59 protein-coding genes, 1 tRNA gene and 4 pseudogenes (2 of these 64 cut by a window edge) are annotated in these 57,671 nt (G+C 41.9%); 52 read left to right on the top strand and 12 right to left on the bottom strand.

What is annotated here, in order from left to right:
- Positions 1–162 carry the 5' end (the start) of a TetR/AcrR family transcriptional regulator gene (locus QT327_RS22610; protein ID WP_013664984.1) on the bottom strand. The gene continues 459 nt to the left of window position 1, outside the view, so 162 of the gene's 621 nt are visible here — the first part of the coding sequence; its start codon is at positions 160–162; its stop codon lies off the left edge, out of view.
- A 119-nt stretch (positions 163–281) separates the two neighbouring features.
- Entirely contained in the window at positions 282–899 is a 618-nt protein-coding gene (locus tag QT327_RS22615) for a TetR/AcrR family transcriptional regulator (RefSeq protein ID WP_149105178.1), read from the bottom strand.
- A 215-nt stretch (positions 900–1,114) separates the two neighbouring features.
- Here QT327_RS22615 and murB point away from each other — a divergent pair, with 215 nt between their 5' ends.
- The 3 genes from murB to QT327_RS22630 all read left to right on the top strand — a co-directional run bounded on the left by murB (position 1,115) and on the right by QT327_RS22630 (position 3,547).
- Complete coding sequence (gene murB, locus QT327_RS22620; protein WP_130854411.1) at positions 1,115–2,134, top strand: UDP-N-acetylmuramate dehydrogenase; 1,020 nt, start codon at positions 1,115–1,117, stop codon at positions 2,132–2,134.
- 174 nt (positions 2,135–2,308) lie between these two features.
- Complete coding sequence (locus QT327_RS22625; RefSeq protein WP_041387207.1) at positions 2,309–2,851, top strand: RNA polymerase sigma factor; 543 nt, start codon at positions 2,309–2,311, stop codon at positions 2,849–2,851.
- Positions 2,852–3,316: 465 nt separating this feature from the next.
- Positions 3,317–3,547, top strand: a complete 231-nt coding sequence (locus tag QT327_RS22630; protein ID WP_130854410.1) for a cytochrome b5 domain-containing protein — start codon at positions 3,317–3,319, stop codon at positions 3,545–3,547.
- 79 nt (positions 3,548–3,626) lie between these two features.
- Here QT327_RS22630 and QT327_RS22635 read toward each other — a convergent pair whose 3' ends face one another.
- Together QT327_RS22635 and QT327_RS22640 are read right to left on the bottom strand one after the other, a co-directional pair.
- Positions 3,627–4,541, bottom strand: a complete 915-nt coding sequence (locus tag QT327_RS22635) for a PfkB family carbohydrate kinase (RefSeq protein WP_013664989.1) — start codon at positions 4,539–4,541, stop codon at positions 3,627–3,629.
- 54 nt (positions 4,542–4,595) lie between these two features.
- Positions 4,596–4,669 (bottom strand) — tRNA-Asn (locus QT327_RS22640).
- Between the two features lie 592 nt (positions 4,670–5,261).
- Between QT327_RS22640 and QT327_RS22645 the strand changes: the two are divergent.
- A pseudogene (locus QT327_RS22645) lies at positions 5,262–6,505 on the top strand (NAD(P)/FAD-dependent oxidoreductase); the annotation flags it as partial.
- A 71-nt stretch (positions 6,506–6,576) separates the two neighbouring features.
- On the opposite strand, the gene QT327_RS22650 reads toward QT327_RS22645, so the two are convergent.
- Positions 6,577–8,043 (bottom strand): glycine--tRNA ligase, encoded by a 1,467-nt coding sequence (locus QT327_RS22650; RefSeq protein ID WP_130854408.1) that lies wholly within the window; start codon positions 8,041–8,043, stop codon positions 6,577–6,579.
- A gap of 336 nt (positions 8,044–8,379) precedes the next feature.
- Between QT327_RS22650 and QT327_RS22655 the strand changes: the two genes are divergently transcribed.
- The 4 genes from QT327_RS22655 (at position 8,380) to gldG (ending at position 13,259) form a co-directional block, all read left to right on the top strand.
- Positions 8,380–9,306: a glycerophosphodiester phosphodiesterase family protein gene (locus QT327_RS22655; RefSeq protein ID WP_041387212.1), complete on the top strand. Its 927-nt coding sequence runs from the start codon at positions 8,380–8,382 to the stop codon at positions 9,304–9,306.
- 20 nt (positions 9,307–9,326) lie between these two features.
- On the top strand, positions 9,327–10,034 hold the full coding sequence (locus QT327_RS22660; protein ID WP_013664993.1) for an ABC transporter ATP-binding protein: 708 nt from the start codon (positions 9,327–9,329) through the stop codon (positions 10,032–10,034).
- A 99-nt stretch (positions 10,035–10,133) separates the two neighbouring features.
- A complete protein-coding gene (locus QT327_RS22665) occupies positions 10,134–10,721 on the top strand; it encodes a hypothetical protein (RefSeq protein ID WP_289554091.1) in 588 nt (195 codons plus the stop codon).
- 132 nt (positions 10,722–10,853) lie between these two features.
- Positions 10,854–13,259 (top strand): gliding motility-associated ABC transporter substrate-binding protein GldG, encoded by a 2,406-nt coding sequence (gene gldG / locus QT327_RS22670; RefSeq protein ID WP_289554092.1) that lies wholly within the window; start codon positions 10,854–10,856, stop codon positions 13,257–13,259.
- 69 nt (positions 13,260–13,328) lie between these two features.
- Here the strand turns inward: gldG and scpC are convergent, their stop codons facing one another.
- Positions 13,329–14,825, bottom strand: a complete 1,497-nt coding sequence (scpC, locus tag QT327_RS22675) for a succinyl-CoA:acetate CoA-transferase ScpC (protein WP_289554093.1) — start codon at positions 14,823–14,825, stop codon at positions 13,329–13,331.
- Between the two features lie 169 nt (positions 14,826–14,994).
- On the opposite strand from scpC, the gene QT327_RS22680 reads away from it, so the two are divergent.
- From QT327_RS22680 to QT327_RS22855, 36 genes and pseudogenes are all read left to right on the top strand, one after another.
- Positions 14,995–15,810, top strand: coding sequence for a helix-turn-helix domain-containing protein (locus QT327_RS22680; RefSeq protein ID WP_149105184.1), 816 nt, complete (start codon positions 14,995–14,997; stop codon positions 15,808–15,810).
- Positions 15,811–15,865: 55 nt separating this feature from the next.
- Positions 15,866–16,990, top strand: coding sequence for a DNA polymerase III subunit beta (gene dnaN, locus QT327_RS22685; protein WP_013664998.1), 1,125 nt, complete (start codon positions 15,866–15,868; stop codon positions 16,988–16,990).
- A 29-nt stretch (positions 16,991–17,019) separates the two neighbouring features.
- Complete coding sequence (locus QT327_RS22690) at positions 17,020–17,682, top strand: DedA family protein (RefSeq protein ID WP_013664999.1); 663 nt, start codon at positions 17,020–17,022, stop codon at positions 17,680–17,682.
- Between the two features lie 193 nt (positions 17,683–17,875).
- Positions 17,876–18,493, top strand: coding sequence for a 50S ribosomal protein L3 (gene rplC / locus QT327_RS22695; RefSeq protein WP_013665000.1), 618 nt, complete (start codon positions 17,876–17,878; stop codon positions 18,491–18,493).
- 4 nt (positions 18,494–18,497) lie between these two features.
- Positions 18,498–19,127 (top strand): 50S ribosomal protein L4, encoded by a 630-nt coding sequence (gene rplD / locus QT327_RS22700; RefSeq protein WP_013665001.1) that lies wholly within the window; start codon positions 18,498–18,500, stop codon positions 19,125–19,127.
- Position 19,128: 1 nt separating this feature from the next.
- Positions 19,129–19,419 carry a 50S ribosomal protein L23 gene (gene rplW / locus QT327_RS22705; protein ID WP_013665002.1) on the top strand — a complete coding sequence of 97 codons (291 nt, stop codon included), beginning with the start codon at positions 19,129–19,131 and terminating at the stop codon, positions 19,417–19,419.
- 6 nt (positions 19,420–19,425) lie between these two features.
- A complete protein-coding gene (gene rplB / locus QT327_RS22710) occupies positions 19,426–20,250 on the top strand; it encodes a 50S ribosomal protein L2 (RefSeq protein WP_013665003.1) in 825 nt (274 codons plus the stop codon).
- The gene (gene rpsS / locus QT327_RS22715; protein WP_013665004.1) at positions 20,250–20,516 is read left to right on the top strand and encodes a 30S ribosomal protein S19; all 267 of its coding nucleotides are present in this window, start codon (positions 20,250–20,252) and stop codon (positions 20,514–20,516) included. The genes rplB and rpsS overlap by 1 nt, the downstream gene beginning before the upstream one ends.
- 6 nt (positions 20,517–20,522) lie before the next feature.
- Positions 20,523–20,957, top strand: coding sequence for a 50S ribosomal protein L22 (rplV, locus tag QT327_RS22720; RefSeq protein ID WP_013665005.1), 435 nt, complete (start codon positions 20,523–20,525; stop codon positions 20,955–20,957).
- A 9-nt stretch (positions 20,958–20,966) separates the two neighbouring features.
- A complete protein-coding gene (gene rpsC / locus QT327_RS22725) occupies positions 20,967–21,770 on the top strand; it encodes a 30S ribosomal protein S3 (RefSeq protein ID WP_013665006.1) in 804 nt (267 codons plus the stop codon).
- A gap of 54 nt (positions 21,771–21,824) precedes the next feature.
- Positions 21,825–22,247: a 50S ribosomal protein L16 gene (gene rplP, locus QT327_RS22730; protein ID WP_013665007.1), complete on the top strand. Its 423-nt coding sequence runs from the start codon at positions 21,825–21,827 to the stop codon at positions 22,245–22,247.
- Positions 22,248–22,410: 163 nt separating this feature from the next.
- The gene (gene rpmC / locus QT327_RS22735) at positions 22,411–22,641 is read left to right on the top strand and encodes a 50S ribosomal protein L29 (protein WP_013665009.1); all 231 of its coding nucleotides are present in this window, start codon (positions 22,411–22,413) and stop codon (positions 22,639–22,641) included.
- A 12-nt stretch (positions 22,642–22,653) separates the two neighbouring features.
- A complete protein-coding gene (gene rpsQ / locus QT327_RS22740; protein WP_013665010.1) occupies positions 22,654–22,908 on the top strand; it encodes a 30S ribosomal protein S17 in 255 nt (84 codons plus the stop codon).
- Position 22,909: 1 nt separating this feature from the next.
- Positions 22,910–23,278 (top strand): 50S ribosomal protein L14, encoded by a 369-nt coding sequence (gene rplN / locus QT327_RS22745; protein ID WP_013665011.1) that lies wholly within the window; start codon positions 22,910–22,912, stop codon positions 23,276–23,278.
- A 1-nt stretch (position 23,279) separates the two neighbouring features.
- Complete coding sequence (rplX, locus tag QT327_RS22750; protein WP_013665012.1) at positions 23,280–23,606, top strand: 50S ribosomal protein L24; 327 nt, start codon at positions 23,280–23,282, stop codon at positions 23,604–23,606.
- Positions 23,606–24,172, top strand: coding sequence for a 50S ribosomal protein L5 (gene rplE / locus QT327_RS22755; protein WP_013665013.1), 567 nt, complete (start codon positions 23,606–23,608; stop codon positions 24,170–24,172). The genes rplX and rplE overlap by 1 nt, the downstream gene beginning before the upstream one ends.
- Complete coding sequence (gene rpsN / locus QT327_RS22760; protein ID WP_013665014.1) at positions 24,165–24,434, top strand: 30S ribosomal protein S14; 270 nt, start codon at positions 24,165–24,167, stop codon at positions 24,432–24,434. Before rplE ends, rpsN begins: the two co-directional genes overlap by 8 nt.
- Positions 24,435–24,576: 142 nt before the next feature.
- A complete protein-coding gene (gene rpsH / locus QT327_RS22765; RefSeq protein ID WP_013665015.1) occupies positions 24,577–24,975 on the top strand; it encodes a 30S ribosomal protein S8 in 399 nt (132 codons plus the stop codon).
- An 18-nt stretch (positions 24,976–24,993) separates the two neighbouring features.
- Positions 24,994–25,548, top strand: a complete 555-nt coding sequence (gene rplF / locus QT327_RS22770) for a 50S ribosomal protein L6 (RefSeq protein WP_013665016.1) — start codon at positions 24,994–24,996, stop codon at positions 25,546–25,548.
- 5 nt (positions 25,549–25,553) lie between these two features.
- Entirely contained in the window at positions 25,554–25,907 is a 354-nt protein-coding gene (gene rplR, locus QT327_RS22775) for a 50S ribosomal protein L18 (RefSeq protein WP_130854403.1), read from the top strand.
- A gap of 13 nt (positions 25,908–25,920) precedes the next feature.
- Positions 25,921–26,439 (top strand): 30S ribosomal protein S5, encoded by a 519-nt coding sequence (rpsE, locus tag QT327_RS22780; protein WP_013665018.1) that lies wholly within the window; start codon positions 25,921–25,923, stop codon positions 26,437–26,439.
- A gap of 4 nt (positions 26,440–26,443) precedes the next feature.
- On the top strand, positions 26,444–26,623 hold the full coding sequence (gene rpmD / locus QT327_RS22785) for a 50S ribosomal protein L30 (protein ID WP_041388049.1): 180 nt from the start codon (positions 26,444–26,446) through the stop codon (positions 26,621–26,623).
- 135 nt (positions 26,624–26,758) lie between these two features.
- Positions 26,759–27,205 (top strand): 50S ribosomal protein L15, encoded by a 447-nt coding sequence (gene rplO, locus QT327_RS22790; protein WP_013665020.1) that lies wholly within the window; start codon positions 26,759–26,761, stop codon positions 27,203–27,205.
- A 4-nt stretch (positions 27,206–27,209) separates the two neighbouring features.
- The gene (secY, locus tag QT327_RS22795) at positions 27,210–28,541 is read left to right on the top strand and encodes a preprotein translocase subunit SecY (RefSeq protein ID WP_013665021.1); all 1,332 of its coding nucleotides are present in this window, start codon (positions 27,210–27,212) and stop codon (positions 28,539–28,541) included.
- Positions 28,542–28,549: 8 nt separating this feature from the next.
- Complete coding sequence (gene map / locus QT327_RS22800; protein ID WP_013665022.1) at positions 28,550–29,335, top strand: type I methionyl aminopeptidase; 786 nt, start codon at positions 28,550–28,552, stop codon at positions 29,333–29,335.
- A 74-nt stretch (positions 29,336–29,409) separates the two neighbouring features.
- Entirely contained in the window at positions 29,410–29,628 is a 219-nt protein-coding gene (gene infA / locus QT327_RS22805; RefSeq protein WP_013665023.1) for a translation initiation factor IF-1, read from the top strand.
- 144 nt (positions 29,629–29,772) lie between these two features.
- Positions 29,773–29,889 (top strand): type B 50S ribosomal protein L36, encoded by a 117-nt coding sequence (gene ykgO, locus QT327_RS22810; RefSeq protein ID WP_013665024.1) that lies wholly within the window; start codon positions 29,773–29,775, stop codon positions 29,887–29,889.
- A gap of 93 nt (positions 29,890–29,982) precedes the next feature.
- A complete protein-coding gene (rpsM, locus tag QT327_RS22815; RefSeq protein ID WP_130854402.1) occupies positions 29,983–30,360 on the top strand; it encodes a 30S ribosomal protein S13 in 378 nt (125 codons plus the stop codon).
- A gap of 16 nt (positions 30,361–30,376) precedes the next feature.
- Positions 30,377–30,766, top strand: a complete 390-nt coding sequence (rpsK, locus tag QT327_RS22820) for a 30S ribosomal protein S11 (protein WP_013665026.1) — start codon at positions 30,377–30,379, stop codon at positions 30,764–30,766.
- 66 nt (positions 30,767–30,832) lie between these two features.
- A complete protein-coding gene (rpsD, locus tag QT327_RS22825; RefSeq protein ID WP_130854401.1) occupies positions 30,833–31,441 on the top strand; it encodes a 30S ribosomal protein S4 in 609 nt (202 codons plus the stop codon).
- An 83-nt stretch (positions 31,442–31,524) separates the two neighbouring features.
- Entirely contained in the window at positions 31,525–32,517 is a 993-nt protein-coding gene (locus tag QT327_RS22830) for a DNA-directed RNA polymerase subunit alpha (protein WP_013665028.1), read from the top strand.
- A 191-nt stretch (positions 32,518–32,708) separates the two neighbouring features.
- Positions 32,709–33,308, top strand: a complete 600-nt coding sequence (gene rplQ, locus QT327_RS22835; RefSeq protein WP_130854400.1) for a 50S ribosomal protein L17 — start codon at positions 32,709–32,711, stop codon at positions 33,306–33,308.
- A 99-nt stretch (positions 33,309–33,407) separates the two neighbouring features.
- Complete coding sequence (locus tag QT327_RS22840; RefSeq protein ID WP_289554094.1) at positions 33,408–34,607, top strand: class I SAM-dependent methyltransferase; 1,200 nt, start codon at positions 33,408–33,410, stop codon at positions 34,605–34,607.
- Between the two features lie 241 nt (positions 34,608–34,848).
- Positions 34,849–36,764 (top strand): annotated as a pseudogene (gene dnaK / locus QT327_RS22845) (molecular chaperone DnaK).
- 169 nt (positions 36,765–36,933) lie between these two features.
- Positions 36,934–37,146 carry an HAD family hydrolase gene (locus tag QT327_RS22850; protein WP_289554095.1) on the top strand — a complete coding sequence of 71 codons (213 nt, stop codon included), beginning with the start codon at positions 36,934–36,936 and terminating at the stop codon, positions 37,144–37,146.
- Positions 37,122–37,538: an HAD family hydrolase gene (locus QT327_RS22855; protein ID WP_289554096.1), complete on the top strand. Its 417-nt coding sequence runs from the start codon at positions 37,122–37,124 to the stop codon at positions 37,536–37,538. Before QT327_RS22850 ends, QT327_RS22855 begins: the two co-directional genes overlap by 25 nt.
- Here QT327_RS22855 and QT327_RS22860 read toward each other — a convergent pair whose 3' ends face one another.
- Positions 37,539–37,709, bottom strand: a complete 171-nt coding sequence (locus QT327_RS22860; RefSeq protein ID WP_013665033.1) for a hypothetical protein — start codon at positions 37,707–37,709, stop codon at positions 37,539–37,541.
- Between the two features lie 70 nt (positions 37,710–37,779).
- Here QT327_RS22860 and folB point away from each other — a divergent pair, with 70 nt between their 5' ends.
- From folB to QT327_RS22875, 3 genes are all read left to right on the top strand, one after another.
- Positions 37,780–38,154, top strand: a complete 375-nt coding sequence (gene folB / locus QT327_RS22865; RefSeq protein WP_149105188.1) for a dihydroneopterin aldolase — start codon at positions 37,780–37,782, stop codon at positions 38,152–38,154.
- Positions 38,155–38,222: 68 nt separating this feature from the next.
- The gene (locus QT327_RS22870; protein WP_149105189.1) at positions 38,223–39,617 is read left to right on the top strand and encodes an FAD-binding oxidoreductase; all 1,395 of its coding nucleotides are present in this window, start codon (positions 38,223–38,225) and stop codon (positions 39,615–39,617) included.
- Positions 39,618–39,763: 146 nt separating this feature from the next.
- Positions 39,764–41,794: a S9 family peptidase gene (locus tag QT327_RS22875; RefSeq protein WP_289554097.1), complete on the top strand. Its 2,031-nt coding sequence runs from the start codon at positions 39,764–39,766 to the stop codon at positions 41,792–41,794.
- Between the two features lie 135 nt (positions 41,795–41,929).
- Here the strand turns inward: QT327_RS22875 and QT327_RS22880 are convergent, their stop codons facing one another.
- The 3 genes and pseudogenes from QT327_RS22880 to QT327_RS22895 all read right to left on the bottom strand — a co-directional run bounded on the left by QT327_RS22880 (position 41,930) and on the right by QT327_RS22895 (position 46,922).
- On the bottom strand, positions 41,930–42,838 hold the full coding sequence (locus QT327_RS22880) for a nucleotidyltransferase family protein (protein WP_013665037.1): 909 nt from the start codon (positions 42,836–42,838) through the stop codon (positions 41,930–41,932).
- Between the two features lie 41 nt (positions 42,839–42,879).
- Positions 42,880–44,420 (bottom strand): annotated as a pseudogene (locus QT327_RS28370) (helicase HerA-like domain-containing protein).
- A gap of 75 nt (positions 44,421–44,495) precedes the next feature.
- A complete protein-coding gene (locus tag QT327_RS22895) occupies positions 44,496–46,922 on the bottom strand; it encodes a S9 family peptidase (RefSeq protein WP_289554100.1) in 2,427 nt (808 codons plus the stop codon).
- A gap of 319 nt (positions 46,923–47,241) precedes the next feature.
- Here QT327_RS22895 and rfbA point away from each other — a divergent pair, with 319 nt between their 5' ends.
- Positions 47,242–48,108: a glucose-1-phosphate thymidylyltransferase RfbA gene (gene rfbA, locus QT327_RS22900; RefSeq protein ID WP_289554101.1), complete on the top strand. Its 867-nt coding sequence runs from the start codon at positions 47,242–47,244 to the stop codon at positions 48,106–48,108.
- Positions 48,109–48,320: 212 nt separating this feature from the next.
- Positions 48,321–49,456 (top strand): annotated as a pseudogene (gene gmd / locus QT327_RS22905) (GDP-mannose 4,6-dehydratase).
- Positions 49,457–49,534: 78 nt separating this feature from the next.
- Here gmd and lacZ read toward each other — a convergent pair.
- Both lacZ and QT327_RS22915 read right to left on the bottom strand, forming a co-directional pair.
- Complete coding sequence (gene lacZ / locus QT327_RS22910; RefSeq protein ID WP_130854391.1) at positions 49,535–52,756, bottom strand: beta-galactosidase, LacZ type; 3,222 nt, start codon at positions 52,754–52,756, stop codon at positions 49,535–49,537.
- Between the two features lie 198 nt (positions 52,757–52,954).
- Entirely contained in the window at positions 52,955–53,770 is an 816-nt protein-coding gene (locus QT327_RS22915) for a helix-turn-helix domain-containing protein (RefSeq protein ID WP_149105195.1), read from the bottom strand.
- Positions 53,771–53,856: 86 nt separating this feature from the next.
- On the opposite strand from QT327_RS22915, the gene QT327_RS22920 reads away from it, so the two are divergent.
- The 3 genes in view from QT327_RS22920 to QT327_RS22930 are tightly spaced (at most 4 nt apart) and all read left to right on the top strand, a layout consistent with a single transcriptional unit that may run on beyond the window.
- On the top strand, positions 53,857–55,194 hold the full coding sequence (locus QT327_RS22920; protein ID WP_289554102.1) for a TolC family protein: 1,338 nt from the start codon (positions 53,857–53,859) through the stop codon (positions 55,192–55,194).
- A 4-nt stretch (positions 55,195–55,198) separates the two neighbouring features.
- Positions 55,199–56,251 (top strand): HlyD family secretion protein, encoded by a 1,053-nt coding sequence (locus QT327_RS22925; protein WP_149105197.1) that lies wholly within the window; start codon positions 55,199–55,201, stop codon positions 56,249–56,251.
- A gap of 1 nt (position 56,252) precedes the next feature.
- A protein-coding gene (locus tag QT327_RS22930; protein ID WP_130854387.1) for an MFS transporter crosses the window boundary here: on the top strand, positions 56,253–57,671 show its 5' portion. The gene runs 174 nt beyond the window's last position; 1,419 of the gene's 1,593 nt are visible here — the first part of the coding sequence; it begins with the start codon at positions 56,253–56,255; its stop codon lies off the right edge, out of view.

Here is a 57,671-nt window from a genome sequence, read left to right on the forward strand (position 1 = left end):
TACTACCAATGCGGATTTGTCCGGAAAATAATAATAGAGGTTTGCTTTTGATACGGAGATGTCCTCAGCAATTTCGTTCATGGTGGTTTTGTTAATACCGAAATGAGAAAATCTTCTTAAAGCCGCCTCAATGATGTGTTGCCTTTTTACTTCTATGTCCACGTTGACCTACTTACTTTTTAACTATTTTACTTTTTGACTTTTTATCTGTATTGGTCAAAAATAAAATGCAAAAAGTTACGCATCAAAAAAAACAGATTAAATAATGCAATATGACTTTTCTATGACGTTTTTTGGAATCGCAAGCCGTTCAGAAAAATAACGGCTAACTTTTTTTGCATTTTTGATATTTCATCAAATTCCTCTTTGGTCGGAATAAACATGACTTTTTTGTCTTTCAGTACACAGAATCGCATGCCGATCATGGCATTCAAAAATATTTCTGCAGTTTGTACCGGATCATCAACACGGATTTCGTCTCGCTGATTGGCTTTTTTAAAAATTTCTGCCAAAATCTTGATCTCTAAATTGCTTACAAGTTGCATAACTCGCGCTAGCTCATCGGGCATTTCCATGAGTGAATTAAGACCCTGGTCAAATAAATTATAATACTTCATGGTGAAGGCCAGCCGCATGTCGATCAGGTGCAATACCGCATCCTCACTTTCATCGATGTCTTTTAAACCCTGTTGGATTTTAGAGAACATTTTTTTTGCAATGTTTTCTAATACAGCGGCATATAAACTTATTTTATCGGGAAAGTAATAGTAGAGGAGCGCTTTGGAGAGGGATAGGTCTTTAGCGATTTCGGTCATGGTGGTTTTGGCAATGCCGAAATGTGCAAAACGTTTGGTAGCTGCTTCTATAATAAGCGTCCGCTTTTTATCGTGGTTATCCATTCGTGTCTTGTGTTCTGGAATACTGATGAATTAATTAGCTTATATTTGAACGATGCAAATAATAGCGCCTACCGGGGGCTAAGCTATTAATTGTAGTCAACAAGTATCATATAAATATACGCAAAAATTGAAAAATTGAAAGAAAAAGTCAATAAACTAAAATTCTCCTTTGGTTCCAAAAACAGTTAAGCATCATTTAGTGACAAGATTTAAGAATGAATATAGTAAAACAAGTCTCATTAAAGACGTATAATACCTTCGGTGTGGACGTAAAAGCCGAGCAATTGGTACATATTGAGCACGAAAAGGATCTAACGCAATTGTATGATACAGGCGCGCTGCATCGCGATAAGCTCTTATTCATCGGCGGAGGCAGCAATATGTTGTTCGTCCGGGATTACGATGGATTGATAGTCCATATGGCGATAAAAGGCATTAAGCATCGCGAACGGGCCGGGGCTGTCGAGGTTCAGGCCGCAGGCGGCGAGGTTTGGCATCATTTGGTGCGCTATTGTGTCGACAGAGGTTTTGGAGGAATTGAAAATCTCAGTCTTATTCCGGGAACGGTTGGGGCCGCACCTGTTCAAAATATAGGAGCCTACGGTGTCGAGCTCCAAGATGTGTTTCTAAGTTGTCGTGCTTTTGAATTGGCCACCGGTACTTTTAAAACCTTTTATAAGGAGGATTGCCAATTCGGTTATCGAGAAAGTATATTTAAAGGTGCGTTGAAAGGAAAATATATTATTACAGAAGTAAACCTTTTATTGTCGAAGCAGTCTAAACTCAATACAACATATGGGGCAATTAATGAAGAACTAAATAGACGGGGGATTGCGCAACCGACTATCAAAGAGATTTCGGAGGTAGTATCTTCCATTCGGCAGAGCAAGTTACCGGATCCAAGTACAATCGGAAATGCAGGATCCTTTTTTAAGAATCCTGTTGTATCTGAGGACACTTTTAGGACCTTAGTGTCTGATTTTGTAGACATTGTTTACTATCCTTTTGGATTGAATCAATATAAGCTTGCCGCGGGTTGGCTTATTGAACAATGTGGATGGAAAGGAAAGGTAGTGGGAAATGTTGGTACTTGGAAAAATCAAGCTTTAGTGCTTGTTAACGACGGAAACGCCACAGGTTTAGAGATTTATAAGCTGTCCGAAACCATTATTGAAAGTGTGAAAAAACGTTTCGGTGTTTGCCTAGAGCGAGAAGTAAACGTCATTGGGGTTTAAGTAAAAATTAACTATTCATTAAAAATTATTTTCTTTTGAAACTTTGTCATTGTTTTGGCGAGATAGTTGTATTGATATAGTCGTTAAGGTATTATAAATAATTAAGCTATTTAAAATGCGATTGTATTAAACTCGGTAACAAGGAAAGCCTTGTTTCCACAAACCCTAAACAGTATGACAAAGCTAGAATTTAACACCATGGTAACCCAGCAGTCGGACTCGTTGAAAATGTATGCATTACACTTTACCCATGATGACGAGGACGCAAATGATTTAGTTCAGGATACTGTGCTCAAGGCAATTACTTATTATGAGAAGTTCAAAGAAGGTACTAATTTGAAAGGTTGGCTGTACACTATTATGAAGAATACCTTCATTAATAATTACCGCCGATTTGTAAAAATCAGCACCTTTGTTACGAAGTCTGATGAAATTTCTTCAGCCAATTTAGCCTATAGTGCGACTGGTAATAATGGAGAAAATAAGTTCGTAATGGATGACATCAAACATGCCATGACCAATCTTTCCGATGATTATTATGTCCCCTTTACGATGTATTTTGAAGGGTATAAATATCATGAGATTGCAGACCACCTAGATATACCTATCGGTACGGTGAAAACCCGGATACACGTAGCTCGTAAAACATTGAAAAAGTCGTTAAAGCCTTATCAATCAAGAGATAAGTCGCACGCCTACGCTGCTGCAGCTATTTAAAAAAAATTATTTCGTTAAAAATATAAGTATAAAGAGGGAAGCTCGGATCATAAGATTTGTCTTTCCTCTTTTTAATGCGATTTCTTTTTAGTTAAAATTTAAGGAGTTGCTCGCCTGCTCAAATGTTTTAGCATTGATGGAGGGGGAGTTGTTAAGTTGGAAAGTAGTTGAGTAGTTGAGTTGGAAAGTAGTTGAGTGGTTGAGTTGGAAAGTAGTTGAGTAGTTGAGTAGGAAAGTAGTTGAGTAGTTGAGTAGGAAAGTAGTTGAGTAGTTAAGTTGGAAAGTAGTTGAGTAGTTAAGTTGGAAAGTAGTTGAGTAGTTAAGAAGGAAAGTAGTTGAGTGGTTAATAGGAAAGTAGTTGAGTAGTTAAGTAGGAAAATAGTTGCGTTGTTAAGCCTAAATGGGGTTATCACGGGATGATACCAAAGTAATATTATGCGTATTTTTGAATTCGAAAATACCTTTATGCAAACATATAGCAAAGCGCAGCTTGCCAAACGAAATGGACAGGATAGGGATGAAATTTGGATAGCTTTCAAAGGCAAGATTTACGATGTGACAGACAGTCGTCTGTGGCGAAACGGAACCCATTATGAACATTGGGCGGGTCAGGATTTGACGGAAGAGTTGACAGCTGCCCCACACACAGCCCTGGTCTTTGAGCGTTTTGAGGTAGTTGGAATGCTCGAGGATTGATAACCGTTGAGAATCCGAAAATTATCGCCTATACTGAAACCTTGAGCTAGCTACTCAGTAGGTAGTTTCTATCCTTATATTAAATAATAAATGACGTAAGGGTGCTGAATGTTTGAACCCGTTCGTGAATCTCCTGTGCACTGAGCGATTCGATCCGTTCGGTTCCGAACTTTTCTACGCAAAAGGAAGCTAATGCAGAACCGTAAATCACGGCAGCTTTCATGCTTTCAAAATTAATAAAACCCTTATTGGCTAAATAACCAATAAATCCACCTGCAAAGGTGTCGCCGGCACCGGTTGGATCAAAAACTTCTGCTAACGGGAGGGCCGGAGCAGCGAATATGCTGTTTTCGCCAAATAAAAGAGCGCCATGTTCACCTTTTTTAATAATCAAATATTTTGGTCCCATATTCAAAATGAGTTCAGCAGCTTTGACTAATGAATATTGACCGGATAGCTGACGGGCCTCTTCGTCGTTTATCGTTAACACATCCACTTGACGAAGTACTTTTTTCAGGTCGTCAAGCGCAATGTTCATCCAGAAGTTCATGGTGTCCATAACCACGAGCTTGGGCCGCCTTGTCAACCGTTCAAGCGCTGTGAGTTGAACCTGTGGACTTAAATTGCCTAATAGGATGTATTCGGCCATTTGGTAACTGCTCGGTATGATGGGGTCAAAGTCGCCTAAAACATTCAGCTCCGTAACAAGGGTATCACGTGTATTCATGTCGTTATGGTACTTTCCCGACCAGAAGAATGACTTTTCTCCCGCTTTGATCTGGATCCCTGAAATATCAATATGTTTATCAGTGAATTTTTCGAGGTTGCCCTGGCCAAAATCTTCACCAACTACACTGATTATCTTAACATCATCGTAAAGATAGGAAGCTGCAAGAGCCGCATAACTGGCGGCACCGCCGACAATTTTATCAGTTTTACCAAAAGGAGTTTCCAGGGCATCGAAAGCCACGGATCCGAGGATGATCAAGCTCATACTATTGTTTGTAACCTATGTAAACAAAAAAACCCCGTAAACTTACGGGGTTTGCTCCTGAAGCTGGGCTCGAACCAGCGACCCTCTGATTAACAGTCAGATGCTCTAACCAGCTGAGCTATTCAGGAGTGCTTTCTGGCTATTGCGGTCCACAAATATTGTCCTTTTGTGAACTGCGATGCAAATATAGGGTAATGTTTTAAATTGTCAAACGATTTTTTTGTTTTTTGTGCTTCTCATAGCGAATTGATCAATTAGAAGGCTCATTTTCAGAAGGAAAAAATAGCACTTTTCCAAATCATTATGTCGGGCAGAGTGCACTGGATGAAGGGCAGGGGGCCGAGACATCGATATGCGGCCAATCCGTATCAATCTTTCCATTACACTTCGTTGCGGTCGAGATCACGGACTGCCACGATAGTGGAATACGTGTCACTCGAAACAATACAAAAGGCCAATTGTTAGCTTAAAACAATGGATTTTGTCCATCAAGTATTTGCGCGGAATATCGTTTTATTTTCTTAGTGTTTGTTGTACACTATTGTTGAAATTTAATGCTATATTTGTCCGTGTATTTTTGACGATAAAAAAGGTAGATAATTTTGCGTAGCATCTTAAAAATTGTCACTTTTGCGCATCGTTTAAGAATCGGCATTTAAAATTAATATTATGAATATTGTAATCGTTGGCGGTGGTTTTGCTGGGATGAATTTGGCCAAGCAATTGTCAAAGGACGGCAGCCTGAACATTACATTGATAGATAAAAATAACTATCATTTCTTTCCTCCCCTAATTTATCAGGTAGCGACTGCTTTTATTGAAACATCGATTATTACTTATCCGTTTCGAAAAATGTTCAGTAGTGCGCGCAACTTTCGATTTCATTATGGAGGATTGGAATATATTGACACCCAAAACCAAGTGGTGACCACTACGTCAGGCAAAGTGTCTTATGACTACTTGGTGTTGGCGTGGGAACCGAAACTAACTATTTCGGTATGGCCAACGTAGAGAAGCATGCCGTACCGATGAAAACAATTGACGACGCGATCAATCTTCGTAATCACATTTTGCGCAATGGCGAGCGTGCTGCCCAAGAACATGATGATGAAGAACGTGAGAAGTTTTCAACAATCGTTATTTCAGGAGGCGGTCCAACCGGGGTTGAATTGGCGGGTATGTTAGCTTATATGAATAAGAAAATTTTGGCGAAAGAGTACCCTGAATTTTCTCCGAATGGCAAAATGCGGATTGTATTAGTTGATATGGCGCCAACGTTATTAGGGCCGATGAGTAAGAAATCACAACAGGAAGCTTTAGATGTGCTGCGCGATATGGGTGTGGAAGTAAAGTTGAACACCGGTGTAAAAGACTACGTAGATGGAAAGGTGTTGTTCGCTGACGGAACAAGTATCGCTACCGACACATTGATCTGGTCATCAGGTGTCATTGCAAAAGAAGCACCTGGTTTACCGAAAGAGGCGATTGGCCGTGGTAGAAGAATTTTGGTGGACGAATATAACCGGGTAAAAGGCTTGGATAACGTGTTCGCTATCGGAGATATCTGTTTGCAAACAACGGATAGTGCGTTCCCTAATGGGCACCCGCAATTGGCGCAAGTTGCTATTCAACAGGGAAAACTGCTCGCAGAAAACCTTGTTAATATGGTTGAAAAGCGGCCCTTGAAGGCATTTAAATACAATGATAAAGGCAGCATGGCGATTATCACCAAGAATAAAGCAGTAGTAGATTTGCCTAAATTTACATTCACCGGTTGGTTTGCCTGGTTAACTTGGTTGTTTATTCACATTATACCGATTGCCGGATTCCGCAATAAAATAAAGCTGGTAACCGGCTGGTTCTGGTCGTTCTTAACAAATAATCCAAGTTTACGTCTGATTATTCGGCCTATTGATCAGCACAAAAGCACCGAAGAAGCCATGGTAGAAGAAGTTAAAAAATAAATTTTCTTCTTATAAAAAAAGCGTCCGTTTCAGCACTGAAACGGACGCTTTTTTTATGAACGCCTATTATATTATAGCAAACTTTGTAGCAAAGGTTTCCATCCAACAATACCGTCCAATAACTTTTCAAGGTCTTTGATGGCTACACGCTCTTGTTCCATGCTGTCGCGATGCCGAATAGTAACAGTATCATCTTGCAGACTTTGATGATCTACCGTAATACAGATTGGTGTACCAATCGCATCTTGCCGACGATAGCGTTTGCCGATCGCATCTTTCTCCTCGTAAATAATATTATAGTCGATTTTGAGTAAATCCATCACCTCCCTCGCTTTTTCAGGCAAGCCATCTTTTTTTGTCAAAGGAAATACCGCCGCTTTAATAGGGGCAAGCGCGGGATGAAGATGTAATACAGAGCGGGAATCCTGCTTTTCATCTGTGCTCAAATCTTCCTCTTCATAAGCGTTACAAAGGATGGTTAAGAACATACGATCCAAACCAATGGAAGTTTCAATAACATAAGGAACATAATTCTGGTTAATCTCCGGATCAAAATATTGCAGTTTCTTTCCCGAAAAAGTTTGATGTTGACTTAAATCAAAGTCGGTCCGGGAATGAATGCCTTCCACTTCTTTGAAACCGAACGGGAATTCATATTCAATATCAACTGCGGCATTGGCATAATGTGCTAATTTTACATGGTCATGATAACGGTATTTCGAAGGATTCGGCTTTAAAGCTAAATGCCACTTTAAACGTGTTTCCTTCCATTGGTTATACCACTCAAGCTCGGTGCCCGGGCGAACGAAAAATTGCATTTCCATTTGCTCAAATTCACGCATACGCATGATAAACTGGCGGGCAATTACTTCATTTCGGAAGGCTTTTCCGATTTGAGCGATACCAAAAGGAATCTTCATCCTACCGGTTTTCTGTACATTCAGAAAATTGACGAAAATACCTTGCGCGGTTTCCGGGCGAAGATACACCTCCTCAGACCCATCGGCCATAGCACCCATTTGCGTACTGAACATTAAATTAAACTGACGGACCTCGGTCCAATTTTTCGTTCCCGAAACGGGGCAGGCAATCTCATGTTCTTCAATGATGGATTTTAATCGACCTAAATCATCGCTGTTTAAGGCAGCATCTAGATCGGCTTGGAGTTTCGCCGCTTTATCGGTTTTACCATCCTTTTCATACCGTGCTATTTTATCTTCAATTAGCTGATCTGCCCGGTAACGTTTTTTTGAATCTTTGTTATCAATCATCGGATCGTTAAAACCATCAACATGGCCGGAAGCTTTCCATATTTTAGGATGCATAAAAATAGCCGAATCTATCCCTACAATATTCTCATTTAACTGCACCATAGCCTTCCACCAATAGGTTTTAATATTGTTTTTCAACTCAGCCCCTAATTGGCCGTAATCGTACACGGCACTTAAACCATCGTAGATTTCACTGGAAGGGAATACAAAACCATATTCCTTTGCATGTGATATAACATTTTTAAAAAGTTCGTCGTTAGTCTTCATTCTTACCTTTTTATATAAGCGTCGAAACGAGCTGTTAAAGCGACAGCTCTTATTTCTTTTGAAATAAATTTAAACGGATTTTAACAGGTTGAGCTATCGTTCTCTTGTCGTTTTCCATAGCAGAGACAAACCTATACAAAATTCTTTTATTTTTCGCTATAAATTAAATTCCTATCCGGGAAATCGCTTTAATTTTTAAGCCCTTCAGATAGGAAACACTTTTTTGTTTTATAAGAATATGGCGTTCATATTATAAGAAAAGAAAGCGAAGTGTTGTTTTACAAGGTGTTTGTCAATAGCTTTGTAGGATCAAATCGAGCAGCATCACAAAATTTCATGAAGCGGTTATATTTAAGTTTATTATGGTTACTGAGCATCGGTATAAGCGCTTGCTCATTAACGGAGGCGACAGGCAACGGTTACAGTGAGGCTTCTAAAATAGCACTTTCTTCAGTTGAGGACTTGTATAGGTTTATGACCTATAGTGATCGACGTGTACCCCTTGTTAGTGCACACCGCGGTGGGCCCGAGCCGGGATATCCTGAAAATGCCATTGAAACATTTCAACATAGTGCTAATAAACAACCGCTAATCATCGAATGTGATATTGCGTTAACGAAAGACTCCGTTTTGGTGATGATGCACGATGATAAACTAGATCGTACAACGACGGGCAAGGGGTTGCTTAGCAATCATACCTTGGCCGAACTTAAGGCACTAAAATTAAAAGACAATGAAGGTAAGGTTACATCCTTTAAAATTCCTACACTGGATGATGTGTTGAAGTGGGGAAAGGGAAAAGTAATCTTTACGTTGGATATAAAAAGAGGCGTGCCGATGGATTTGGTAGTGGACGCTGTCAAGCGTCATCAGGCGGCCTCTTACTCCGTTATCATCACCTACAATGCCACCCAAGCGGCTCAGGTACATCAGCTGGCCCCTGATTTGATGATATCGGCCAGTATCCGAAAGATGGATGATTTGTTGCGATTGAACGACTACGGTATTCCCGATAATAGATTGCTCGCCTTTGTAGGCGTCAGTGAGCCCGAGCCATCCTTATATAAGCGATTGCATGAGCACGGGATTATGTGTATATTAGGAACTATGGGCAACTTGGATAAACGGGCGGAAAGTCGGGGTGATGGCCTTTACTATCAACTTATAGAACGAGGTGCCGATATTTTATCCACCGATCGGCATAATGAAGCAGGCGTGCAACTGGCAAAATACCGTAAAGATCATCAGATTCGGGCTTATTGATAACTGAAAATTTAGTTGCTATGTTGCTAGCGGTCAAGAACCTCACCAAAACATTTGGAAATCAAGTAGCCGTCAATGATATCTCCTTCGGTATCGAGGAAGCAAAGGTCGTTGGATTTTTAGGTCCCAATGGGGCCGGGAAATCGACTACAATGAAAATGATTACCGGATTTATCAGGCCTTCTACAGGAAGTGTAAGCATTCACGGGATCGATGTGCAGGAAAAAGAATATGAAGCAAAACGTTTACTAGGCTATCTGCCGGAAAATAACCCTTTATATGGAAGTATGTATGTTCGTGAGAGCTTGCAATATACCGGGAAGCTATATCGCTTACCTAACTTATCTAAACGTATAGAAGAAGTTATTGATATGGTAGGTTTAGGAGACGAGCAGCAGAAAAAAATCAAACAGTTGTCGAAGGGATATAAGCAGCGTTTGGGGATTGCGCAAACCTTATTGCATAATCCACCCGTGTTAATTTTGGATGAGCCGACGGCGGGGTTGGATCCAAACCAATTGCATGAAATCAGAAATTTGATCCGTTTATTGGGGCAGGAAAAGGTTGTAGTCTTATCCACACACATAATGCAGGAAGTAGAGGCCATTTGCCAAGAGGTAATTTTTATTAATAAAGGAAAGCTAGTAGGAAACTTTTCAATTGAAAAAAGGCCTGAGATGTTCGAAAACAAGAACTTAGAGCAAGTGTTTTACGATTTGACCAAATAATATTTTTAAAGCGAACGCTTTTCAAAAAAACATTATGGCATGTTTTATGTTAATTACCTAGTAACAATTAACAAATTAGATAATTAACAATTGAAAACTATGAAGCGTGTATTTTTATTCTCTGCATTAGTATTAGGAAGTTTCCTAGGGTTAAAAGCCCAAAACGTGGACGTAAACAAGCCACAGATGTCTGAAAGTGTAGGTATGGTTCCTATACAGAAAGGTAACTGGATGGTTGGCGGAAGCTTAGGATCCATGGGCTATAGTTTTGAAGGCGAATCTTTCAATGTCAATATTAACCCGCGAGCCGGTTATTTTGTTTCTGACGGTATTGCTATCGGCTTGGCTTTAAACGGCGGTTATGGATCTGTTAAAGACGACGAGGATAATTGGACTTACGGTATAGCTCCTTTTGTCCGCTATTTCTTTCCAGAGGGATCATCTGCAACCGGGCGTTTCTTTGGTCAGGGAGAAGTAGGTATTGCAGGGGCTAATAAAGGAAGTGATGTAACCTTTGCTGCCGGAGTTGGTTTGGGCTATGCGCACTTTATTACGAGAAGTGTTGCATTGGAAGCAGTTGTAGGGTATAATTATTCAAAGGCCAACAATGCGAGTGCTCAGGCACAAAATGGTTTAGGGTTTAATTTGGGTTTCCAAATTTATCTTCCCGGACAAGGTAACCGATAAAAAGCACTTAACATGAACAAGAAGAGGAGGCTCCGAACCACGGGCTTCCTCTTTTTTGTTTTTAATTTCGACCACATTCCCGTTTTTAGCGCTTTTTTGTAACTTCGAGACCTACAAATAAATCGTGAATCCGTGTTCAGCATTCTGATAAAAGACGTTTCTACTTTTTTTCATTCACTCGTTGGCTATTTAACCATTGCACTTTTTTTAGTGGTATCAGGTCTCTTTCTTTGGGTCTTTCCCGAAACGAGCGTTCCGGAATATGGATATGCCACCCTAACCGGTTTTTTTTCTATAGCTCCCTATATCTTTATGTTTCTGATCCCCGCCATTACCATGCGGGCTATTGCAGGAGAGCGGGAAGAGGGTACCTACGAATGGTTGATGACAAAGCCCATAAGTTATTGGCAGCTCATCCTCGCTAAATATGCAAGCTGTTTACTTATTGTCACTATGGCCATTTTACCAACCGGTGTTTATTATATAAGCATTTATTATTTAGGTGCTCCGGTTGGCAATATCGATACCGGGGCCGTTATTGGTTCCTATATCGGACTCTTCTTGCTGGGAGCTGCATTTTGCGCGATTGGAATTTTTATCTCAGCCGTTTGCACCAACGCGGTAGTCGCCTTTTTGCTAAGCGCCTTTTTGTGTTTCACCCTCTTTATCGGGTTTGATTATTTATCCACTTTGTTTGTCGATAGTGCCCTCTCGGAAGCCTTTACCTATTTAGGCATACTCGCTCATTACGATTCGGTTAGTCGTGGGGTACTCGATCTCCGCGATTTTTGCTTTTTTATAAGTTTCAGCGCCCTATTTCTCTTACTGACCTATCTCTTTATCGAAAGAGGCAGAAAAACAGTTTGGGGGCAGCTGAAGGGAATCATTTTACTACTTGTTGCTTTGTTGGGTGTCAATTTTCTTGCCAATTATAATTTTTTCAGGCTAGATTTTACCAGCGAAAAAAGGTATACGCTATCAGAGGTTTCCAAAGATGTGTTGCGGTCATTAACGGACGACCTTCGCGTAGTTGTCTTTTTAGAGGGCGAATTACCTGCCGGATTCCAACGGCTAAAAGGAGCTACTAAAGATATGTTGGCCGATCTAAAAGCCTATGCAGGAGGGCAAATCAAATATACTTTTATCAACCCGTTGAGCGAAAGCGGCGGACAAGAACAATCGTATGTAGAGGCTTTGGCTGCACGTGGTATAGAGCCTACCAATCTCAGTGTCAAAACAAGCGAGGGGTTGTCGCAGAAAACGATTTTCCCCGTAGCGGTATTGATGTATGGTGATGAGGAATTACCGGTGCAGCTTTTGCAGAATAATCGATTTATTAATCCCGAAGATGTATTGAATAATTCTGTTCAGAATCTGGAGTACACGTTCATCAACGGTATTAAGAAAATAACTTCCGGTGGAAAGCCGATAGTCGCTTTCACTGAAGGGCATGGTGAGCTGAACGATCTACAGGTTTATGATGCAATGCATAGTTTGGGAATCACCTATCAGGTGGGCCGGTTAAATTTAGATTCGATTTCTTTCGAAACGTTAAAACAGATCAAGGTGATGGTGGTAGCCAAGCCACAAAAGGCTTTTCCCGAGCTTCATAAATTTAAAATTGACTATTTTGTGCAACATGGTGGCAAGGTCTTGTGGGCCGTTAATCAGACGCAGGTCGAATTGGACAGTATGCGGAACTCAGGCAATCAAGTGGCAGTAGCCCGGTCGCTCAATTTAGATGACATGCTCTTTAAATACGGTGTGCGGTTGAACTATAATTTGATAGCTGATCTCAATTGCGCACAGATTCCGCTTCGGGTCGGTGAAGTAGGAGGGGCCGATCAATTTCAGCTTGTTCCCTGGTTGTTTTATCCTATTTTGGTGCCGAAGGCTACCCATCCAATTATAAAGAATATTGATGGCATACGTAGTGAATTTTCGGGAACGGTTGACACATTGCCGGCCACCAATATCAAGAAAGAGATTATCCTGCGTTCGTCTCCCTTTAGTAAGGCGCTTAATGTACCGACGCTAATTTCGCTCGATATGGTTTCACAAAATCCGAAGCCGGAAGATTTTAAGAGTACCGGCTATCCTGTGGGCGTGGTACTGGAAGGAGCGTTTCCTTCAGTGTTTAAAAACAGACCCGTTCCCGAACCGCTTGTTGATACATTCAGCTATCGGCAGCAAAGCCCGCAATTGTCCGGTAAGATGATTGTGTTGTCGGACGGTAACATACTTAAAAATGAGATCAATCAACAAGAACGTATGCCCTATAGCTTAGGTTGGGACCGCGCTACACAACAGCAGTATGGCAATAAGACCTTACTGCTGAATATGGTTGATTATTTAAATGATGAAAGCGGAATTATTGCCTTACGTGAAAAAGAAGTGAAACTTCGTTTGTTGGATAAGTTGCTCATCAAGAATGATAAACTTTTTTGGCAAATACTCAATGTAGGAGGACCGCTATTGCTGCTATTTCTTTTTGGCCTATTACAGCACTGGATACGGAAGCGGAAATACGCCGATTAAATGGAGCAGTGTTTCCGCTTTCTTGAATCAGAGCTGCTTCTGTGTGTCGGGAAGACAGCCCCGCTGTAATTAACGAGCTTTCATGGAGCCGTTTTCCCTGAATCGTTTATGCCATAAGAAAGCTTCATCCAAGAGATGGGGTGTTTGACCACCAATTTCGGCGACGGCGCGATCAAAGTAAGATTGCAACTCTTCTTTATAATCCGGGTGCACGCAGTTTCCAATAATCTTAAGTGCTCGCTCTCGTGGCGCTAGGCCTCGTAGGTCGGCATAACCTATATCGGTTACCACAACATCTACATTATGTTCATTGTGGTCGACATGCGTTACCATCGGCAACACATGGGAGATTTTATTTTCTTTAGAGGCCGCTTGCGTGACAAATATGCTAATATGCGCATTGCGGGCAAAATCGCCCGAACCTCCGATGCCATTCATCATCTGTGTTCCCGCAATATGCGAAGAATTTACATTGCCATAGATGTCGAATTCAATAGCCGTATTGATGCCGATGATGCCCAAGCGTCGGATAACTTCCGGGGCATTGCTAATGCTCTGTGGGCGCAATACCACCTTGTCTTTGTATTTTTCAAGATTGTCAAAAACCCGTTGGTAGCACGCTGCGGATACGGTAATGGAAGCTGCGGAAGCAAAGGTAAGTTTGCCTGCATCAATTAAATCAAAAGCACTGTCTTGCAATACTTCCGAGAACATGGTGAGCCCTTCAAAGTCGCTTTCCGCGAGTCCTGTAAGCACGGCATTAGCTACCTTACCAATGCCTGCCTGTAAAGGACGCAGCGATTTTGACAAACGACCGTTTTTTACTTCCTCGGTAAAGAAGTCGATTAAATGATGAGCAATAGCAGCAGTTTTATCATCAATTACTGCAATATCGGCAGGGCTATCTTGTTGATGACTCAATACAATGGCTGCAATTTTCTCGGGCTCGACGTTGATAACAGCGGATCCAATGCGATCGTTCGGTCGAAAAATCTCAATGGCTTTACGATTGGGATAGGCCTCAGGAAGGTAAATATCATGTAAGCCATGTACATTTGTCTGTACGGCTGTATTAATCTCAATGATCACCTTTTTTGCTTTATCGGCAAAAATGGGCGAGTTACCAACAGAAGTGGTGGGCACAATTCCGCCTTCAGCGGTAATATAGGCTGCTTCAATAATTGCGATGTCAATCTCCGGGAGATGATGATCTAACAGCATTTCGCTGGTTTCACTTAAGTTTTGATCCACAAATAATACGTCGCCCCGGTTGATGGCTTTCCGTAATACCTTATCTACCTGAAAAGGCATGCGCCGAGCCAAGACACCCGCTTCTGTGAGTTTAGCATCTGTTTCGTGACCCAAAGACGCACCGGTAATCAGTGTGATTTTTATAGGACGTGAGGTGTTGTTCGCTGCCAAAGCGGGAAGAATAACCTTACTGTCGCCTGCTTTGGTGAAGCCGCTGGAGGCTATCACCATCCCATCTTGAAATAAATCCAATACTTCGCTTACCTCTTTTACCCGATCCAACAAAGAGGTGTTTCTTATTCTATCGGTATGCATAGTTATTTGTTTATTTAGGAAATAATAATTTAGCCCCAAGCGTTTTAAAATATTACAATTATACCATTTTTACGATCGTCCTGTTTATTTTTGGTAGACATAGATTTATCGAGGGTAGCCAAAAAACATGTGTTTGTTATATTTGTCTGTACCTTCGTGATCAATCAGTATGACAGGCGAAAAATATTACATCACAGACGTAGATAAAAAAGAAGACAGTATATATTGTTATCATAACCAGATGGGTGAGAAATTTATACCCAGCCATCGTCACAAAAAGGGACAATTTTTGTATACCGAAGGAGGCGTTGTATTTGTGAAAACCCAAGAAAAATCGTATTTCCTTCCTGCCAGACACTATATGTGGATTGCCCCCGGCGTGGAACACAGCATTCATCCAAGCTCGCCTGAAGTGATTATGCGAAATCTCTATTTTCCGATTTACGCCTCTGACGATGCTTTCTATTTTAATACCAGTATCCATCCGGTAAACGATTTGCTATTGGAACTTATGCTGTTCACGCATCGATGGACGGGACATATCGACCCGCAAGATAGAACAGCCTATACAATTGTGGATGCTTTTAAGGTACTACTGCCACAGATCAGTAACTTTTCGCTGCCCTTATCGTTGCCTTTAGCCAAAAATAAGCGCCTGAAAGAAGTTACGATGTATTTAGAGGAGAACTTGGGTAAGGATTTTTTATTCAACGATCTGGCCACCGGGTTTGGTTTCAGCCCGCGTTCGCTCTCGCGGCTCTTTCAAAAGGACTTAGGTATGTCCTTTATTCAGTATTTAACCGCTTTACGCATGTTGAAAGCCCTCCAACTCCTGTTGGAAAAGTCTTTATCCATTAATGAAGTTGCATCTAAAGTAGGCTATAGTAGCTTACCCACCTTCAGCAATACATTTCAAAAAATAATTGGTGTTCGCCCAAGTGAGTACATCAAGATGAATATGATGAGCGGACGGGACAACTCATAACTTTTTTTAACTTTCTCCATTCTTTTTATTATCATTGCCGTTATATTTGACAGATATGAGATTCATCGTTTCAACTTCAACTTTACTTAAACAATTACAAGCCGTAAATGGTGCATCAAGTAGCAGCACTGTGTTGCCAATATTAGAGAATTTTCTGTTTGAGATAAAAGATAATTCGCTTACAATTTCGGCTACCGACCTGCAAACGAGCATGATAACCTCTTTACAGGTAGAGTCGAAAGAAGAAGGTAAGGTTGCCGTTCCCGCTAAGATCTTAATCGAAACCTTGAAAACACTGCCGGACCAACCGATTGCATTTTCAGTCGATACACAGACTTTTGCGATCGAAATCAGCGCCGGTGATGGAAAGTATAAATTGAGTGGCGAAAATGCCGATGATTTTCCGAAAATCCCCGTTGTCGAAAACCCGTCTACCGTCCGTATTCCGGCATCTGTTTTATCGGAGGCAATCAGTAAAACGATTTTTGCTGTAAGCAACGATGAGCTACGGCCGGCGATGACCGGTGTGCTTTGCCAGCTAACACCCCAAAATACAACCTTTGTTTCTACTGACGCCCACAAGCTCGTACGTTACCGTCGGGCAGACGTTAAATCAGAGCAGGTAACATCCATGATTCTTCCAAAGAAAGCGCTGACTTTACTAAAAAGCTCTTTACCTTCAGAAGATGTTGATGTTGCTGTTGAATATAACAATACCAGTGCTTTCTTTAAATTCGGTAATATCCATTTAATTTGTCGCCTGATCGATGAACGTTATCCGGATTACGAAGCAGTCATTCCGCAGGTAAACCCCAATAAATTAACGATTGATCGCTTGTTGTTGCTGAACTCACTTCGACGGGTTGTCATTTTTGCTAATAAAACGACGCATCAGGTACGTTTAAGAATAACCGGTAGCGAGCTCAATATTTCTTCAGAGGACCTGGATTTTGCCAACGAAGCACATGAACGCTTAAGCTGTCAATATGAGGGAGAGGATACGGAGATCGGCTTCAACGCCAAGTTTTTAATCGAAATGCTTAGCAATCTGGAGTGTGAAGAAGTTGTCCTTGAGATGAGTACACCAAACCGTGCCGGTCTGTTATTGCCTGCGGTAGAGGAAGAAAACGAAAACATACTCATGCTGGTGATGCCGGTTATGCTGAACAGTCAAGGATAATTTAGTCATTTCGGAAAAAAGAAGAATACGTGGAAGTAATTAGCTCAATCATTGATTTCATCCTGCATATCGACAAGCACCTCGTAGAGATTGTCAATGAGTACCAGACGTGGACGTACCTAATACTCTTCTTAATTATTTTTGCAGAAACCGGTTTGGTAGTAACACCCTTTCTGCCCGGCGATTCCTTGCTTTTTGCAGCGGGGGCGATTGTTGCTAAGCCGGATACGGACTTGAATATTTTCCTAATGTGCGTACTGCTGATCATTGCCGCTGTATTGGGCGACTTGGTTAATTACCATATAGGTAAATATGTAGGTCCGGTTGCCTTCAGTGGAAAGTATAAACTTTTAAAAAAGGAGTATTTGGAGAAAACGCAACGCTTCTATATTAAGCATGGCGGTAAAACCATTATTTATGCTCGTTTTATTCCTATTGTAAGAACCTTTGCACCCTTTGTTGCAGGCATCGGCACGATGAGTTATGGCAAGTTTGCTTCGTACAACGTAGTGGGCGGTTGCCTTTGGGTAGCGTCTTTTCTGTTTTTAGGATACTATTTTGGTGGATTGCCCGTTATAAAGAATAACTTCACCTATGTGATATTTGCGATTATTCTGCTGTCGCTATTGCCGCCTCTCATTGAGATGTTAAGGGGTAAAAGCAAGCAAAAAGAGGCAAGTGAAGGTCTTTGATGGCTAAGATCATTTCAATAAAAAAATTTCTAGAGCGAATAAGGTGCTCCCCGCATCAAGAAAATTAAAAAAATAATTCGCTAAGTATTTGATAGTTAAAGGAAGTTTTCTATCTTTGCCGTCCCTTTGTGGGATTAGTATGTCTTGAACGAAGCCCTACTGCTTCGATGGACAAAAATAGAAATTAAATAAAATGTCAGGAATCATTGGTAAAAAAGTAGGAATGACCAGCATTTTTGATGCCGAAGGAAAAAATATTCCTTGTACGGTAATCGAAGCTGGCCCGTGCGTGGTAACGCAGATACGCACGGTAGAAAATGACGGTTATACAGCAATCCAGCTGGCTTTCGACGAAAAGAAAGAGAAGAACACGACCGCATCATTGAAAGGGCACTTTGCGAAAGCAAATACAACGCCTAAGCGTAAGTTGGTAGAATTTGAGGTTTTCCCTGAGGAGAAAAATCTTGGAGATGTTGTTACAGTTGATATATTCGCTGAAGGCGATTATATCGATGTAGTAGGTACTTCTAAAGGTAAAGGTTTCCAGGGCGTTGTGAAACGTCACGGCTTCGGTGGTGTAGGTGGCCAAACCCATGGTCAGCACAACCGTATGCGTGCACCGGGTTCATTAGGTGCTTCATCTTGGCCTTCTCGCGTATTCAAGGGTATGCGTATGGCCGGCCGCACAGGTGGCGACCGCGTTAAGGTTCAAAACTTACAAGTGTTGAAAGTGTACCCAGAGAAAAACTTGCTAGTTGTTAGCGGTTCGGTTCCGGGTGCAAAGGGTTCTTACGTAATCGTAGATAAATAAGAAGATGGAAGTACAAGTTTTAAACATTTCAGGTAAAGAAACAGGTGCCAAGGTGCAACTTCCTGAAGCGGTATTCGGTGTAACCCCCAACGATCACGCTATCTATTTAGATGTTAAGCAGTACTTGGCTAACCAACGTCAAGGTACACACAAATCTAAGCAACGTAACGAGATTGCCGGTTCTACCCGCAAATTACACAAACAAAAAGGTACTGGTGGAGCCCGTGCCGGTAGTATTAAGTCACCCTTGTTCAACGGTGGTGGCCGTATCTTTGGTCCTCAACCCCGTGATTACAGCTTCAAATTGAACAAAAAGTTAAAAGCTTTAGCTCGTAAATCTGCTTTAAGTTACAAAGCACAAGAGAACAACATTGTAGTTTTGGATGAAGTGAATTTCGATTCTATCAAAACTAAAAACTATGTGAAGCTTGTGAACGACTTAAACGTAGCGAACGAGAAAACCCTATTGGTTTTACCGGCTTTGAACAAGAATGTTTATTTATCTAGCAGAAACTTGAAAAAAACAAAAGTGATTACTGCAGCCGATATTAATACCTACGACGTATTAAATGCAGGTAAACTTTTGTTGACTACCGAGACTGTTAAAACATTGGAGGAGGCATTTGCCAAGTAACATGGAGATTATTAAGAAACCCGTATTAACAGAAAAAGCGGCACTTTTAACAGAAAAGTTGAATCGCTATACATTTAAGGTGGACCATAGAGCCAATAAGATACAGATCAAAGCTGCAGTTGAACAAATGTTCGGCGTTAATGTGGAGTCTGTAAACACCATGGTTGTTTGCGGAAAGACCAAGAGCCGTTACACAAAAGCAGGGAATATCTCGGGCCGTGCTCCTAAATATAAGAAAGCCATCATCACATTGAAAGATGGTGAAACTATTGACTTTTACAGTACTATATAATTAGAAATGGCAGTTAAAAGATTCAAACCGGTTACTCCAGGTACTCGTTTTCGGGTGGGAGCTGACTATAGCGATGTAACAACTAATGTACCTGAAAAATCATTAGTCGTTAAAATCAAAAAGTCAGGAGGTAGAAATAATACCGGTAAAATGACTATGCGTTATCTCGGTGGGGGACATAAGAAATCATACCGATTGATAGATTTTAAACGCGATAAAAAAGATATCCCCGCAAAAGTAGCCACTATAGAATACGATCCAAATCGTACAGCACGTATTGCTTTGTTGCATTATGTAGATGGCGAAAAACGTTACATTATTGCTCCGGAGGGCTTACAAGTTGGTCAGACAATTGTTGCCGGCGAACAAGTTGCCCCTGAAGTAGGAAATACATTACCATTAAAAAATATTCCGCTAGGTTCGATCATCCACAATATCGAGTTGAATCCGGGACAGGGTGGATCTATTGCGCGCAGTGCCGGAACTTATGCTCAGCTTTCTGCTCGTGATGGTAAATATGCGATCATTAAATTGCCTTCCGGCGAAACCAGGATGATTTTATCAACCTGTGTTGCTACAATCGGGGCGGTTTCGAATGCCGAAAAAGCTAACCAAGTGTTAGGTAAGGCAGGTAGAAAACGCTGGTTGGGCCGCCGTCCGCGTGTTCGTGGTGTAGCTATGAACCCGGTAGATCACCCTATGGGTGGTGGTGAAGGTAGAGCATCCGGAGGTCATCCACGCTCACGTAAGGGCTTGTTAGCAAAAGGCTTCAAGACTCGGTCAAAGAAAAAAACATCGAATCGTTACATCATTGAGAGAAGGAAAAAATAATGGCTCGTTCAATTAAAAAAGGTCCTTATATCGATCATAACTTAGAAAGAAAAGTTCTTTCTATGAATGAAACCAATAAAAAATCAGTTGTTAAAACTTGGTCACGTAGATCTATGATTTCACCTGATTTTGTTGGTCATACCTTCGCAGTTCACAACGGAAATAAATTTATTCCGGTGTATGTAACCGAGAACATGGTTGGCCATAAATTGGGGGAGTTTGCTCCAACTAGAACATTTAGAGGTCACGCTGAAAAGAAAAAATAATAGGCAATGGAAGCAACAAATAACGTAAAGAAGAAAAAATCTGTACTGATAAGAGAAAGAAAAGAGCAGGCACAGAAGGGTGGTGCTTCTACTGCCAAATTATTAAACTGCCCTACGTCTCCACGTAAGATGCGTTTGGTAGTGGATCTTATCAGAGGTGAAAAAGTTGAAAAAGCATTGTATATTCTGAAATATACAAATAAAGAAGCTGCCCTAAGGGTTGAGAAGCTGTTGTTATCAGCGATCAAGAATTGGGAAGCGAACAACGAAGATAAGCGCGTTGAAGATAGTGAACTTTATGTAAAAGAAGTATCTGTTGGAGGCGGCCGTCAATTAAAAAGATTAAGACCTGCACCGCAAGGTCGTGGCTATAGAATCCGCAAGCGTTCTAACCACGTAACCATTGTTGTTGACAGCAAAACTACTGAACCACAAAACTAATTAGGAGAAATGGGACAAAAAGCACATCCAATAGGTAACAGATTAGGAATCATCAAAGGTTGGGATTCTAACTGGTTCGGTGGCAACAACTACTCCGATAAATTAGTTGAAGATGAGAAGATCAGAAAATATCTTTCTGTTCGTATCGCTAAAGGTGGCGTAGCAAAAGTTGTTATCGAGCGTACATTGAAACGTCTTACCGTGACTATCCATACCGCTCGTCCGGGCATCGTTATCGGTAAAGGCGGTCAGGAAGTTGATAAGATAAAAGAAGAGCTTAAGAAGCTTACAAAGAAAGATGTTCAGATCAACATCTTTGAGATTAAACGTCCGGAATTAGATGCTCAATTGGTAGCTGATGGAGTAGCGAAGCAGTTAGAGGCTCGTATCTCTTTCCGTCGCGCCATGAAAACCACAATCGCTTCTACCATGCGTATGGGCGCAGAGGGTATCAAAATCATGTGCTCTGGTCGTTTAGGTGGTGCGGAAATGGCTCGTACCGAGCAATACAAAGAAGGAAGAATTCCTTTGCACACCTTCCGTGCCGACATTGATTATGCATTGGCAGAAGCCCATACTACTTATGGAAAAATAGGTGTTAAAGTATGGATCTGTAAAGGAGAAGTATACGGTAAGCGTGATTTATCTCCGAATGTAGGTCAAGGAAATGTTAAAGGTAGAGGTGAAGGTGCCAGCAACTTTAGCGGTGGAGATCGTAACAGAGGTGGCAACGACCGCAGAAGTGGTGGAAGAAACGATCGCCGTGGCGGACGTGGTGGCAACCGTGGTGGAGCTCCTAAGGGAAAAAACTAATTTAGGTATCATGAATGCTGTCATTAGACAGCTTGTTTAATCATATTAAAGACAATGTTACAGCCAAAAAGAACGAAGTTCAGAAAGATGCAGAAAGGCCGCATGAAGGGTAATGCCGGACGTGGTGCTGAGCTGGCTTTCGGATCTTTCGGTATAAAATCATTAGAACCGGCATGGATTACCAGCCGTCAGATTGAAGCGGCTCGTATTGCGGTAACCCGTTATATGAAACGTGAAGGTCAAGTTTGGATCCGTATCTTCCCCGATAAACCCGTTACAAAGAAACCTGCTGAGGTTCGTATGGGTAAGGGTAAGGGTGCACCCGAGTATTGGGTAGCAGTTGTTCGTCCGGGCCGCATGTTATTTGAGGCAGAAGGGGTTCCTTTGGAAGTGGCGAAAGAAGCCTTGCGCTTAGCTGCTCAGAAGCTTCCGGTACAAACCAAGTTCGTTATACGTAGAGATTACGTAGAAGCATAAATCGTCTAGCCCGCCGTTTGTTGGCGGGCCTGCCGTTACCAGGCCCGTACTAACTGGCTTGAAAAAGCCATAAACAAATTGGTTAAATAGACACAACAACAAATAAGAAAGTGGATAATTCCTGTTAAAAGGTGGATCCATTACTTTAAAACGAATTATTCAAATGAAAAATTCAGAAATTTTAGAATTGTCAAAAGAGGAACTAGTAGCCCGTATCGCAGAAGAAAAGGCTGCCCTCAATAAGTTGAAATTTGCTCATGCTGTTTCTGCTATAGAGAATCCGCTTCGGATTAAAACAGCTAGAAAGTTAATTGCTCGTTTAAATACAGCACTTTCTGCGATTAAAAATGCAGAAGCTAAACAAGCACAGGAAACAGCCGCTGAAGCGCAATAATTTAAGTCGAAAATGGAAAGAAATTTAAGAAAAACAAGGATCGGCTTGGTAGTAAGCAACAAAATGGATAAATCCATTGTAGTGGCTGTTGAACGTAAAGTAAAACACCCTATCTATGGTAAGTTCGTAAAGAAAACTACCAAATTCAAGGCTCATGACGAACAAAACACCTGCGGTATCGGCGATACGGTGTTGATTATGGAAACTCGTCCGCTGAGTAAAACTAAAAATTGGAGATTAGTTGAAATTTTAGAAAGGGCTAAGTAACATGGTACAACAGGAATCAAGACTAACAGTGGCCGACAACAGCGGAGCTAAAGAAGTTTTAGTGATCCGTGTATTGGGCGGTACCGGTAAGCGTTATGCATCATTAGGCGACAAGATCGTTGTAACCGTTAAAAGTGCTATCCCTTCCGGAAACGTAAAGAAAGGAACAGTCTCTAAAGCAGTGGTTGTTAGAACGAAGAAGGAAGTTCGTCGTAAAGACGGTTCCTACATCCGTTTTGATGACAATGCGGCTGTATTGTTAAATAATCAGGATGAACCACGTGGTACACGTATCTTCGGCCCTGTTGCCAGAGAACTTCGTGAAAAACAGTTCATGAAAATTGTATCATTAGCACCGGAGGTTTTATAAAATGGGAAAGATTAAATTAAAAATCCGTAAAGGCGATTTGGTACAGGTTATTGCCGGTGATTCTAAAGGAACACAGGGTAAGGTTTTGGAAGTAATTATCGATAAGAATCGTGCAGTTGTTGAAGGTGCTAATTTAGTATCTAAACATACAAAACCTAATGCAGCCAACCCTAACGGTGGTATTATTAAAAAGGAAGCACCAATTCACATTTCTAACTTGGCATTGATCGACCCTAAGTCGGGTAAAATTACCCGTGTAGGCCGTCAGAAAAATAGCGAAGGAAAGTTAGTTCGTGTGGCTAAAAAATCAGGGGAGGAGATTAAGTAATGACTTACGTACCAAGATTAAAAGCAAAATATAAAGAAGAGATTCGCAGCGCACTGAAAGAGAAGTTTCAGTATAAAAGCGTTATGCAGGTTCCTAAGTTGGTGAAGATTTCAGTTAACCAAGGAGTAGGTGGCGCTACCACCGACAAGAAGTTAATTGAAACGGCTGTCAACGAAATGACCACCATCACAGGACAACAGGCTGTAGCAGCAAAATCGAAAAAGGATATTTCAAACTTTAAATTGCGTAAGGGTATGCCGGTTGGTGTGCACGTAACTTTACGCGATAGCAAAATGTATGAATTCCTGGATCGTCTAATCGCTGTCGCTTTACCACGTATCCGCGACTTTAAAGGTATTAACGATAAAGGGTTTGACGGCCGTGGTAACTATACCCTGGGTGTAACAGAGCAAATTATCTTCCCTGAAATCAATATTGACAAGATCAATAAAATTATGGGTATGGATATTACTTTTGTAACAACGGCAAACACAGACGTTGAAGCGCTGGAATTACTTAAACAGTTCGGTTTACCATTCAAAAATCAAAATACTACTAATGGCTAAAGAAGGAATTAAAGCACGTGAAGTTAAACGTGCCAGATTGGTTGCCAAATACGCTGAGAAGCGTGCTGCTTTAAAAGCAGAAGGTGATTATGCAGCATTAGATAAATTACCAAAAAATGCTTCTCCTGTCCGCTTGCACAACCGTTGCAAATTGACAGGACGTCCTAAGGGGTATATGCGTCAGTTTGGTATTTCACGGGTTACTTTCCGTGAAATGGCCCTAGCTGGTAAGATCCCGGGAGTGAAAAAAGCTTCTTGGTAGTTTTTTTAAGTTATAAGTTATACGTTAGCAAGGCCTTAAAACTTACTACGTACAACTTATAACTTATTACTTATAATACTATTAACCGATAGCAGGTCTGGGGCCATGGGGGCAATGGAAACCACTATCAAATTTTTAACAAATGAATACAGATTCAATAGCAGATTACCTTACACGAGTAAGGAATGCCATTAAGGCCAACCACAGGGTTGTTGAAATTCCTGCATCAAACCTAAAAAAGGAAATCACTAAAGTTCTTTTTGACAAAGGTTACATCGCGAACTACAAGTTTGAGGAGAAAAACGTTCAAGGGTCGATTAAGATTGCCTTGAAATATCATCCGATAACCAAAGTTCCTGCTATTCGCACTTTGACACGTGTGAGTAAACCAGGTTTAAGAAAGTATGCAGGTGTGGAAACTATGCCACGTGTATTAAATGGATTAGGGATTGCCATCTTATCGACTTCAAAAGGAGTCATGACCGATAAGGAAGCAAAGAACCTAAACATTGGTGGTGAAGTTTTATGTTACGTTTATTAATCAGGAGGAAAACACACGATGTCAAGAATTGGAAAAGCACCTATTGCGATCCCTGCCGGTGTTACCGTTACTGTTTCTGAAAAGAACCTGGTAACTGTCAAAGGGCCAAAAGGTGAATTAACACAGCAAGTTGATTCAGCGATCACTGTATCACAAGAGAACGGTAATATTGTAATCAAACGTCCTACAGATAGCAAAAATCACAAGTCATTGCACGGTTTATACAGAGCCTTGATCAATAACATGGTGATTGGTGTTACCGAAGGATACAAAACTACCCAGGAGCTAGTGGGTGTAGGTTACCGCGCAAGTCATCAAGGAAGTACCTTAGACCTAATTTTAGGTTATTCTCACCATATCGTTATGGTATTACCTAAAGAAGTAAAGGTAACTACTACGGCAGAAAAGGGAAAAAACCCGACAATCACGTTAGAATCTATCGATAAGCAATTGATTGGTCAAGTAGCAGCGAAAATCCGTTCGTTACGTGCACCTGAGCCATACAAAGGTAAGGGTATCAAGTTTGCTGGTGAAGTATTAAGAAGAAAAGCAGGTAAATCAGCTAAAAAATAATCATCATGGCAGGAAGTAAATCATCTCGCAGAGAGCGAATTAAAAAAGGGATCAGAAAACACTTATCCGGTTCTGCAGAGCGTCCTCGTCTTTCTGTATATAGAAGCAATAAAGGAATCTATGCACAGGTTATCGATGATGTTACTGGTAAAACCTTAGTTTCCGCATCCTCTTCATCAAAAGATTTCAGTGCAAGTGGCACGAAATCTGAGCAGTCTAAAGCTGTCGGTAAATTAATTGCCGAGAAAGCTAAAGCAGCAGGAATTAACCAAGTAGTTTTTGACCGTAACGGGTATTTATACCACGGCCGCGTTAAGTCGTTGGCCGAAGGTGCTCGTGAAGGCGGTTTAGACTTTTAATTAAAACAGAGAGATGTCAGTAAATAATATTAAACGAGTAAAATCAAGCGAAATCGAACTAAAAGACCGTTTGGTTAGTATTCAACGTGTTGCTAAAGTGACTAAAGGTGGTCGTACGTTTAGTTTCTCGGCTATTGTAGTAGTAGGGGATGAGAACGGTGTAGTAGGTTATGGTTTAGGTAAAGCGAAAGAGGTTACCGAAGCCATCGCCAAAGGTGTTGATGACGCTAAAAAGAACTTGGTCAAAGTTCCTGTAATCAAAGGAACAGTTCCTCATGCGCAATTGGGTAAATATTCCGGTGGTTCCGTTTTGATTAAGCCGGCAGTTCACGGTACAGGAGTACTAGCAGGCGGTGCGATGCGTGCCGTTTTGGAAAGTGCCGGTATCACCGACGTATTGGCAAAATCAACCGGTTCTTCAAACCCTCATAACGTGGTGAAAGCGACAATCGATGCGTTGACAAAAATGCGTGATGCTTATACAGTAGCTCAAAACCGCGGTGTTGATCTAAATAAAGTATTTAATGGATAAGCAAATGGCGAAGATAAAAATCACACAGATTAAAAGCGTAATCGACAGAAGCGAGCGCCAGAAAAGAACCATGCAGGCTCTTGGTTTAACCAAGATCAATAAGTCTGTAGAGGTTGAGGCTACCCCAGCGATTATTGGGATGGTTAGAAAAGTTAACCATTTAGTTGCCGTTGAGAGTTTATAATTTAAAATTATTTTTATAGATTGTCGTCCTTTTCCCTTTTGGTGGAAAGGATGACAATTTTTAGGTAATTTTATCGTTTTAACCGTTCTCCCTGATTAGTGAAAGCGAAGGGAAACATAGAAGTTTGTATTAATCATGAACTTATCAAATTTAAAACCTGCTGCAGGTTCAGTTAAGAGTAGAAAACGTATTGGTCGTGGTACAGGTTCAGGCCGTGGTGGAACATCAACACGTGGACATAAAGGTGCCGGGTCACGTTCCGGAACCAGTACAAAAATCGGGTTTGAAGGTGGGCAGATGCCGCTTCAACGTAGGCTTCCTAAAGTTGGTTTTAAGAATCCTAACCGTGTAGAATATATAGGTATCAACCTAGATGTATTGCAAGGTTTGGCAGAGAAGTATAATTTAACGAGTATTGATTTTGAGTCGCTGAGAGAACACGGCTTGGTATCGAAAAAAGACCTTGTTAAAATACTCGGCCGCGGGGAACTTAAAGCAAAATTAGAAGTTAAAGCACATGCATTCTCTGCTACTGCGCAAAAGCAAATTGAAGCTGCAGGCGGTTCGATCGTAAAACTTTAATTAAATGAAGAAGCTAATCACAACCTTAACCAATATATGGAAGATCGAAGACTTAAGAACGCGTATTTTAAATACGCTTCTATTTCTTTTGATTTACCGTGTAGGTTCTCATATCGTATTACCCGGTGTTAATCCGCAGTCGCTCAGTCAGGAAGCGAAGGATGGTATATTGGGTTTACTTAATATGTTTGCCGGTGGGTCTTTCTCCCGTTCGGCAATATTTGCGTTAGGGGTAATGCCTTACATCTCTGCATCCATCGTGGTGCAGCTCTTAGGTATTGCCGTTCCGTATTTTCAGAAACTACAAAAAGAAGGCGAAAGTGGACGGAAGAAGATGACACAGATAACCCGTTACTTGACCCTTGCTATTACCCTTGTTCAAGCCGTAGCTTATTTAAGGTCGCAGATTAGCCCGGAAGCCAAAACGATGGATGAACCGTTCTTTACGCTTGTTGGTACCTTCATTTTAACCGCAGGAACCATGTTTGTGATGTGGTTAGGGGAGAAGATTACTGATAAAGGTATCGGGAACGGTATTTCTTTGATCATCATGGTGGGTATCATTGCACAATTGCCGAGTGGTATGTTGAGTGAATGGGCTTCACGCATGGATGGTCATGGTGGCTTAATTCCCTTCATTGTTGAGATAGCAGCTTTGTTCTTTGTGGTGGTGTTTACGATCCTTATCGTACAAGGTGTCCGTAAGATCCCGGTACAGTACGCCAAGAAAATTGTTGGTAACAAGCAATACGGGGGGGTACGGCAATACATACCATTAAAAGTGAACTCAGCCGGTGTAATGCCCATCATCTTTGCGCAAGCAATTATGTTTATACCCACTACGTTGGCCCAATTTTTTCCGAATCTTCAATCATCGTTTTTGACTTCATTGAGTAACTTTACTTCCGTAGCGTATAATGTAACGTTTGCGATTTTAATTATTGCCTTTACGTTTTTCTATACAGCTATTATGGTGAACCCTCAGCAGATGTCGGATGACATGAAGAAAAATGGAGGTTTCATTCCTGGGGTAAAACCCGGTTTGGCTACCAGTGGTTATATTGATAGTGTCATATCCAAAATCACATTGCCGGGATCGATTTTCTTAGCAATCATTGCAATATTGCCCGCGATTGCTAGTTTATTAGGCGTTAACAGTCAATTTGCACATTTTTACGGAGGTACTTCTTTACTGATTTTAGTAGGAGTAGTGCTTGATACACTTCAACAGATAGAAAGTCATTTGCTCATGCGCCACTATGACGGTTTGATGAAAACCGGTCGCGTTAAGGGTCGTACTGCTGTAGCAAGTGGTGTAGCAGATCCAACAATATAGAGGCGAGCATGTCGAAATTGATTTATAAGTCAGACGAAGATATCGAACAGATCCGCAAAAGTGCCGATGTACTTTCCAGAACACTGGCGGAAATAGCAAAAGAAATAGAACCGGGAGTAAAAACCATTGACTTGGATAAATTAGCATTTACATTTATTCAGGACCATGGCGGAACTCCCGCTTTTCTCAACTATAACGGATTCCCATATTCGCTTTGTATTTCAGTAAACGACCAGATTGTTCATGGTTTCCCCGGGAGTTATGAATTGAAAGAGGGAGATATCATCAGTGTCGATGGCGGTGTAGTATTGAATGGTTACATCAGTGATTCAGCTTATACGTTTTCCGTAGGAGCCGTATCTGCAGAGGTAGAGCAACTCTTGCGTGTAACGAAGGAGAGTTTGGATAAAGGCGTAGAACAGGCAGTTGTGGGAAAGCGGGTAGGCGATATTTCCTTTGCTGTACAGGAGCATGTGCGTACTTACGGCTATGGAATTGTAAAGGAGTTGGTTGGCCATGGGGTGGGGATCCACCTTCATGAGAAACCGGAAGTGCCAAATTATGGACAGCGCGGCAAGGGAACGAAGTTGGAGCGGGGAATGGTCATCGCGATCGAGCCTATGATCAATTTAGGGAAAGCCGGCGTTCGTTTTTGGGAGGATGGTTGGACCGTCAGTACAATTGATGAAAAACCATCGGCTCATTTTGAGCATACCGTAGCAGTAAGTAAAGGCAAAGCTGATGTTTTAACCACCTTTTCATACATTGAAGAAGTTTTAAACAAAAAAGGTTGATAATCAGCATTTTTATTTTTAACTTTGCATCCCTGTTTGTGCAGGGTTTATAAATACATAATAATCAATAACATATGGCTAAACAAGCCTCTATTGAACAAGACGGCGTCATTAAAGAAGCATTATCGAATGCTATGTTTCGTGTAGAGTTGGAAAATGGACACGAAATTATCGCACATATATCCGGCAAGATGCGGATGCATTACATTAAGATATTGCCGGGGGATAGGGTAAAGTTAGAGATGTCTCCTTACGATTTAACAAAAGGTAGAATAACATATCGGTATAAATAAGGAGAACAGAACAGGCAATTGATGCGCCCTTTGTTCGCTTGTGATCTATAGGTTTTAAACGATTGTTCTCGGTGAACATAATAAATACGGCATCGAAAGAAAGATTCCGTTAACAAAACGAATAATAACGAATAATTATAAGAGATGAAAGTTAGAGCATCTATCAAAAAACGTAGCGCTGATTGTAAAATCATCCGCCGTAAAGGAAAAGTATTTGTAATTAACAAAAAGAATCCTAAGTTTAAACAACGTCAGGGATAACATTTAGAGGTAAATAGGTGTGAGGAAAAAGGCAAAAGGTTTTCTTTATTGCTTAGACCTTAAACCTTAAGCCTTTTAACCGTAATAATAAATATGGCAAGGATAGCAGGTATAGATTTACCAAGAAACAAAAGAGGAGTAATCGGACTTACTTATATCTATGGTATCGGTCTTTCAACCGCAAAGAGCATTTTAGCTGAAGCGGGTATTGATGAGGATACAAAGGTACAGGAATGGACTGATGATCAGTTAACAGCAATTCGTACAATCATCAACGATCGTGTAAAAGTAGAAGGTGCTTTGCGTTCGGAGGTACAGCTAAACATTAAGCGTTTAATGGATATCGGCTGTTACCGTGGTTTACGTCATCGTAAGGGTTTACCACTTCGTGGGCAACGTACAAAGAACAACTCACGTACCCGTAAAGGAAAGCGTAAGACTGTTGCTAACAAGAAAAAAGCTACTAAATAATAATTGATACAATACAATGGCTAAAAGTAAAAAAGTAACCAAGAAGCGTATTGTGGTGATTGAACCTGTTGGTCAGGCTCATATCAATGCAACCTTTAACAATATCATTGTAACACTTACCAACAACCAAGGTCAAACAATTTCTTGGTCGTCTGCCGGTAAAATGGGCTTCAAAGGTTCGAAAAAGAACACCCCTTATGCTGCCTCACAGGCTGCTAGCGATTGTGGTAAAGTTGCGCATGATTTAGGCTTGCGTAAAGTTGAAGTTTTTGTAAAAGGACCAGGTGCCGGACGTGAGTCTGCCATTCGTACTTTACAAACTCAGGGTATTGAGGTGACTTCAATAAAAGATATTACCCCACTTCCGCACAATGGTTGTCGTCCACCAAAAAGGAGAAGAGTTTAATTAACGGATTTTTAAAGCTAAGATTCTCTAGCCTTGGGTTAGATGATACTTTAAAAGAGAAAAAAAATGGCAAGATATACCGGACCTAAGTCCAAAATAGCCCGTAAATTCAGAGAACCGATTTTTGGTCCTGATAAAGCATTAGAGCGTAAAAATTACCCTCCGGGTATGCACGGAGTTTCAAAACGCCGTGGTAAACAGTCTGAATACGCTATTCAGCTGCAAGAAAAACAAAAAGCAAAATATACCTATGGTGTATTAGAGCGTCAGTTCGCTAACCTTTTCGATAAAGCTGCTTCAAAAGAAGGCATTACAGGGGAGAACTTGCTCAAATTCTTAGAGGCTCGTTTAGATAATACGGTCTTTCGTTTAGGTATTGCACCTACACGTGCCGGAGCCCGTCAATTAGTAGGACACAAACATATCACCGTAAACGGTCAGGTAGTCAACATTCCTTCGTACAGCGTACGCCCCGGCGATGTTATCGCTGTTAGAGAGCGTTCTAAAACGTTGGAAGCTGTTGCGAATTCCGTTGCCGGTAGAAAACAAAATAAATATAGCTGGTTAGAATGGGATGCTAACGGACTTACAGGTAAGTTCTTGAATTATCCTAACCGCGATGAGATTCCTGAAAATATCAAGGAACAGCTAATCGTTGAGTTGTATTCTAAATAGTTTATACAGCAAACCAGTATCCGGTTCATTCCGGGTACTTGTTTGCTTGCAATCATTTCAATCAAACAATTAATTAGAAATAAATGGCAATCTTAGCATTTCAGAAACCGGATAAAGTTATTATGCAAAAATCCACGGATTTTGACGGAACGTTTGAATTTCGACCGTTAGAGCCGGGTTTCGGTGTAACCATAGGTAATGCTCTACGCCGTATTTTGTTATCTTCATTAGAAGGTTATGCAATTACTTCTGTTCGTTTCTCCGGTGTCTCACATGAATTTTCTACCATCACTGGGGTAGTAGAGGATGTGACTGAGATTATCCTGAATCTTAAACAGGTACGTTTTAAGAAAACAGGAGAATCAGGAGATTCAGAAAAGATTTTTGTTGTAATCAACGGTCAAGATCAATTTAAAGCTGGAGATATTACCAGTCATTCTAACAACTTTACTGTACTCAATCCTGACTTGGTTATTTGTAATATGGAGAGCTCTGTAACTTTGGAAGTAGAGTTAACCGTAAACAAAGGCCGTGGTTATGTCAATGCTGAAGAGAATAAAGTTGCCGATGCAGCAGTAGGGGTTATCGCAATTGACTCTATCTATACACCGATCAAGAATGTGAAATATACGATCGAGAACTTCCGTGTAGAGCAGAAAACAGATTACGAGAAGCTTTTATTGGATATTTCTACTGATGGTTCAATCCATCCGGAAGATGCATTGAAAGAAGCTGCTAAAATCTTAATTCATCACTTTATGTTATTCTCGGATGAGAACATTCTATTGGAATCTCAAACGAAGGAGGAGACAAAAGAGGTGGATGAGGAAATCTTGCATATGCGTAAGATCTTGAAAACTGAATTGGTTGACTTAGATCTTTCTGTACGTGCATTAAATTGTTTAAAAGCTGCTGACATCCGTAGCTTAGCCGAGTTGGTTTCTTATGATGTAGCTGATATGCTTAAGTTTAGAAACTTCGGTAAAAAATCTCTTACAGAGATTCAAGAACTTGTAAAATCTAAAGGTTTGTCCTTCGGTATGAATTTGTCGAAATACAAACTGGATGAAGAATAAATAGGAATAATTAAGCGACCTGTTGCATAATTCCTCTTGTAAAGTAAAAAGTAAAAGCTTGCCTCCCGTAGGGACGGTAAAAATTAAAAAGGTACGCTTTGTGCCGCATGAAAGATGAGCTGTAATGGTTTTTTAATTTTGGCTTTTGACTTTTGAATTAGACAAGAACGGTATGCACAAAACAAAGAACAATGAGACACGGAAAAAAAATTAATCACTTAGGCCGCACAGCTAGCCATCGTAAGGCCCTATTGTCTAACATGGCCGTATCGCTTATCAAACATAAGCGCATCGTAACTACCTTAGCAAAAGCAAAGGCGCTTCGTACATATGTAGAGCCTTTGATCACTAAATCAAAGAGCGATACTACGCATTCTCGTCGTACTGTATTCAGCTACGTAAAAGACAAAGAAGCAGTAACCATCCTGTTCCGCGAGATTTCCGAGAAAGTGGCTAATCGTCCGGGTGGTTATACACGTATTATCAAGTTGGCAAACCGTCCCGGCGACAATGCAGAAGTAGCATTGATCGAATTGGTCGACTACAACGAAGTATACGCTACCGGTGGTGCGAAGGTTGAGAAGAAATCGACTCGTCGTCGTGGTGCAAAGAAAAAGGCATCGGCAAAGGCTGATGAGCAAGAAGTAGTAGCTACTGCTGAAGAAGCTACTGCACCAGTTGAGGAAGCTCCTGCCGCAGAAGAAACTGCTGAAGAGGCTCCTAAACAGAAAAAAGCAAAGGCAAAAGCTGAACCGGAAGCTTCCGCTGAAGAGGCAAAGGATGCCGAGTAATTGCTTTGTAGCATTTAATCATCGAAAATCCCCTTTAGGGGATTTTTTGTTTATCGCATATGCAAGATCAACCGGAAGCTTTTATAAAAAGGCAATTGTATGGAAAATCCCACATCGATCGAAACATTCATTTTTCAGTTGAAGTCGAGCCTACAGGAAGATAACTTTGTTAAATTGTCGCTCGGAAATTACCGGGGAGATGAGCATGAGTTAAAACAAATCCATGTAAGGCTCATCCTGGTGAAACGCGAACCCAAGTTAAACTTTACCCATCGCTTCCGTCGGCGCGACCTGGTTAAAAATTTGGATATTGAAACAGGTGTCGCACAAGTTGAGAGCTACCTGAAGCATGGATTTTATGCTGCTACCTTATTTACTACAAATAATGACTTTTATTGGACGCGTAACCAAAGTGGGCAGGAGAGGTTACAGGTTAAAACGGCGTCTATTAAACAGCAGCCATCTTTGGCGCACGATAAAGAAAAGCATCGACTGATTAAGCCCGGGACTAACAAAAGCTACTTGCACGAGCTAAGAATTACGGACGCCACCGGGCAAGTCTATAAAAATGCCCAAGATAAATTTAAGCAAATTAATCACTATATAGAGCTATTGCGTCCTTTGATTCAGGATATAGGCAAGGAAAACCTGAAGAAAGTGGTGGATATGGGGTCGGGAAAAGGCTATTTGACCTTTGCACTCTATGACTACCTCTACAACGTGTTGGGATTGAAGGAAGTGGAAGTTACAGGTGTTGAATTTCGCGAAGATTTAGTAAGCTTGTGTAACCGCATTGCACAACAAGCTGCATTTCCTTTGTTAAAGTTTCAGCAAGGTGCCATTGTGGAGTATGATGAGCCAAACATGGATATGTTAGTGGCTTTACATGCCTGTGACACGGCGACTGATGATGCAATCTATCAAGGTATTAAGGCCGGCGCAAAGCTTATAGTCGTAGCGCCTTGCTGTCACAAACAAGTCAGACGGCAAATGGAAAGGGCTGTGATGACTGCCGAAATTCAACCTATTACGCGATTTGGCATCTTTTTAGAACGACAGGCTGAAATGTTGACAGATGCTTTAAGGACGTTATTCCTGGAGTATTACGGCTATAAAACCAAAGTGCTCGAATTTATATCCGATGCACACACACCAAAAAATGTGCTGATCGTGGCCAGTAAAACATCATCCATACCGGCAGAACGCCGAAAGCAGATTCTATCGCAGATTAACCAAACAAAGGCTTTTTTTGGTTTGGAGAAACACTATTTGGAGTCTTTATTGCAATTGGAGAACTAATTGATACACATTGTGATGCTGTTTACTAGGTTATCGAAAACTAAGTTGACCCTGCTTGCATCATTCAGTAGCTTTGTTGAAGAATAGCTTCACATAACGCTGCTATACTTTTTCGTATCATAAAAAGGAGCCTTCGCCTGAGAGGCAAGCGGGCTGACATTATGTCGTAAACGTGAACTTGGCACAGGCATTGATAATTTGTATTAGAAAACAGCAAATTGTAAATATAAACAAATAAGATATGTCTAAAATTATTGGAATTGACTTAGGTACTACCAACTCTTGCGTCGCTGTAATGGAAGGTAATGAGCCGGTAGTTATAGCAAACAATGAAGGTAAACGTACCACACCTTCTATCATAGGTTTTGTAGATAATGGTGAACGTAAGGTGGGAGATCCTGCTAAACGTCAGGCCATTACCAATCCTCAAAAGACTGTTTACTCCATTAAGCGCTTTATGGGTAGACGTTTTGATGAAGTGACCGAAGAAGCCGCCCGAGTACCTTATAAAGTAGTAAAAGGCGACAATAATACACCTCGCGTTGAAATTGGTGATCGGAAATACACACCACAAGAGCTTTCTGCCATGATTTGCAGAAGATGAAAAAGACGGCAGAAGATTTTTTGGGTCAGGAGGTAACAGAAGCCGTTATTACTGTTCCAGCCTACTTTAACGATGCCGAACGCCAGGCTACTAAAGAAGCAGGCGAAATCGCCGGGTTAAATGTTAAACGTATCATTAATGAGCCTACAGCCGCTGCCTTAGCTTATGGTTTGGATAAGGCGCACAAGGACATGAAGATTGTTGTGTTCGACTGCGGTGGTGGTACGCATGACGTTTCCGTTCTTGAGTTAGGTGATGGTGTATTTGAAGTGAAATCTACAGACGGCGATACCCATCTAGGGGGGGACGACTTCGATCAAGTAATTATTGATTGGTTAGTTGAAGAATTTAAGAGCGATAATGGCGGATTGGATTTAAGTAAAGATGCCATGGCTTTGCAACGCTTGAAAGAAGCTGCAGAGAAAGCAAAGATCGAACTTTCCAGCACATCTTCTACCGAAATCAATTTACCATATATCACGGCTGATGCAACCGGGCCAAAGCACTTGGTGCGTAACTTAAGCCGTGCTAAATTCGAGTCTTTGGCTTCAGACTTAATCAAACGTACCATCGATCCTTGTAGATCAGCCTTGAAAAATGCCGGTCTTTCAACCAGTGAAATCGATGAAATTATTCTGGTAGGTGGTTCTACTCGTATTCCGGCTATACAAGAAGCAGTGAAGAGCTTCTTCGGTAAGGAGCCTTCTAAAGGGGTTAACCCGGATGAGGTGGTTGCTTTAGGGGCAGCTATTCAAGGCGGTGTATTAACCGGTGAAGTGAAAGATGTATTGCTATTAGACGTAACGCCTTTGTCATTGGGTATTGAAACCATGGGAGGTGTAATGACTAAGCTGATTGAAGCAAATACAACGATCCCAACTAAAAAATCGGAAGTGTTCTCCACGGCTTCGGATAACCAGCCCTCGGTAGAGATTCATATTCTGCAAGGGGAACGTCCTATGGCGGCACAGAACCGTACGATTGGTCGTTTCCACTTAGATGGAATTCCGGCAGCACCTCGTGGCGTGCCACAAATTGAAGTAACATTTGATATTGATGCAAACGGTATTTTACACGTATCCGCGAAAGATAAAGCAACCGGGAAAGAACAAAAAATCCGTATCGAAGCTTCTTCAGGCTTAAGTGATGAGGAAATCAAGAAAATGAAGGCCGACGCAGAAGCGAATGCTGACGCAGATAGAAAAGCCAAAGAAGAAGTGGATAAGCTAAATGCAGCAGATGCGCTTATCTTCTCCACAGAGAAACAGTTGAAAGAGTATGGCGATAAAATCAGTGCCGACAAGAAAGCACCGATCGAAAGCGGTTTGGCCAAATTAAAAGAGGCTTACGCTGCTAAAGATTTCGCGGCCTTGGAGACTGCGCAAACAGAATTGCAAGCATCTTGGAATGCAGCTTCTGAAGAAATGTACAAAGCTTCTCAGGAAGCCGGTGCTCAAGGTGCCCCTCAGGGAGAAGCACAACAGCCTGGTAATACCGGAGATGAAGTAACTGATGTAGATTTTGAGGAAGTAAAAGATGATGATAAAAAATAAGTTTTTTTTCAATTCTTAATAAAGAAGCCGCAATATTCATTGCGGCTTTTTTTATGTTCGATAATTGTGTTTCGCATGTTTTTGTTAGTTCCTTTTTGGGAACAAACAAGTGTAGCGCTTTTTTGCATATTCACACAAATTAGCTAAGTTTAGCCAATAAACTTTAGCTATGTTCAAGAACATTATCTTCGATTTCGGAGGCGTTTTAGTCGACTGGAACCCCAAGTATCTTTATAAAAAACTTTTTGCTGAGGAGGCAGCGATGGAGGAATTCCTGGGGAATGTTTGTACATCCGACTGGAATGAGCAGCAAGATGAAGGCCGAACTCTCAAGGAAGGAACTGAGGCCCTTGTTCAATGTTTTCCGGAAAAAAGGAGCTAATTGAAGCCTATTATGGCCGTTGGGAAGAGATGTTGGCAGGACCGATAGCAGGAACCGTTGCGATCCTGGAACAGTTGAAAAAATCCGGAAAACACAAACTGTTCGGACTCACGAATTGGTCGGCAGAAACATTCCCCATTGCTCTACGGCGATTTGACTTCTTTAGCCTTTTTGACGGCATCCTAGTTTCAGGTACCGAACGTTTAAGAAAGCCACATCCTGCCTTCTATCAGTTATTGCTGGATCGATATCACTTAATGGCGAATGAATGCCTTTTTATCGACGACAATATAAGAAACACAGATGCGGCCCGTCAATTCGGTATACAAAGTATTACTTTTGAAAACCCCGATCAGTTGAAGGAAGAACTGATTCGTTTACAGGTTTTATAACTAACGCCTTGCTTTACTGATCAGCCATACGATAATGGCAATGACGATGATAACTAAAAAGACGCCAACATACACGCCGCCTTTAAATACTCCGGCAATAAAGTCACAACTGCTAATGCTTGTGAGCAGGATAATTGCTGCCGGCCAAATGATATAATTGCTTCGACTCATAAAATCTTTTTTTATACAACCATCCGACAGGCAAAAAAGTTTTGAGTAGGAAAATGCTTAAGTTTGTTGGATGGAGCAATATAAGAGAAAAATAGCACTGACAAATGCTCGTTTTTATGCTTACCATGGCTATTATCCCGAAGAACAGATGCTTGGAAACGAGTTCTTTTTAGATATCATTTGCTTTGTAAGCAACCCTACATTGAATACGGATGATAATTTGGTGAAAACGATCAATTACGAAGAGCTTTATCGCATTGCCAAAGAGGAGATGGCTCAACCGAAAAAACTGTTGGAAACGGTTGTGGATAACATACTCAATAGTATTAAGGTAAATTTCCATGAGGTAAATGAAATAGAGGTATCCCTAAGAAAAAGTAATCCGCCTTTCGGTGGAGATGCTGCAACTGCTGAAGTAAGTTTATACTGGCAATCCGGCACTTAAGGTTATAGCTTCGTAATATAAACCGAAATCGGGCTGACTTTTGACAGCCGAAAGCTGAACGCTAAAACATGTTGAATAAAATTACACCGGATATTCTGCAATTATTCAAGCAGGCGATAAACGAAGATCGTTTAGTGAGCGATCCCGCTGTATTGCAAGACTACGCGCATGACGAGACAGAAGATTTACACTATTCACCAGACCTTATTGCCCTACCGGAAACGGCAGAAGAGGTAGCTGCTCTCCTAAAAATCTGCCATGAGCACAGCGTCCCTGTTACACCTCGGGGCGCCGGTACCGGGCTATCGGGCGGCTCCCTGGCTATTTATGGAGGCTTGATGATCGCGATGCAACGTATGAACAAGATTATAGCCATCGATGAAAGAAATTTGCAGGCAACTGTTGAACCCGGCGTTGTTACAGAAGAGTTAATCAATTTAGCTGCTACGAAGGACCTTCTTTACCCCGTTGATCCGGCCAGCAAAGGGTCTTGCTTCATCGGCGGGAACATTTCTCATGGCAGCGGTGGCCCGCGTGTTGTGAAATACGGAACAATCCGCGAATATGTACTCAATTTACAGGTGGCCCTCCCTACGGGAGAACTGATTTGGACAGGTGCAAATACCTTGAAATATGCGTCGGGCTATAACCTTACTCAACTATTTATCGGTTCAGAAGGCACCTTGGGTATTATTTGTAAAGCAGTGCTTAAATTAATTCCGAAACCTAAGCAAGACTTATTACTTTTCGCTTCCTTTGCATCCAATGAGGAAGCCTGCGAAGCAGTTGGTGCCATTTTTAGAAAAGGTATTATTCCATCCGCTGTAGAGTTTATGGAGCGAAAGGGCGTTGAATGGGTCATCTCTTATGATCAGGTTCAATTTAATCTTCTTCCGGAAATGGAAGCTTTCTTATTAATTGAGTTGGATGGAAACAGCCTCGACGAGCTGATGCTGCAATGTGAAGAGGTGAACCAAGTACTGGAAGAAAAAAACTGCTTGGATGTTTTGTTGGCAGACACGGCTAACCAGAAAGAAACCTTGTGGCGCCTACGTCGTACCATGCCTGTATCGGTGAAAGCCAATTCCATTTATAAAGAAGAAGATACGGTAGTTCCACGTGCAACGCTGCCCACCTTGATTAGAGGTATCAAAGCAATCGGCACGCGCTATGGCTTTGAATCGATCTGTTACGGTCATGCGGGCGATGGCAATCTGCATGTTAATATCATCAAGGGAGAAATGACTGAGCACGACTGGCACCATAAGCTGAAGGAAGGAATCAAAGAAATATTCGACTTAACCATCGAGCTGGGCGGAACTATTTCCGGCGAACATGGTATCGGTTTGGTTCAAAAAGAATATATGCCCTTAAAGTATTCCGCCCTCCATTTAGACCTCATGCGCGGTATTAAAAAGGTGTTTGACCCGAAAGGCATCCTGAATCCGGGAAAGATATTTTAATGGTGTCCGGCAAGCGGAGCTCGGGCACACCCGTAAAGTACGGTGTTTATAGCTTAGATATAGTGAAAGCCAGCCAATGAGCAGATGCGAACGGTAGCTTTTTTCCTTTTGAATTTTTAATTTTGACTTTTGAACTTTTCACACACATGAACAAAACCTTAATTTTAGCGACTATTTTGGCAGCAGGATCTGTAAAAGCACAGCAACCGCTCACGCCCGAACTATTATGGAAATTGGGACGGGTTAGCGCAGAGGCGGTAACGCCCGATAAGAAATATGCCATTTATGGCGTTACACACTACAATCTGGCGGAAAATAATAGTGAACGTAATCTTTATAAAATTCCGTTAAATGGTGGCAAGGCCTTGCAACTGACTAAAAGCCAAGGAGGTGAAACACTCGTTCATTTGGAACAAAACGGCAATATACTTTACTTAAGTAAGGGCCAATTGTGGCTTCTGGAATCGGGTAAAGAAGAACCTAAACAGCTGACGAAATTTGATGGGGAATTGAGTAATGTTAAAATTTCACCAAATGGACAGTATATCTTATTCTCTCAGGAAGTAGCCTTGCAAAAAGTGCAAAGTGCCGATAAGTATGAGGATCTTAAGAAATCCGATGCCTACATTTTCAATTCCTTGAATAATCGCCATTGGGACACTTGGTTTAATGGGAAGTTTTCCCACGTTTTTTATGCAAGCTATCAAAACGGCATAATTGGTAAGCCGGTTGACATCATGGCTGATGAGCCTTACTTCACCCCGCAACAACCATTCGGAGGTGCGGAAGATATGGTTTGGAGCCCCGACAGTAAGCAAATCATCTATGTTTGCAAAAAGAAATTCGGAACAGACTATGCACAAAGTACCAATACCGATCTCTATGCTTACGATATCGAGCGCAAACAAACCAAAAATCTAAGCGACGGAATGATGGGTTACGATGTAGCGCCGGCTTTTAGTAAGGATGCTAACTACCTGGCTTGGTTGAGCATGAAAGAAGATGGTTACGAATCGGATAAAAATGATCTAATTGTCCGCGATCTGAAAACGTCAACAACCTATAACTTAACCAAGGATTGGGATGAGACGGTAGGTGGTTTCCTTTGGAGTGCAGACGGCTCCAAAATTTGGTTTACAGCGCCCACCGCAGGAACGATTCAACTTTTTGAAATCGCACTTTCAAAAGATTTAAGCAAAGTTGGCGCTAAACAGGTGAAACAATTAACCAAGGGCGATTATGATATCACTTCGGTAAATGGTGAAAGCGGTGACCTATTGCTTGTGAGTCGGACCGATATGAACCATGCAGCCGAACTCTACACATTTAACCGTAAATCTAAAGAACTGAAGCAATTGAGCCATGTAAACGATGAATTGAACGCTTCGATCGCCCAGAGCAAGGTGGTAGGTCGTACCACCAAAGCAACAGACGGAAAAGATCTCTTTTCGTGGGTCATTTACCCACCTGATTTTGACGCCAATAAGAAATATCCGACTTTGTTGTATTGTCAAGGCGGGCCACAGGCAGCTTTATCGCAATTCTACTCTTTCCGATGGAATATGCAGTTAATCGCCGCACAAGGCTATATTGTGGTAGCACCCAACAGGAGAGGAATGCCCGGACACGGTGTGGAATGGAATCGCTCTATTAGCGGCGATTGGGGAGGACAGCCTATTCGCGATTATTTAAGTGCCATTGATGATGTAGCCAAAGAGCCTTATGTCGACAAAAATCGATTGGGTGCTGTAGGTGCAAGCTACGGAGGCTATTCGGTATTTATGCTTGCAGGAGTACACGAAAATAGATTCAAAACCTTTATTGCACATGATGGCCTCTTCGATACACGCAGTTGGTATGGCACTACGGAAGAACTTTTCTTTGCCAACAAGGAACTGGGAGGCAACTATTGGCAGCAACCCGCACCGAAAGCTTATACACAATTTAATCCGATAAGCTACGCAGATAAATGGGACACGCCTATATTAATTGTACAGGGCGGGAAGGATTTTCGTGTGGGCATCGAACAAGGTTTAGGAGCTTTCCAGTTGGCGCAGCTAAAAGGAATAAAAAGCAGATTACTTTATTTCCCCGAAGAGAACCATTGGGTATTGCAACCTCAGAATGCCATTGTATGGCAACGTGAATTCTTCACTTGGTTGAAGGAAACGCTTTAGGTTCGTTGAGTAGTAGAGTAGTTAAATAGTTAATAAGGGAATAGTGAATAGCCCTTATTAACTACTCCATGTTAACCAATTCCCGCCATTTACTAACTACTTAACTACTTCGCCACTTAACGACTTAACCTTGCGCTAAAATAACTTAGCAGGATAAACTCCTTTTTCAACGAGCGTAGAAATACATTTTTGAACAATCGGTTTATCTTCTTTATAAGTAACACCGAACCACTCTTCAGCCGTTGGAATTACTTTAAAAGCCGCTTTGCCGGATTGGATTAGACTATCAGCTACTAAAGGAATAAAAAATTCTGCTTTCGGATTGTGCTGATTGGCTTCTACAAAATCGATAAAAAGCTTTTTCGTTTCTTCAAATACAGCCGGTGTAAAGCCCCAAAAGTTCATAGATACACGTGTATCGTTGGGGATTTCAGTCTCTACACCATTTTCCTCATAAAAAACTTTCTTTTCGCCGTTAACCTCTTTGAAGTACACTTGCGTGCGTTCATTAATGGCCGTCATATTTCCTTGACTGTTCACTGCACATACACCGCGTGAAACAGTACCATGGTCTGATAAGGTTTTATCAACCTGATAGCCCATCAACGAGAATGTTTCGTCCGACACCTCTGTAGTCAAAAATTTCGCCATTTTTTCGAAAGCATCATAACCGTAAAAATCATCCGCATTAATCACACAAAAAGGTTCGTTTATCTGATTGTGGGCCTCTAAAACAGCATGTGCCGTTCCCCAAGGTTTTGCTCTTTCAATATCTTTATCAATGCCATATTTTCGAAGATCCGTGCCTTGATAAACATAGTCAGTTTCTATTTTCCCCTTTAGTTTAGGTTCAAAAATAGCTTTAAATGGTTCGGCAAACTCTTCACGGATAATAAAGCTTACCTTTCCAAATCCCGCCTTGATCGCATCATAAATCGAATAATCAATGATCGTTTCCCCATTGGGACCAAAGGCATCGATTTGTTTCATACTTCCGTAACGGCTAGCCATACCTGCTGCTAAAATCAATAAGGTGGGTTTCATTCTTTTCTTTAATTTATTATTAGTTAACGTTGTTATTTTTTTTAGTTTTTTCTTTTTTTTCCGCCAATAAGCGATGCTATAATTGCAGTTCCGAGTTTGGTTAAAAACTTGATGCCCTCACGTCCGAGCGTCCGTGATGCGCTCTTAGCCATGGCCTCCATAGGTGTTTCTCTCGAGCTACTACCTGCCCCTTTTTTTTGTATCGGTTTTTCCTCTTCCGCTACGATTGTTTCCTTTTCATTTTCCTCCAATATATCAGCTGCACTTCGTGTGTTAACAGCCTCCTTGTATTTGCCATAAATGGCCGACTCATTTACCAGGGCATCGTAGCTAGCTTTATCCAAAGGCCCCATGACCGCTCTCGGCGGAATAAGGTGAGTCGCTACCACTTCCGTGGGGATTCCTTTGTCATTTAAGACCGTAATGATGGCCTGTCCGGTACCTAAACCGGTTAGGGTTTTATCTATTTCGTAAAAGTCGGAATGCGGATAGGTTTTTGCTGTTTTGCGCAATGCTTCCGCATCATTCGGTGTGAACGCTCGTAAGGCATGCTGAACGCGATTTCCCAGTTGGCCCAACACGGTGTCAGGCACATCAGTAGCTGCTTGCGTGCAAAAAAATACACCTATTCCTTTTGATCGTATGAGGCGGATAATTTGCTCTATTTTACCCAAAAACGCTTTCGAAGCTCCATTGAAGAGAAGGTGTGCCTCATCAAAAAAGAAGATAAGCTTAGGTTTATCTAAGTCGCCTACTTCCGGCATCTGTTCAAACAATTGGGATAGTAAGCTTAACAGAAAAGTAGAAAATAAAAGCGGTTGACTTTGAATATCCGAAATATTCAGCAGACTGACGACCCCCTTCCCATCTACGCGTTCAAACAAATCGTTTAGGTCCAATGCAGGCTCTCCAAAAATGTGGCCAAGCCCTTGTTGCTCTATAGCCACGATTTTGCGTAAATGGTAGTAGAGGTAGCACTGCTGATTTTTCCGTAGCTTTCCTTTATTTCGAGCGCACCATCTTCTGACGTTAAGTAATTTAATAATTTCTTTAGATCTTCCAGATCTATTACAGGGTAGGATTTGTCCGCCGCATACTTAAATAAAACGGAAAGAACGCCTGTCTGTGTATCATTCAACTCGAGAATCCGTCCCAATAAGATCGGTCCAAAATCACAGATCTTGACGCGCATCGGTGCACCAAGTTCTCCCGAAAGCGAATAAAGCGCAATAGGAAAACCTGCCGGTACAAATGGTTTACCAAGCGCTTTTCCCCGCTCTTCCAATGCCGCATTCGTTTTTCCGGGTTCATGTAAACCCGATAAATCGCCTTTTACATCGAGCATAAAAACAGGCACATTGGCATCCGATAATTGCTCAGCGATGAGCTGAAGTGTACGTGTCTTTCCGGTACCTGTCGCGCCCGCGATCAGGCCATGCCGATTCATCATCTTTAAAGCAAGATTTACCTCTGCTTGTGCTACAATGTTTCCATCCAATATCCCGGCCCCAAGATAGATAAATTCGCCCTTCGGTTGATAGGAAGCGGTTATTTTTGCAATAAACTGGTCGATATCAGCCATATTTAATAATTTAAGCCGATGCAAATTACACAATTTTTATTGCTTACAAAATTGGCAATTTCGCCTTTGCAATTATTATTCCGTTTGTTTATCGGTTACTTTTCTATTCTTGACATATTTTTCAAGCCAACAATCCATTTCCCAGAATGTATGCATAATGGATTCCTTTGCTCGATAACCATGGAACTCCTTCGGGAGCAGTACTAAACGGACCGTTCCTCCATGGCCTTTAATGGCGTTGTAAAGTCTTTCACTTTGTATAGGGAAAGTCCCGGAATTTTCGTCATCCAAGCCATGGGTCATCAATAAAGGTGTTTTTATTTTATTTGCATAGCTGAAAGGCGACATTTGGTAATACACCTCGGGAGCCTCCCAATAGGTCCTCGATTCATACTGAAAACCAAAAGGTGTAAGGGTTCTATTATACGCACCACTTCGAGCTATTCCCGCAGCAAAAAGATTGGTATGGGCTAACAGATTTGCCGTCATAAAAGCTCCATAAGAGTGCCCTCCAACAGCAATTCTGTTTCGATCGGCAATACCCATATCCACAACATAATCAATTACGGCTTGCGCATTATCTTGAATTTGCTGGATAAAGGTATCATTGGGCTCTTCCTTACCTTCACCCACAATAGGCATGTCGGTTTGATCCAAAATCGCATAGCCACGGGTTACCCAATAGACGGGCGATCGAAAAGCAAGCCGTGTAAAACGGTATGGAGAGCCTTTTACCTGTCCTGCTGCCTTTAAACTTTTAAACTCTTTAGGGTAAGCCCATATCAAAACCGGTAGCGGGCCTTGTTCCTTGGTATAACCCTTGGGTAAATACAAGGTTGCTGTTAGTTTAATGCCATCCTTACGCGGATAAGATAACTGCTGTTTACTAACTCCTTTGAGACTTGGATAAGGATCGGGAAAGGTAGTCAACGACATACCATTGCCATTTTTCAAATCTATCCGATAAATGTTCGGTGCTTGTTCTATGGACTCGCGGGAAACATATACAACGCCTTTATTATTAAAAAATAAGGGCTCTTCATAATAGGGGGCTTTAGACTTAAAGAGGGTGTCCTTTCGATCGCTTAACAAACCCCACTTCATCAAAAAGGGGCGATCGCCCTCTGGGGAAGATCCGACTCCTATACTGAAAGCTATAGGCTCTGCTTCTTTTTCGAATAACAGGACAGGTCTGTCGTAAGGCCCGTCAGCATGTACGAACTGGCCTGGATCGGTATAACTGTCCTCAGACGAGCGGTCGGCAATGACTTTAACGATCTTTCCCGTTTCCGGATGGATCAGCGTCATCTTTTCTTTTCTATCTTTCCGCCACTCTTCTTTTAAAACAGCATACTGCTTATTGCCCCATTCAATCCCTTGATATCGCAAAGTGGTTGACGTCAATTTAACGGCCTCTCGATTAAAAGGTGCTTTCAAGGTAAAGACTACATCGCGGATGGCTTGTTCTTTGTTTGGGTCACCTCCATCCTGTGCTTCTACCCAGTATAAAGTGGCAGGTGCATCGGTACGCCATCCAAACTCCCTAGCGCCACTAATGACAGCATCAAAGCCGGTTGGAAGATTTTCAGCTAAAGGAGATGTCGCCAATTTTTTCACTTCCTTTCCCCAAGCGGTATAAATAATATTTTCAAATGGGAAGGAATAAATAGGCACTAAATAAGAATACGGGCGTATCACCTTTTGAGCAAGTATATATTTACCGTTGGGAGAATAAGCTAGGTCACGATAAATTCCTGGAGCTAAGATCTTTTCCACTTCACCGTTTAGACTTACCAAGGCAGGTTGAGAAGTTAAGAAGTAATCCATAAGCGTCTCGTCGTAAGGATTCTTTAGCAGATTCTGATAAGTTCTGGATGGAGCCGCCAAGCCAATGTTCTCCTGAATAATCGGTCCACTTGGGACCAGGCTCTCCCGGGGTTGCGTACCTCTTGCATCCACAAGCAGCTGTACCAATAATTGATTACCCTCAGGAGCCCATTGTAAGGTTCGCCCATAGGCATCATTTACATATCTTTCGGATATTCTTTTGGCCTGTAACTTTTCGATATCGACGAGCCACAGCTCTACTCCTTCTTTAGTTGCATTCGTGAAAGCAAGATACTGTTCATTCGGACTCCAAGTAATATTGCCAATCTTTGCCGACTTTGGTAAACCTTCCACCAGTTTTTCATTGGTTGAATTTACTTCTTGGATCGCCATCGATGTATAAGTAGTAGATACGGCTGAAGAATTATTCAATGGATTAATACGTAAACCGGCGAGGCCAAGAATGGGCTGGGAAACATCTTCAATGGATGGATAATCAGGCACGCGTAAAAGCAATAACTTGGTACCACTCTTATTAAACCGGACAACCGGTGTATTCGGTGCGTTCAAGAGCTCTTGAATACTGGCGGGTGGGCTTTGATAACCCTTTTGCTCCTGCGCTCGGGCGGATATAGTAGCAGCAAAAATTAAAAGGCTAAGTAGTGTTTTCTTCATGTATATTATTTTAATTAAAATACTGTTAAAATGGTCGATCGTGAACCAATTATATTAGGTGATTAAAAATAGCTGCAATATGCCAATAATTGCCCGAAATACCTAACATGAGATATAAAAAACTGAGTATTCGCCGTTAAGAACGAAGTGCCATATGTGTAAATACGTTCCTTTGATTGCAAGAACCAATGTAAGTTGAACGGGAAATCCGGGCTTGTTTATCCATCGTTCTTTGATATGGCAAAAAATCAATACTTTTACGATAAAATAATTGGAAAAAAGAATAGAACAATCATCTAAATAAGAAAAAATATAATTCATGAAAGGTATTATTTTAGCAGGAGGATCAGGTACCCGTTTACATCCCTTAACACTGGCGGTAAGCAAGCAACTGATGCCTGTGTATGACAAACCGATGATTTACTACCCCTTATCAACACTGATGCTAGCGGGTATAAATGAGATTTTGATTATATCCACGCCACACGATTTGCCCAACTTTGAAAAATTGTTAGGCGATGGCTCGCAGATTGGTTGCAAGTTTTCTTATGCCGTTCAGGCGGAACCCAATGGCTTAGCGCAAGCCTTTGTTATAGGAGAAGAATTTATCGGTGAGGATAAGGTGGCGCTGATTTTGGGAGATAATATTTTTTATGGTGATGGCTTGTCTAAGTTGTTGCAACAGAGTGTTAATCCGGAAGGCGGCGTCGTTTTCGCTTATCCCGTGTCCGATCCCGAACGTTATGGTGTTGTTGAGTTCGATGAGGACAAGAATGTGCTATCGATCGAAGAAAAGCCAAAAGAACCCAAATCAAATTATGCCGTTCCGGGTATTTATTTCTACGATAACTCGGTCGTATCGATTGCCAAGAATATCAAGCCGTCTGCAAGGGGTGAGTATGAGATCACTGACGTGAATAAAAAATATTTAGAAGCGGGTCGTTTAAAAGTAGGGGTTTTCAGTCGTGGCACGGCCTGGTTGGACACGGGTACCATTCCTTCTTTAATGCAGGCAGGTCAATTCGTGCAAGTTATTGAGGAGCGCCAGGGCTTGAAAATAGGGTGCATCGAAGAAGTAGCCTATCGTATGAAATATATTAACGCCGATCAATTACGGACCATCGCTGAACCTTTGGTAAAGAGTGGTTATGGGGAATACCTATTGCGACTAGTGGGAAGGAAGTAGTTTGTTAATGATGAGTGATGAATTTTGAGTGATGAATAAAACTAGGGTGTGCTTCGTGATTGAGCAATTAAGTGGTTAGTAAATAAAATTTAAGTAGCTAACACTGTTTAAACTCTCAACTAATATGAGTACTCAGGGTATAGCTTGAGTAAAGGCTAATAAAAAATACAAAAAGGCTGGCGGTCGATAACTGACAGCTGATTGCTATAAAAATGAAAACAGCATTAATAACAGGAATTACCGGACAGGACGGTGCATATTTAGCCGAATTTCTGCTAAAAAGGGTTACCGTGTCCACGGTGTGAAGCGGAGAAGCTCGCTTTTTAATACAGATCGGATCGACCATCTCTATCAGGATCCCCATGAAGCGAATCCGAAATTTACTTTGCACTACGGCGACTTGACCGATTCAACGAATCTGATTCGTTTAGTGCAGGAAACCCAACCGGATGAAATTTACAACCTTGCAGCCCAAAGCCATGTAAAGGTCAGTTTTGATACCCCCGAATATACAGCCAATGCCGATGGTTTAGGTATGCTCCGCTTATTGGAAGCAGTCAGATTGTTAGGAATGACAGCGAAATGCCGTATCTACCAAGCTTCCACTTCTGAACTCTATGGGCTCGTACAAGCAGTACCTCAAAGTGAAACAACTCCGTTCTATCCCCGATCTCCTTACGCGGTAGCAAAATTGTATGCCTATTGGATAACGGTCAATTACCGTGAAGCCTATAAAATGTACGCATGTAATGGTATTCTATTTAATCATGAAAGCCCAATAAGGGGCGAAACTTTTGTGACGAGAAAGATTACCCGCGCAGTATCCAAGATTGCACTAGGGTTGCAAGACCGGTTATATTTAGGGAACCTCTCTGCGCAACGCGATTGGGGGCATGCTAAAGATTATATTGAAGCCATGTGGCTGATTCTCCAGCAGGAGCAGGCGGAGGATTATGTAATTGCGACAGGTGTTACGGCTACCGTACGTGATTTTGTGCGAATGAGTTTTGCCCATGTAGGTATCGAAATTGAATTCAGTGGAAAGGATGAGCAGGAGAAGGGTGTTATTATAGATGCAGATGAGCAAAGATTGACGGCACTGGGAATAGACCCGGCTAACATCAAATTCGGTCAAACGGTTGTTAAAGTAGACCCTACTTATTTTAGACCAACGGAAGTCGATTTACTTATCGGCGATGCCACAAAAGCGCGGACTAAACTTGGATGGAAACCAAAATACAATCTCGAAAGCTTGGTAGCTGACATGATGGAGTCTGATCTACACCTCATGCGTAAAGAGGAATACCTTAAAAAGGGCGGCTTTAAAACGATGAATTACTTTGAGTAGCGGGGTATTTTAGGTATGAGGTTTAAGGTGTACGACCTGCACAACCTTCTAAACCTTATGCCTTCACCCCCTACGCCTCTAGTGTCTTCTAACATAGTCTGCTGCATCCCCGTCCATCATACTATAAGGGAGCAAGCTAAAGCTGAAGTTGATGGGTTCTTTGGCAATTTGGTATTGCGGCAGCGTAATCGGTCCACAACTACCATTACCTAACCCTCGTTGTGCATAATCAATATGTAATATAACTTCCGGCCTTGCCTTTAACTCATAAGGATGCTTGGCCTTATGCAAATCCCTTTCGGTATAATGAGAAGCACTAAAGCCGAGTTTATTGTCTGCAACAACGATCATTCCCTGGTTATTCGTATTCGTAAGCTTTACCCACTTCGTATCTTCTCGGTTCGCCATACTTTGGGGGCGCATATAATTGCTTCCTAACTGTTCCACGGTACTTTGGTAACGACCAAAAAAGGCAGCCTGCTTACGGTCGATATAATTCTCATGCCGCCCTCGCCCCAGCCATTCAACAGTATTATGTCGCCCATTGACGGTTGCGCTAAAACCAATCCTTGCCAGGGGTAGTCCGTCTTTGTTGGGGTTGATAAAGGCCGAGACATGTATAATGCCGTTTCCGTACACGGTGTATACAAGATTGAGCGGAATTTCATACCCGGACTTGGTACTTGCGATTACCGATGCGGTAACCTGGACCGACTTACGGCTGCTTTGATTGATGTTGAAATCATTTACCTTAAACGACAGGGAGTCGTATCCCTCCTTTTCCCACGGAATGGCTTGTCCCCAATCTTTATCGCGGTCGTTATCAAGCGTAGCCCGATAGATGTTCAATTTCAAACCATTTCCGAGACCTTCGATCAGCTGGTTATTTCGATAAGCCAAGGATGAAATCATGCCATTATTGCGATTGAATCCTACATGGAACTCTTTGCCGATTAAGGTAACCTCATCTTCTTTTTGGAGTACAATAATATCAGGCAGGGTGGTCACCGTATCCAAGTAGGCAACTTGTACCGGCGCTCGGTAGGGCATTTCAAACTGTTCCGTTGCTACAACGGTCCCTTTCGGAGCCCATCGCTCATCCTTAGTTGATTTAACAGAAAGTTGCAAATGATAAGATGCCCCCGGAGCTAAGAGCGGTTGCTTGATGGGCACACGTAAGATGCTGCTATCGCCCGGTGCCAGATTCAGCGGCGGGAGTACGCCTTGCTGAACCTCCTTGCCATCCTCTGTTAGTACCCAATCCAATGTAAAATTGTTCAAGTCCAGAAAAGCATATTTATTCTTTACACGGACATTTCCTTCCACAAGATTTGCTGCCGTGAAGCTTACATATTGATACACTTTTTTCACTTCTTCCAACTTGGCCGTCGGTTTTCTATCCGGTGTCAATATACCATCCATGCAAAAGTTTCCGTCATTCGGCTTATCACCAAAGTCGCCGCCATAAGCAAAAAAGGTTTGCCCCTTCGCGGCTCCCGGTATCTGTTTGCTCAAGCCATGGTCCACCCATTCCCAAATACAGCCACCGATAAGACGCGGATGACTTTCGATGACATCCCAATATTCTTTCAGATTACCGATAGCGTTTCCCATAGCATGGCCATACTCACACATCAAAAAAGGTTTGGTGCTAGCCGTTTGTCCGCTCTTTAATAGACTGGCGACTGAAGGGTACATGGTTGATTCAATGTCTGCCACTTCGTTGTAACTTTCAAAATGAAGCGGTCTGGTCGTATCAATCGCCAGTACCGCTTCACGAGCGGCCTTGAAGTTCTCATGGCCCCAAGACTCATTGCCTAAAGACCAAATAATGATCGAAGGATGGTTTTTATCGCGCTGTACCATCCGCCTGTGCCGATCGATGTAGGCCGGTTTCCAACTGATGCTATTTCCTAAATCTGCCTTCGCTCCATGGGTTTCCAAATCCGCTTCATCAATTACATAGAGGCCATATTCATCGCATAACTTGTACCAACGTGGGTCGTTGGGATAATGAGAAGTACGTACCGTATTGATGTTATTTTGCTTCATCAATTGGATGTCTTCCAACATACTTTCATAAGGTACGGCCTTGCCGAAAACGGGATGTGTTTCATGTCGATTCACGCCCTTTAATAAGATCGGCTTATTGTTTACATACAAGCGGCTATTCTTAATTTCAATTTTTCTAAAACCGAACTTGCTCGATAAAACTTCAGTGACCTGATCCTGTTTGTCTTTCAGGGTAAGGATTACCGTATAAAGGTAAGGCGTTTCTGCCGTCCATAACTTGGGATTTTGGATGGTGCTTTTCAATTGATAGGCAGCATCCTCTTCCTTTTTCCCAAAGAGGCTTCCAAATCCAATCTTTCGATTGATCCGTTCTTCCATTTTGGAAGAGAGTACCGCTTCCTTTCCTTCCGCGTCCAAGATCTTCACGCTTAAACTTCCAACCGCGTCGCCGCCTTTTCCGGAATTTCTTAACCAAGTGTCGGCTATAAAAGTTGCCGAAGAAAGATCATCCGATAGTATTGATTTCAGAAAAAAATCGCGTATATGTAATTTCGGGGCGGCGCTCAAGTATACATTTCGATGAATCCCGCCCAGTCGGAACATATCTTGATCCTCCAGGTAACTGCCGTCGCTCCATTTATACACTTCAACGGCAATTAAATTGCTCTGACCCGTTTGAACATATTCCGTAATATCAAAAGAAGCGCCTGTCATGCTCCCTTCACTATAGCCAATTTTTTCGCCATTAACCCATACATAGAAGGCGCTTTGCACGCCATCAAAATTCAGGAAGATCTGTTTATCAGCCCAATTAGAAGGGATTTCCACCTTACGTCTGTACGATCCCACGGGGTTGGGTTCCTTGTGTTTAGTCCATGACGTATCAACAGGTTTCATGATTTTGGGCGGTTCCACTTTAAATGGATAAGTGATGTTGGTATAGATAGGTGTGCCATATCCGTTAACCTCCCATGTGGACGGTACCCTAAGCTCCTTCCATTGACGATCATTAAAACCCTTTTTATAGAAATCTTTGGGACGCTCATTCGGGCTTTTTACCCAGTTAAATTTCCACAAGCCGTTTAAACTTTTATAGAGTGAAGAATTGGAATCGATATTAGCGATAGCCTGCTGCTCATTATCGAAGGGAATAGCCGTTGCATGACTGGGTAGTTTATTGGTTTCAAACACCTTTTCATTTTCCCAATCCCGCTGTTGTGCAGCAAGAGGCAAAGCGGTGCTTATAAGAAAGATAAGACTATATAGATAGCGATCTATTGCATTCATGTATGTTTGTTTTAGTAGCCTATTGCCCGCCTAATTGAGGAGCCTGAACCAGCGGAATCCATCAACTAACGAAAGCTAGCGAGCATCGTGATTGGCAAAGATATCATTTTACTCTACTAGAACGTAATAGTTGCCCTGAACGTATGGCTATTGTTACGCATGCGTAATTTTTGTGATCTGCACTTTTTCCGGGCAGATTTAAGTGCCTTCGTCAGCAACGGCGATATTCAGCTGCTGGAAGTCGGTAGGGCGTTGCCCCATGATGCTATAGAACGTATTACTGAAAGCCGAGATGCTATTGTAGCCTACACGATAAGCAATTTCGCTAATCGAGAGATCGTCTTTAATCAGGTGTTCCATCGCCTTAATAATTCGGGTTAATTTGAGATATTGAAAAAAAGGCATGTTCAAAATCGTCTTGAATAGTCGTGATAAGGTTCTTTCGCTAAACCCGAATGCCTTTCCTAAAACTTCCAAGGTCAGATCATCCGCGATATGTTGATGGATATAGATCAATACAGGTCGCAAACGGATGTTATCGGTGGTAGGCAATGCAATGGGTAATGGATGCAAACTGATTAACGGCAGGATATTTTTCATTGTATTCAGAAAATCATAGGCTTTGGAACCCGGAAAAATATCACCATGCCATCTTTCAGAAAACAGAAGCATTTCAAGCAACAGGTTGTTCACAGGATAGATACCCATTTTCTTAAAAAAAGCATCATCGGTTCGCTTAGGGTCAAAGTGGATGGTACGAACTTTAACCGAAGGATATCGATGGTAAAAGCGATGTCGTACTCCTGCCGGAATCCAGGCATAATGTCTTGCCGGTAAAAAATAAGACCGATCTTCCGTATGTAAAAAGATCACACCTCCTTCCACGTAAGTGAGTTGCCCTTTATGATGACTGTGCAATTCCAGCTGATCACCATATTGGCTGTACCACAGATAGGTGCTGTCCGGGTGCTGGTCCAGCGCCGATAAATATTCGCTGATCGTTACTCTTTTCATTTGGCGTGTTTAAGCAAAAGTATGTCATTTTAGAGAAAAATAAGAAGACCAAATATCCCGACCTTTGTGGTGTCATTAAATAAATCATGAACTTTCTAAAGTATAACATACAACTGGGCCTGTGCTTGGTGATAACACTATTGTCTCCCGTATGTGGAAGAACACAGCAAATGAGGGCTGAGGCCTTGAGCCTGGAAAAGGCCTGGCAATTGGCTGACCTTAACAGCAAAAAAATCCAAATAAGTGAAATGGATGTGCAGGCAAGCGCCGCTCGTTTACAGATCGCAAAGGATGGGCGCTTACCCGAGGTGTCAATTCATGGACAATATGCATACGTGTTTAATATGCCGATTTATGAAGATGGTCTTTTCCATACCCCCAAGCAATTTCCGGTCGATCGAAAGTACTATAAGGCGGGTGCTGAAGCCTATCTCAATCTTTACAATGGCGGTAAAACCGGTCGGGAAATTAAGTACGCAAAAAAAGAACAGGAGATTGTTGAGGTGGAACATCACCGGACAGCGGCAGATATTCATTTCAGCGTAGCTGTGCATTATTATGATGTTTATAGAAATCAGGCCTATCGAACACTTTTATTACACGACATTAAAGAGCGCGAAAAGCAGTTGGAGGAAATTAAACAGCTTTACGCCAATGGAACAGTCCTTAAAAGCGATGTTTTACGGGCAGAGCTACGTTTGTCCAAACAGCGCATGTTATTGATAGAAATCAATAACAGTATTAAAATCGCGGGGCAGCGACTTAATGTTTTGATAGGTAAACCTGACGACACGCCGGTGCAACTGGATGTTGACACCGGTGGCCATGCGGCATTTCAATTACAGTCTTTGCAAACATATTTAGACGAAGCCCATGCACACGCTTTCAACGGATTATTGTCCGGAAAAGCCAAGGAGCTGCGTGCCCTCAACCTGCAACAAGTGAAATCGAATACCTCCCCTAAGGTAGGTTTCTTTGCTGAATATGGTTATGGCTATCCCCAGATACAATTTTATCCTTACAGTTTAGCGTTGTACGGCTCCGGAATGGCCGGCATAAAACTTAGTATTCCCATCTCCGGCTTATACACTAACAAACACAAGGTACAAGAAGCATCTTTGGCGCTTAAACAGCAGGAAATAGCCTATGAAAATGCCCATGACGAAATAAGACAAGCGGTAGAGGAGGCCTACTTACGATGTACGGAGGCTATGAAAAAAATTGAAGTTGCTAAAGAAAATATCAAGCAGGCGGCAGAAAGTTACCGCATTATGCGTAACACCTATTTCAATCAGCTTTCGCTACTAACAGATTTTCTTGATGCAGAAACGCAATTACTGCAATCACGGTTCGAATTATCAACCGCCCAAGCAAATGCACAGGTACAATTTTACAAATTACAAAGAACGATTGGCAATTTATAATACAATGACAATACAAAAGCAATCATCATCTGATAAAATAATTACACGAATCACCACGGCAGTCGCCCTGATCCTCGTGATTGCCCTGCTCATTTGGGGTTTTCGTACGCTCGTTTCCTATTATCGTTTTGAGGAAACGAATGACGCACAAGTAGATGAGTATATTAATCCCATAACCTCTCGGGTGAATGGTTATATAAAGGAAGTTCGCTTCGAGGAAAATCAAAATGTGCACAAAGGAGATACCCTGGTTATCATCGATAATAGCGAATACGCTGCGCAACAAGAGGAGGCCGCAGCTTCCTTAATGAACGCCCGGGCACAGGTTGCCGTTTTACAAAGTAACATTCAAACGGCTAATAAAGGCGCCGCCGTAGACGAATCACATATTCGTGCCGCTAAGGCGAGATTGGTAAAACAAGAACAAGAGTATAACCGGTATCAGAAGCTTTACGAGGTCGAATCGGCCACTAAACAGCAGTTAGAAGCTGTGCAAAGCGCTTTGGAGGTTGCAAAGGCCGATTATCTTGCTGCAACCGATGCCTATGCAGCTTCTTTATCAAAAGCGAACGACATCCGGGTACAGGCCGATGTATTGCATGCCGAAATTAAGCGACGGGAAGCCGTGTTGCAACGGAGCGCTTTGAATACGGACTATACCGTTATTCGTGCCCCTTACGATGGCAAAATGGGAAGACGAAGCATCCAACCCGGACAGCTGGTGCAACCCGGCCAAACCTTAGCTTTCATTATCGATCGAAGCTCAGGCAAATGGGTTGTGGCTAATTTTAAAGAAACGCAAATCCAGCATATGCGAGTAGGCAAAGAAGTGTCTATCTCGGTAGATGCCTATCCCGATAAAATCTTTCATGGGAAAATAGAATCACTTTCCGGAGCCACAGGCTCGCGTTATTCGCTGTTACCACCGGATAACTCGACCGGTAATTTTGTGAAGATTGCACAAAGGATACCGGTGCGTATCCGCCTCGAAGGAGAAGATATTGAGCTTTTGAATGCTGGCATGAACGCCACCGTGCGCGTAGGAAAAGGAGGATGATATGGCTGATAAACAATTATTTAAAGCATGGGTGCCACGTTGGTTAATCTTCCTGACTACACTGCTGCTCTTATTGCCTACTTTATTGCTTTTTGCCATGTCAACAGCCAATGTATCCGCGGCGGTTGGCTACTATGGTATTGAGCCAGCTGACGTTCAATTCTCTTTGTTAGTTTTCTATGCCGCCATTGCGGCTTTCACACCCCTGGAAACCCGTTTCTTCAATCGGATCGCCACGAAAGAGTACTTGCTAATCTGCTTGAGTTTGCAGCTTGTTTTTGCCTATGGCGTATACCATAGTCATCACCTAGGCGTAATCCTACCCATACGGTTCTTACAGGGGATTGTGAATTGCGGTACCACCAGTATCTGCTTAAACTTACTTTTCCGACAGCTCAAATCAGACCATGCCCGAGAAATTGGCTACTCCATTTTTTATGGTTTGATCTTATGTGTGGCTCCCTTAACTTCCTTAATGGCCGCTCCGCTCATTGATCAATATGATTATAAAGTGATCTATAAAGCAATTACCTTTTGTATTATACCCGGTGCGATTATGTTATTAAGCATTATGCACAATGTGCGTCTCAGTCGTAAGACACCGCTTTATCAGCTGGACTGGGTCAGCTTTGTATTATACGCAGGAGCCTTAGTACTGCTTGCTTATGTGCTCGTATACGGACAGCAGCTGAACTGGTTTGATGACCCGATGGTTCGATATGGTGCTTTTTTAGTGCCATTCCTGCTATTGATGAATTATTGGCGACAGAAATCACTTAAACGACCCTATGTGTATGTTGAGATATTTCGTTATAAAAATATTTGGATAGGCCTTCTCTTATTAGTGATTCTCTATCTTGTACGTGGTAGCTTTAATCTAACTAGCCAATACTTTGCACAGGTTCTGGGCATGGATCCCCTTCATACCTATCGCTTTCTATTGTGGAACATGCTGGGAGTTGTCATCGGTTGTACAATATCGACCCGATTGGTTATTTTAAAGAAATCACTTCAGGCACTTTGGTGTACCGGTTTTGCGCTGTTGGCTATTTATCATGCAGTGATGGTTCATTTTTTTTCTACCGAAGCTAATCCAAGCCACTATATCTTATTGCTAATATTGCAGGGAGTTGGTGCGGGTTTATTAATGGGGCCCGTTGTGCTATTTATCATTTCCTCGGTCCCAACGGCATTAAGCAAATCGGCCTCTGCGATTGGAGTCTTTGTCCGTTTCAGTACCTTTTCATTGAGTTTAGCTTCGCTCAATTTTTATCAGTTGTACTTTGAAAAGATACATAGTAACCAGCTTGCTGAAGGGCTCAACCAAAGCAATTCCTTGCTAACACAACGACTTTCTTTATATCAGCAGGCACTGTCAGCCAGCGGGATGCCGCATGATCAGGCTGGGCGCGCAGCACAT

Origin of the sequence: Olivibacter sp. 47, assembly GCF_030372825.1 — a bacterium.
Taxonomy (GTDB): Bacteria; Bacteroidota; Bacteroidia; order Sphingobacteriales; family Sphingobacteriaceae; genus Olivibacter; species Olivibacter oleidegradans.

Coding starts and splice junctions, on each gene's coding strand:
- rplD (WP_013665001.1), top strand. CDS start 18,498: ATGGAAGTACAAGTTTTAAACATTTCAGGTAAAGAAACAGGTGCCAAG.
- QT327_RS22650 (WP_130854408.1), bottom strand. CDS start 8,043: ATGAAGACTAACGACGAACTTTTTAAAAATGTTATATCACATGCAAAG.
- rpsH (WP_013665015.1), top strand. CDS start 24,577: ATGAATACAGATTCAATAGCAGATTACCTTACACGAGTAAGGAATGCC.
- rpsC (WP_013665006.1), top strand. CDS start 20,967: ATGGGACAAAAAGCACATCCAATAGGTAACAGATTAGGAATCATCAAA.
- QT327_RS22625 (WP_041387207.1), top strand. CDS start 2,309: ATGACAAAGCTAGAATTTAACACCATGGTAACCCAGCAGTCGGACTCG.
- QT327_RS22680 (WP_149105184.1), top strand. CDS start 14,995: ATGACAGGCGAAAAATATTACATCACAGACGTAGATAAAAAAGAAGAC.
- map (WP_013665022.1), top strand. CDS start 28,550: ATGTCGAAATTGATTTATAAGTCAGACGAAGATATCGAACAGATCCGC.
- QT327_RS22635 (WP_013664989.1), bottom strand. CDS start 4,541: ATGAGCTTGATCATCCTCGGATCCGTGGCTTTCGATGCCCTGGAAACT.
- rpsE (WP_013665018.1), top strand. CDS start 25,921: ATGTCAGTAAATAATATTAAACGAGTAAAATCAAGCGAAATCGAACTA.
- scpC (WP_289554093.1), bottom strand. CDS start 14,825: ATGCATACCGATAGAATAAGAAACACCTCTTTGTTGGATCGGGTAAAA.
- QT327_RS22665 (WP_289554091.1), top strand. CDS start 10,134: ATGAAGCGTGTATTTTTATTCTCTGCATTAGTATTAGGAAGTTTCCTA.
- murB (WP_130854411.1), top strand. CDS start 1,115: ATGAATATAGTAAAACAAGTCTCATTAAAGACGTATAATACCTTCGGT.
- QT327_RS22860 (WP_013665033.1), bottom strand. CDS start 37,709: ATGAGTCGAAGCAATTATATCATTTGGCCGGCAGCAATTATCCTGCTC.
- rplP (WP_013665007.1), top strand. CDS start 21,825: ATGTTACAGCCAAAAAGAACGAAGTTCAGAAAGATGCAGAAAGGCCGC.
- infA (WP_013665023.1), top strand. CDS start 29,410: ATGGCTAAACAAGCCTCTATTGAACAAGACGGCGTCATTAAAGAAGCA.
- QT327_RS22895 (WP_289554100.1), bottom strand. CDS start 46,922: ATGAAGAAAACACTACTTAGCCTTTTAATTTTTGCTGCTACTATATCC.
- rplV (WP_013665005.1), top strand. CDS start 20,523: ATGGAAGCAACAAATAACGTAAAGAAGAAAAAATCTGTACTGATAAGA.
- rfbA (WP_289554101.1), top strand. CDS start 47,242: ATGAAAGGTATTATTTTAGCAGGAGGATCAGGTACCCGTTTACATCCC.
- rpsM (WP_130854402.1), top strand. CDS start 29,983: ATGGCAAGGATAGCAGGTATAGATTTACCAAGAAACAAAAGAGGAGTA.
- rplF (WP_013665016.1), top strand. CDS start 24,994: ATGTCAAGAATTGGAAAAGCACCTATTGCGATCCCTGCCGGTGTTACC.
- QT327_RS22630 (WP_130854410.1), top strand. CDS start 3,317: ATGCAAACATATAGCAAAGCGCAGCTTGCCAAACGAAATGGACAGGAT.
- rplO (WP_013665020.1), top strand. CDS start 26,759: ATGAACTTATCAAATTTAAAACCTGCTGCAGGTTCAGTTAAGAGTAGA.
- QT327_RS22915 (WP_149105195.1), bottom strand. CDS start 53,770: ATGAAAAGAGTAACGATCAGCGAATATTTATCGGCGCTGGACCAGCAC.
- QT327_RS22925 (WP_149105197.1), top strand. CDS start 55,199: ATGACAATACAAAAGCAATCATCATCTGATAAAATAATTACACGAATC.
- QT327_RS22920 (WP_289554102.1), top strand. CDS start 53,857: ATGAACTTTCTAAAGTATAACATACAACTGGGCCTGTGCTTGGTGATA.
- folB (WP_149105188.1), top strand. CDS start 37,780: ATGGAGCAATATAAGAGAAAAATAGCACTGACAAATGCTCGTTTTTAT.
- QT327_RS22880 (WP_013665037.1), bottom strand. CDS start 42,838: ATGAAACCCACCTTATTGATTTTAGCAGCAGGTATGGCTAGCCGTTAC.
- rpsN (WP_013665014.1), top strand. CDS start 24,165: ATGGCTAAAGAAGGAATTAAAGCACGTGAAGTTAAACGTGCCAGATTG.
- rpsK (WP_013665026.1), top strand. CDS start 30,377: ATGGCTAAAAGTAAAAAAGTAACCAAGAAGCGTATTGTGGTGATTGAA.
- rplW (WP_013665002.1), top strand. CDS start 19,129: ATGGAGATTATTAAGAAACCCGTATTAACAGAAAAAGCGGCACTTTTA.
- lacZ (WP_130854391.1), bottom strand. CDS start 52,756: ATGAATGCAATAGATCGCTATCTATATAGTCTTATCTTTCTTATAAGC.
- dnaN (WP_013664998.1), top strand. CDS start 15,866: ATGAGATTCATCGTTTCAACTTCAACTTTACTTAAACAATTACAAGCC.
- rplR (WP_130854403.1), top strand. CDS start 25,554: ATGGCAGGAAGTAAATCATCTCGCAGAGAGCGAATTAAAAAAGGGATC.
- QT327_RS22855 (WP_289554096.1), top strand. CDS start 37,122: ATGTTTTCCGGAAAAAAGGAGCTAATTGAAGCCTATTATGGCCGTTGG.
- rpsQ (WP_013665010.1), top strand. CDS start 22,654: ATGGAAAGAAATTTAAGAAAAACAAGGATCGGCTTGGTAGTAAGCAAC.
- rplE (WP_013665013.1), top strand. CDS start 23,606: ATGACTTACGTACCAAGATTAAAAGCAAAATATAAAGAAGAGATTCGC.
- QT327_RS22875 (WP_289554097.1), top strand. CDS start 39,764: ATGAACAAAACCTTAATTTTAGCGACTATTTTGGCAGCAGGATCTGTA.
- rpmD (WP_041388049.1), top strand. CDS start 26,444: ATGGCGAAGATAAAAATCACACAGATTAAAAGCGTAATCGACAGAAGC.
- QT327_RS22850 (WP_289554095.1), top strand. CDS start 36,934: ATGTTCAAGAACATTATCTTCGATTTCGGAGGCGTTTTAGTCGACTGG.
- rpmC (WP_013665009.1), top strand. CDS start 22,411: ATGAAAAATTCAGAAATTTTAGAATTGTCAAAAGAGGAACTAGTAGCC.
- QT327_RS22870 (WP_149105189.1), top strand. CDS start 38,223: ATGTTGAATAAAATTACACCGGATATTCTGCAATTATTCAAGCAGGCG.
- QT327_RS22830 (WP_013665028.1), top strand. CDS start 31,525: ATGGCAATCTTAGCATTTCAGAAACCGGATAAAGTTATTATGCAAAAA.
- ykgO (WP_013665024.1), top strand. CDS start 29,773: ATGAAAGTTAGAGCATCTATCAAAAAACGTAGCGCTGATTGTAAAATC.
- rpsD (WP_130854401.1), top strand. CDS start 30,833: ATGGCAAGATATACCGGACCTAAGTCCAAAATAGCCCGTAAATTCAGA.
- QT327_RS22655 (WP_041387212.1), top strand. CDS start 8,380: ATGAAGCGGTTATATTTAAGTTTATTATGGTTACTGAGCATCGGTATA.
- rplQ (WP_130854400.1), top strand. CDS start 32,709: ATGAGACACGGAAAAAAAATTAATCACTTAGGCCGCACAGCTAGCCAT.
- QT327_RS22660 (WP_013664993.1), top strand. CDS start 9,327: ATGTTGCTAGCGGTCAAGAACCTCACCAAAACATTTGGAAATCAAGTA.
- QT327_RS22615 (WP_149105178.1), bottom strand. CDS start 899: ATGGATAACCACGATAAAAAGCGGACGCTTATTATAGAAGCAGCTACC.
- rplX (WP_013665012.1), top strand. CDS start 23,280: ATGGGAAAGATTAAATTAAAAATCCGTAAAGGCGATTTGGTACAGGTT.
- rplN (WP_013665011.1), top strand. CDS start 22,910: ATGGTACAACAGGAATCAAGACTAACAGTGGCCGACAACAGCGGAGCT.
- rpsS (WP_013665004.1), top strand. CDS start 20,250: ATGGCTCGTTCAATTAAAAAAGGTCCTTATATCGATCATAACTTAGAA.
- QT327_RS22840 (WP_289554094.1), top strand. CDS start 33,408: ATGGAAAATCCCACATCGATCGAAACATTCATTTTTCAGTTGAAGTCG.
- secY (WP_013665021.1), top strand. CDS start 27,210: ATGAAGAAGCTAATCACAACCTTAACCAATATATGGAAGATCGAAGAC.
- rplB (WP_013665003.1), top strand. CDS start 19,426: ATGGCAGTTAAAAGATTCAAACCGGTTACTCCAGGTACTCGTTTTCGG.
- rplC (WP_013665000.1), top strand. CDS start 17,876: ATGTCAGGAATCATTGGTAAAAAAGTAGGAATGACCAGCATTTTTGAT.